We start from the raw sequence: 56256 nt of genomic DNA, 5'->3' as shown, positions 1-56256 counted from the left end.
GACTCCTCGCCGAGGCAGCACGCGACGGCGCATCACAAGGAGACCGGTCACCCGGTGATGCGGACCTTCGAGCCCGGGGAGAGCTGGCGCTGGTGCTTCGTCGACCACGTCCTCGTGTGACCTCTGCCCGGGACGGTTCGACCGTCTGACGTCTGGGTACGTCAACCCGGCGCGCGCTCTTCCGATTTGGGCCCGCCCACCCCCTAGCCACTGTGCGTGTTCGCGTGTTTACTATGAGTGACAGCATGGGGTTGGGGTCTCGGGGACAGGAAACTTCGGAGCGCGATAACGTCACCGCTGAACCATGTATCGCGTTATCCCGAGGGGCGTCCCTCGGCCCTGTAACGCTTGTACCACCTTGGAGGTGAGGGTGTCCCAGATCGCAGGCGAGCCCGCGACCCAGGACTTCGTCGAAGTCCGGCTGCCGGCCGCGGGTGCCTACCTGTCGGTGCTGCGTACGGCGACGGCCGGCCTCGCAGCTCGTTTGGACTTCACCCTCGACGAGATCGAGGACCTGCGCATCGCAGTCGACGAGGCCTGCGCGATCCTGCTTCAGCAGGCCGTGCCCGGCTCGGTGCTCAGTTGTGTCTTCCGCCTCGTCGACGACTCTCTCGAAGTCACCGTCTCGGCGCCGACCACGGACGGCCACGCCCCCTCGCGGGACACCTTCGCCTGGACGGTGCTCTCCGCCCTCGCGGGCAAGGTCTCCTCCGCCGTGGACGAGGACAAAACCGTTTCGATCAGCCTCTACAAACAGCGCGGCGCGGGACCCGGGCCGGCGTGAGGGACGGGGACGGGCCGGTGCGGGACGAAGAGCGCGGTACACGGGAGCTGCCGGCCGAGGGCACACGTTCTCCGAACGAGGCGCGACGCACGGCGGACGGCATCGACGGCATCCCCGAGCAGGCCCGGCCGCATCCGGAGGACGAGACCTCGCCCGAGGCCGTCGCTCCGGGCGACGGGCAGCGGACCGGGGAGACCCCCGTCCGGCCCGTCCGAGCGGAGGCGAGGGCTCGGGAAAGGGCAACGGGCGGGACGATGAGCGAGCACGAGCGACACTCCGAGGGCCACGCGCCCGGCGCACGGGGCGCGCAGGGCACCCGGCACGACCCGCAGGACCGCAGTGGTGCGCGCCTCCTGTTCGCCGAGCTGCGCACGCTGACGAAGGACAGCCCGGAGTACGCGGAGCTGCGCAATCGGCTGGTCCGCATGCATCTGCCGCTGGTCGAGCACCTCGCGCGCCGCTTCCGCAACCGCGGTGAGCCCCTGGACGACCTCACCCAGGTCGCCACCATCGGACTGATCAAGTCGGTGGACCGCTTCGACCCGGACCGCGGGGTGGAGTTCTCCACCTACGCGACCCCGACGGTCGTCGGCGAGATCAAGCGGCACTTCCGGGACAAGGGCTGGGCGGTGCGCGTCCCGCGCCGGCTCCAGGAGCTGCGGCTGGCCCTGACGACGGCCACGGCGGAGCTCTCCCAGCTGCACGGCCGCTCCCCCACGGTCCACGAGCTGGCCGAGAAGCTGGCGATCTCGGAGGAGGAGGTCCTGGAGGGCCTGGAGTCGGCCAACGCGTACTCCACGCTGTCCCTGGACGTCCCGGACACCGACGACGAGTCCCCGGCGGTCGCCGACACCCTCGGCGCCGAGGACGAGGCCCTCGAAGGGGTCGAGTACCGGGAGTCGCTCAAGCCACTCCTCGAGGACCTGCCCCCGCGCGAGAAGCGCATCCTCCTCCTGCGCTTCTTCGGCAACATGACCCAGTCCCAGATCGCGCAGGAGGTCGGGATCTCGCAGATGCACGTCTCCCGGCTGCTGGCCCGCACGCTGGCACAGCTGCGGGAGAAGCTGCTGGTCGAGGAGTAGCCGCCGGGCCGGGCACCACCTGGGCGCCGTCGTCGGGCGCCCGGAGCTACTTCCCGGCGCTGCCGGGTCCCCGGATGCCCAGGGCCTCGGTGGCGGTGGGATTGACGAGCAGCACCAGCCCGGCGACAGCCACCACCGCGAGCACGATGCCCGCCGGGACGGCCAGGCTGTCGGCCCGCACCATGGTGTAGGCGACGGGCAGCGCCATGATCTGCGTGATCACGGCGGGTCCCCGGCTCCAGCCCTTCCGGCCGAGCAGTCCACGGGCGGCAAGCAGCGGCAGCAGCGCCAGGACGATCAGGGTGACACCGCCGGTGACGGCCGAGGTCCGGTCGTCGGGGTGCCCGGTGAGGCCCTCTACGAGCATCCAGACCCCGCCGACGACCAGCGCCAGGCCCTCCAGTGCGGCAAGGGCGGCCGCGGCGGTCAGCCGTCCGGGGCGGGGGCCCGCCTCTTCGGCTTCGGCGGCTGCGGAAGTGGGTGCGGGGGTCTGCTCACTGCTCACCCCTGAAGGGTAGCCCTCGGCATCCGCGCGCCCGCCCGGGTGTCGGGCGTATCACGCGCACGGGGAGCCGGTGGGGTTCTTCACCTCGGTCTGGGCCGAGTACCACCCAGTAGGTACCCTGCACAGCATGCGTGCACTTCTCGTGGTCAATCCGGCGGCAACCACCACGAGCGCGCGCACGCGCGACGTGCTGATCCACGCGCTCGCGAGCGAGATGAAGCTGGAAGCGGTCACCACCGAGTACCGCGGCCACGCGCGCGACCTCGGCCGGCAGGCGGCGCAGAGCGACGACGTCGACCTGGTGGTGGCCCTCGGCGGCGACGGCACGGTGAACGAGGTCGTCAACGGTCTGCTGCACGCGGGACCCGACCCCGAGCACCTGCCCGGTCTTGCGGTGGTCCCCGGCGGTTCGACCAACGTCTTCGCCCGCGCCCTCGGTCTGCCCAACCACGCGGTGGAGGCCACCGGCGCCCTGCTGGACGCCCTGCGCGAGGGCCGCGAGCGGACCGTCGGTCTGGGCCTGGCGTCGGGTACGCCGGGCTCGGAGGACGAGGCGGTCCCGGCCCGCTGGTTCACCTTCAACGCCGGTCTCGGCTTCGACGCCGGTGTGGTGGGCCGCGTCGAGCAGCACCGCGAGCGCGGCAAGAAGTCGACGCACGCCCTCTACGTCCGCCAGGTGGTGCGCCAGCTCTTCGGCGAACCGCACCGCCGCAGCGGGACGATCACCCTGGAGCGGGCGGGCGAGGACCCGGTCACCGGTCTCGTGCTCTCCATAGTTTCGAACACCTGCCCGTGGACGTTCCTCGGCAACCGCCCGATCTACGCCTCCCCCGAGGCGTCGTTCGACACCGCGCTCGACGTCTTCGGGCTCAGCCGGCTGTCGACGGCCGCCGTTGCCCGGTATGGCACCCAGTTGCTCACTTCGTCCCCCGAGCGCGGGCCGCGCGGTCGGCACGCGGTCTCCCTGCATGATCTGACCGACTTCACCTTGCATTCGAAGGTGCCTCTGCCCCTTCAGATGGACGGTGACCACCTGGGGTTGCGAACCAGCGTGACGTTCACAGGCGTACGCCGTGCACTGCGTGTGATTGTGTGAGCAGAAGGGGCGAAAGTCCTTTCACTCGAACGTTTAGACCAGGGTCCACCCCATGGAAGTACGGCTGTGACCTAGTCGACACCGAAGAATCAAAAAAAACTTTCCGGAAGGGGTTGTATCCGCCGCCGAGGTTTGCGAGTCTCTTCTTGGCGATCGGGACAGCCCGCAGGACCGGCATCCACAGATCACCGGAACCCCTCTTCAAACCACAGGACCACGCCAGGGAACCTGGCGCTAGGCCCTTCCCTTGTTGAGGGATTCGTGAAAGCGTTCACATTCACAAGCATCCCAGCATGTAATACCAAGGAGAGGTAGCAGCCATGGACTGGCGTCACCGCGCCGTTTGCCGCGAGGAAGACCCCGAGCTCTTCTTCCCCATCGGCAACACCGGTCCCGCGCTGCTGCAGATCGAGGAAGCCAAGGCCGTCTGCCGTCGCTGCCCCGTCATGGAGCAGTGCCTGCAGTGGGCGCTCGAGTCCGGCCAGGACTCCGGCGTCTGGGGTGGTCTCAGCGAGGACGAGCGCCGCGCAATGAAGCGCCGTGCCGCCCGCAACCGGGCTCGTCAGGCCTCCGCCTGACAACCCACCCCTACTGACAGCCTCAGCTTGGCGGCGCGTACAGCGAGTACGCATCCCCCGCTCCCGAGCCGCAGCGCGCAGTACCCCCGATGCGCATCGGACGATGTATCGCACGAGCACTGGCCTCGGACCTTCACAGGTCCGGGGCTTTTTGCTGTGCCCACGCCCTCGCGCAGGCCCTCGCGCCCGCGCGCCCCCACGCTCCGTGTCGCGTGTGCGCCTTACTTCTCGGCGGGCACCGGGATGTCGAGGATCACGCGGGTGCCGCGCTCCGAGGCGGGGACCATGTCGAAGGTGCCGCCCAGCTCGCCCTCCACCAGGGTGCGGACGATCTGCAGACCGAGATTGCCGGAGCGGTGCGGGTCGAAGTCCTCGGGCAGGCCGACGCCGTCGTCCTGGACGGTGACCAGCAGCCGGGCCTCCTTGGTCGTGCCGCCGCGCACCGCGGAGACCTCGACCGTGCCGGTGTCGCCGTCCCGGAAGCCGTGCTCCAGGGCGTTCTGCAGCACCTCGGTCAGGACCATGGACAGCGGGGTGGCGACCTCGGCGTCGAGGATGCCGAAGCGTCCGGTGCGCCGGCCGGTGACCTTGCCCGGTGAGATCTCCGCCACCATCGCGAGCACGCGGTCGGCGATCTCGTCGAACTCCACGCGCTCGTCCAGGTTCTGGGAGAGCGTCTCATGCACGATCGCGATCGAGCCCACCCGGCGGACGGCCTCCTCCAGCGCCTCGCGGCCCCGGTCGGACTCGATGCGCCGGGCCTGCAGGCGCAACAGGGCCGCCACGGTCTGGAGGTTGTTCTTCACCCGGTGGTGGATCTCCCGGATGGTGGCGTCCTTGGTGATCAACTCGCGCTCGCGGCGGCGCAGTTCCGTCACGTCGCGCAGGAGTACGAGCGAACCGATGCGGGTGCCCTTGGGCTTGAGCGGGATGGCACGGAACTGGATCACCCCGTCGTGCGCCTCGATCTCGAACTCGCGCGGCGCCCAGCCGCTGGCGACCTTGGCGAGCGCCTCGTCCACCGGGCCGCGGGAGGGGGCGAGTTCGGCGGTGGTGCGGCCGAGGTGATGCCCCACCAGGTCGGCGGCGAGCCCCATGCGGTGGTAGGCCGACAGGGCGTTCGGGGAGGCGTACTGGACGATGCCGTCGCCGTCGACCCTGATCAGGCCGTCGCCGACGCGGGGCGAGGCGTCCATGTCGACCTGCTGGTTCTCGAACGGGAAGGCACCGGCCGCGATCATCTGGGCGAGGTCCGAGGCGCTCTGCAGATAGGTCAGCTCCAGGCGGCTCGGGGTGCGCACGGTGAGCAGGTTGGTGTTGCGGGCGATGACCCCGAGGACGCGGCCCTGGCGGCGTACGGGGATGGACTCGACGCGGACCGGGACCTCCTCGCGCCACTCGGGGTCGCCCTCGCGCACGATGCGGCCCTCGTCCAGGGCGGCGTCCAGCATGGGGCGCCGGCCGCGCGGGACGAGGTGGCCGACCATGTCGTCCTGGTACGAGGTGGGTCCCGTGTTGGGCCGCATCTGGGCGACGGAGACGTAGCGCGTGCCGTCCCGGGTGGGGACCCACAGGACCAGGTCGGCGAAGGAGAGGTCGGAGAGAAGCTGCCACTCCGAGACCAGCAGATGGAGCCACTCGAGGTCGCTGTCGTCGAGCGCGGTGTGCTGGCGTACGAGTTCGTTCATGGAGGGCACGGGGCTGAGCGTACCTGGCGGTACGGACAGTGATCGAAGCCAGCCGCTCCGCACTGCTCCCCCGCTCCCGGACAGGGCCCGGATGACCCCGGAAACACCCGCGGGCCGCGGCGCCTGGGAGGGACCCTCAACCCTCCCGGCACCGCAGCCCGGAGCAACATCGGCCGTGGGGTGTGCGGTCCCGGTCGGCCGAAGGATGAGGAGCCGGGGCAGTCAGGGCAGAGAGCTCCGGTTCCTCGGTCCGTCCTCCTGTGCGGGGAGGACGGAAGCCTGACGATCACCTTGCGCTGGCGACACGGTCGGTGCCTCGCTGACCATTGTGGACTAGACCACTAACCGTGTCCATGCGGTGGACGTTGTTTGTTGTTGGTGACTTCTGCCGACCGCACCACGCGTCCGGGCAGCCGCCAGAAGCCTAACCCTGATGGCTCAGCCTCGGGGCCAGACCGTCAGGGCAATTTCCGCGAGCGCCTCCAGCTCCGTCCGGCTCGCGCCGTCGCGCGCCTGCTGGGACATGCCCTGGATCATCGCCCCGGTGTACCGGGCGAGGGCGGCGGCGTCGGTGTCCGGCGGCAGTACGCCCGCCTCCACGTCGGCGCCGATCCGGCGCTCTATGGCGGCGATGTTGGCGTTGCGCCGCTCCCGCAGGGACTCCTCGACCTCGGCGGTCGAGCAGTTGGCGGCCGCGTGGATGACGAGGCAGCCGGGCGGCCGGCCGGGGGCCGTGTACTCGGCGGCGGCCTCGCGCAGCATCCTCTCTATACCCGCGCGCGCGGTCGGCTCCTCGGCGAGGGCACGGTCGCCGAAGGAGCCGTACCGCACGCCGTACTCCTGGACGACCTCCTCGAAGAGCGAGCGCTTGTCGCCGAAGGCGGCATAGAGGCTCGGGGCGCCGATGTCCATGACCCGGGTCAGGTCGGAGACGGACGTGGCCTCGTAGCCGTGCTCCCAGAACGCCAGCAGCGCGGCCTCCAGCGCCGTCGCCCGGTCGAAGGAGCGCGGACGGCCGCGGGTCCTGGCCGCACCGCTCCGGGCGGACCCCCCGGACCGTTCACTCTTCTCACCGCTCACCATGGAGTGCATTTTATAGCGGCCACTAGAAAAAGTCCGCCCGGCTGCTGTACGGTCATTTTTGTAGCGACCACTAGTGAATGCGAAGGGGGCGTCGGGATGAGCACGCTTGCGGGCAGGACGGCACTCGTCACGGGGGCGAGCAGGGGCATCGGGCGGGGCATCGCGGAGCGGCTGGGCCGCGACGGCGCGCGGGTCGGGGTGCACTACGGGAGGAACGCGGCGGCGGCGCGCGAGACGGTCGCCGCGATCGAGGCCGCGGGCGGCTCGGCGTTCACGGTCGAGGCCGACCTGGCCGCTCCGGGCGCCGCCGAGGCACTCTGGGAGGAGTTCGACAGACACGCCGACGGCCTGGACATCCTGGTGAACAACGCGGGGATCGGCAGCACCCGCCCCATCGGGGAGATAGGAGAGGCGGAGTACGACGCGGTTTTCACGGTCAACGTGAAGGCGCCGTTCTTCATCCTCAAGCACGGCATGAGCCGGCTGCGCGACGGCGGCCGGGTCGTCAACATCTCGTCGGGACTGGCGCGTACGGCCGCGATGCCGGACAACATGGCGTACGCGATGACGAAGGGCGCGCTGGACGTCTTCTCGCGCGACCTCTCCAAGGTGCTGGGCGCCCGCGGCATCACGGTGAACTCGGTGGCGCCCGGCATCATCGACACGGACAACACGGCCGAGTTGCTGCACGGGAGCGCGGACGGCTGGGAGCGGGCCGCGGCACTCTCCGCGCTGGGTGGGGTGGGTTCGACCGCCGAGGTGGCCGACGTCGTCGCGTTCCTCGCCTCGCACGGGGGCCGATGGGTCACGGGAAGCTGGGTGGACGCCACGGGAGGTTCACTGACCTGACACCACGCTCGGCGCACCACCACTCGTCCGACCGTTTCAGCGCGACCGCGGGGGCCTGCTCTGTTAGATTGGTCTAAACCACATAGCCAGTCCCGGGCCCCGGGTGAGTCCTCTCTTCGAAACGGCAGGCCAGCGTGGAAGTTGTCATCGTTCCCGATGCCAAGGCGGGCGGCGAACTCATAGCCGAAGCCATGGCACAGCTGCTCCGGCGCAAGCCCGACGCCCTGCTCGGTGTGGCCACCGGCTCGACGCCGCTGCCCGTGTACGAGGCGCTGGCGGACAAGGTGCGCTCGGGTGCCGTGGACACCGCGCGGGCGCGGATCGCCCAGCTCGACGAGTACGTGGGGCTGCCCGCGGAGCACCCGGAGTCGTACCGCTCGGTGCTGCGGCGCGAGGTGCTCGAACCGCTGGGCATCGGCATGGACGCGTTCATGGGCCCCGACGGGACGGCCGCGGACGTGCAGGCGGCGTGCGAGGACTACGACCGGGCGCTCGGCGGCGCCGGCGGGGTCGACCTCCAGTTGCTGGGCATCGGCACCGACGGGCACATCGGTTTCAACGAGCCGTGCTCCTCGCTCGCCTCGCGGACGCGGATCAAGACCCTGACCGAGCAGACTCGGGTCGACAACGCGCGCTTCTTCGACGGCGACATCGAGCAGGTGCCGCACCACGTGATCACCCAGGGCATCGGCACCATCCTGGAGGCCCGGCACGTGGTGCTGCTCGCCACCGGCGAGGGCAAGGCCGACGCGGTCGCCGCGAGCGTCGAGGGCCCGGTCGCCGCCGTGTGCCCGGCCTCCGCGCTGCAGTTGCACCCGCACGCCACGGTCGTCGTCGACGAGGCCGCCGCGTCCAAGCTGAAGCTCGCCGACTACTTCCGGCACACCTACGCCCACAAGCCGGACTGGCAGGGCATCTGACCCGTCCCTTCCCCGCGTGCGCATTCTCGCGGGACGGACACCCGCGTGCGAAAGGCGCCGGATCCCCACGGGGACCCGGCGCCTTCGTGCGTCCCGGGCCCACGCCCCCTACGCACACGCCCCCACGCACACAGCCCCCACGCCACCGCGCCGCCCGCGTGCCGAAGGCGCCGGTCCCGTGGCGGGGGCCGACGCCTTCGGCGTAGCGCGGGGTCTTGGTCAGACGCCCGCGATGGCCTCCGCCGCCGCTCGGCCGCAGACGCGGGCCGCGCCGTGGGTGGCGAGGTGGGCGGCGCCGCGGGGCTCCGCACGCGGGACGCCCATCTCGACGACGATCGTGTCGGGGCGGGCCGCCAGGAGGACGTCCAGGGCCGCCGCCATCCACGGGTGGCGGTGCTCGTCACGGACGACGGCGACGATGCGGCGGGAGCCCGCCGCGGCCAGCGCCTCGCGGCCGGCGTCGGCCCCGTTGAAGCTGCCGGTCTCGGTGCCCGGCAGCAGGCGGCACAGCTCGGCGGCCACGCCCCAGGGCGTCTCGTCGCCGACCGCGATGTTCGCCACCGGGGTGAACGCGGCGACGTACGGCGGCTCGGCGAGGGGGGCCAGGGCGCCGGTGACGCGCAGCGCGCGGCGGGCCGCACGCAGGCCCACGTCGCCGTCGGCGGCGTCCGACGCCCCGTCGCCGGGACGGTTCTCCGCGGCCCAGCGGGACAGGGACCGGACGCGTTCGGCCGCGTCGGCCAGGCGCTCCTCGGGGAGTTCGCCCGCGCGGACCGCCTCGACCAGCGCGTCGCTCAGCCGCCGTACGGTGCCCTCGTCGTGCAGGCCGCCGCCCACGCAGATCGCGTCGGCACCGGCGGCGATGGCCAGGACCGTGCCCCGCTCGATGCCGTACGCGCCCGCGATGGCCTTCATCTCGATGCCGTCGGTGACGACGAGCCCGTCGTAGCCCAACTCGCCCCGCAGGAGGTCGGTCAGGATGCGGCGGGACAACGTTGCCGGAAGCTCCGGGTCCAGGGCCGGGACCAGGATGTGGGCGCTCATCACCGCACGGCTGCCGGCCGCGACGGCCGCGCGGAACGGGACCAGGTCGCGCTCGGCGAGCACGTCGGCGTCCACGTCGATGCGCGGCATGGCGTGGTGGGAGTCGATGCCCGTGTCGCCGTGGCCCGGGAAGTGCTTGGCGCAGGTGGCCACGCCCGCGGACTGCATCCCGGTGATGTAGGCCGCGGTGTGCCGGGCGACCAGGTCGGTGTCGGCGCCGAAGGCGCGCACGCCGATCACCGGGTTGTCCGGGTTGGAGTTCACGTCGGCGGACGGCGCCCAGTTGAAGTTGACGCCCGAGGCGGCGAGCCGGCGGCCCAGTTCCGCGGCCACCGCCCGGGTGAGCCCGACGTCGTCCACCGCGCCCAGGGCGTGGTTGCCGGGGAAGGAGGAGCCGGTGCGCACCTCGAGCCGGGTGACGTCGCCGCCCTCCTCGTCGATCGCGACCAGCAGGTCCTCGCGCTCGGCGCGCAACTGCGCGGTCAGGGCCGCCACCTGCTCGGGCGAGGTGACGTTGCGCCCGAACAGGGCGACGGAGGCCAGCCCTTCGCCGATGCGGCGCAGCAGCCAGTCGGGGGCGGTGGTGCCGGCGAAGCCGGGCTGGAGGACGGTGAGCGCGTCGCGCGTGAGGGTGTCGGTGGCCCTCGCGAGGGTCGTCATCGGTGGTGCTATCCCTTCACGGCACCGGCGGCCAGGCCGCTGACGGCCTTGCGCTGGAGGTAGACGAAGAGGATCAGGATCGGGATGGCGAACAGGGAGGAGGCGGCCATGGTCGCGCCCCAGTTGTCGCCGAAGACGGTCTGGAAGCTGGTCAGCCACAGCGGCAGGGTCTGGGACTCCGCCTCCTTGTTGACGACCAGGACGAGCGGCAGCTCGTTCCAGGCGGTGATGAAGCCGAACATCGAGGTGGACATCAGGCCCGGGGCGAGCAGCGGCAGGATGACGCGGCGGAAGGCCTGGGTCCGGGTGCAGCCGTCGACCATTGCGGACTCCTCCAGCTCCCTCGGCACGGCGGCGACGAAGCCGCGCAGCGTCAGGATGGTGAAGGGCAGGATCATCATCATGTAGAAGAGCGTGAGCGGCACCAGGCTGTTCAGCATGGACGCGTCGCGCACGATCATGTAGATCGCGATGACCATGACTTCCCAGGGCGCCATCTGGGCGAGCATGAAGCCGATGATGAAGCCGCGCCGTCCCTTGAACCGCATCCGCGCCAGGGCGAAGGAACCGGCCAGCGCGATGATCAGCGAGAAGACGACCGCGCAGACGGTGACGATGAGCGAGTTGCTCACGTACGTCCAGAAGTGGTCGGCCTCGGTCGCGGTCTTGAAGTGCTCGAAGGTGATGTCGGTCGGGAACCAGACCGGATCCTCCGAGATGATGTCACCGGCCGGCTTGAAGGCCGTGGCGAACATCCAGTAGACGGGGAAGACGAGGCCGATGAACAGGACGACGGCCGTGACGTTGGGCCACACGCGGCCGAAGAGCGAGCGCTTCACAGCTCGTCCTCCTCTTGCTTGAGCACGATCCTGAGGTAGTACGCGGTCAGGCCGAGCAGGATCAGGATGGTCAGGACCGCGATCGCCGCACCCATGCCGTAGTGCTGGTTGCCGACGCCCTCGATGTAGGCGTAGACGGGCAGGATCTCGGTGAGACGGTCGGGCCCGCCGCCGTTGAACGTGTAGACCTGCACGAACGCCTTGAAGATCCAGATGACCTCCAGGAACGTCGTCGCGTAGAGGAACGGACGCAGGAACGGCAGGGTGACCGAGGTGAAGCTGCGCCACGCGCCGGCCCCGTCGAGGGCGGCGGCCTCGTACAGCTCGCCGGGGATCGTGGTGGTCGCCGCGTACAGGTTGATCGCGACGAACGGGACGGACATCCACACGATCAGCACGGTGACGACGAAGAAGGTCGAGAACTGGCTGCCGGTCCAGCTGAAGTCGGCCATGGAGTGCCAGCCGAGCTTGTCGAGCACCCAGTTGACGACGCCGAAGCGCTGGGCGAAGAGCCACTGGTAGACGGTGGTCGCGGCGACCACCGGCATGGCCCACGCCAGGACCAGGCCCATCATCAGCACGAACCGCATCGCCCTGCCGAGGCGGGCGAGCAACAGGCCGATCAGACCGCCCAGCACCACGGTGAGGATGACGTTGACCGCGGTGAAGATGATGGAGCGGAGGGTGACGCGCCAGAAGTCCTCGCCGGTGAGGACCTCCTTGTAGTTGTCGAAGCCGGTCCACTCGGTGACGTGCTGGATCAGCTGCGCCATGTTGAGGTTCTGGAAGGACAGCAGGCCGTCCTTCAGCAGCGGCCAGCCGAGCAGCAGCACGGTGGCCGCGGCGGCGGGCAGCAGCAGCAGATACGGGGTCAGCGCGCCGACGCGCGACGCAACTCTCGCTCTCGGCCCGCCGGTTCCCCCACCGTCCGCCTTGCGGACGTCCGACGGGCCTGAGGGCGGCCGTTCGGTCTGCACGGTCATGCTCGCGGTCTCTCTCTTCTCGACCTGTTCACCTCGACGCCGGGGCGGGGGCCGTCGTGTCGCAGCCCCCGCCCCGGCTCACCCGGTGCTACTGCTGCTGTGCCAGGCGCTTGTTGAACTCGCCCTCGACCTGCTTGGCGGCCTCGGCCGGGGACTTCCCCTTCATGACGGCCGTCAGGTACGTCTTGATCGGGTTCGGCTCGTTCTCGACCGCGGCCCACTCCGGGATCAGCGGGGTGGTGTCACCGGTACCGGCGGCCGGGGCGGCGGCCTCGGCGGCGGCGTTGCCCTTCAGGTTGCTCTGCAGCGCCTCCTTGTTCGGGATGACGCCGTTGGCCTTGGCCAGCGCGCCCTCGTACTTGTCGGAGAGCGCGAGCTTCAGGAACTCCTTGGCGAGGTCCTGCTTCTTGCTGCCCGCGGCGACGGCCAGGTTGGAGCCGCCGAGGAAGACGCCCTCGGGCTTGTCCGCCGTGGGGCCCGGGATGGTGAAGTAGCCGAGGTCCTTCTCGATCGCCGGGTTGGTGGTGATCGCCGTGGCGCCCTCCCAGCCCATGCCGATGAAGGCGCCGGTCTTGCCCTTGGCGAAGATCTCGCCCTGCTGCGGGGTGGCCTCGTCCTTGTCCTTGGGCGCCTTGGAGAGCGCCTGGAACTTCTTGTAGGTCTCGGTGGCGGCGGCGACCTTCGGGTCGGACAGGTTGGAGACGTACTTGTCGCCGTCCTTCTTGACCAGCTCACCGCCCTCGCCGATGACCAGGCCCACGAAGTGGTACCAGTTCTGGCCGGGCAGGTAGATCGGCTCGGCGTCGGTCTTCTCGCCGATCGTCTTGAGGTCGTTGTAGAAGTCGTCGCGGGTCTTGGGCAGTTCCTTGATGCCCGCGTCCGCCCAGATCTTCTTGTTGTAGACGACGACGCGGTTGACCACGAACCACGGGGCCGCGTACTGCTTGCCGTCGAAGACGGCGGACTTGTTGAGGGACTCGGACCAGTCGGTGCCGATCTCGCTCTTGAGGTCGCTCAGGTCCGCGAGGCCGCCGGTCTTGGCGTAGGCGGGGGTCTGGGTGTTGCCGATCTCGAAGACGTCGGGCGGGTTCTCCTCGGAGAGGGCGGTGGTCAGCTTCTGCTGGATGCCGTTCCACTTCTGGATCTCGAACTTGACCTTGGCCTTGGTCTTCGCCTCGAAGTCCTTGGCGAGGTCCGCCTGCCAGTCGTCCGGCGAGGAGCCGTCCATCACCCACACGGTGAGCGTCTCACCGGCGTAGCCGTCGGCGCCGGCCTTCTTGCCGTCGTCGTCGCTGTCGCCCCCGCACGCGGCGATCGAGACCATCATGCCCGCGATACCGATCGCGGCTATAAGCTTGCGCTTCACGCCAACCCTCCTCAGGGATGCCACACAACCCCCCTGCCTCCCCGCGGTTGCTCGTCGACGCGGACCGCCCATGGGGCCGGGACCTGGACCAATGGTGTAGACCAGTACGGGGAGCTTGGCCCAGACCAATAGGCCTGTCAAGGGTGTTCAAACCCAGGCCCCGCGTCCGTGATGGGACCGAGATATGCAGGGACCTTTCATTGCGCAAGCGACAGATCGGGCGGACCGGGACCGGGTGTACCACCCCCCACCGAATGACGTGCGGGGACGGCTGCGAACGCGCGTACCAGCGGTGTCTGACCGGCCTGTGGACTAGACCAAGGGTGTTCCCGCGGGTATACAGAGGGGATCACGGAGCGTGCGGGGGCCATCCCGGCACCAAGCCGTGCCACGATGTGAGCCGTGGCCGACAGGGATAGCGGTCGCTTCGGCACCGGAGCCGGGAAGGCAGAGCATGAGCACCGACGTCAGCAGTGCGGAGAACGAGGGTGGGGCGACCGTCCGTACCGCGCGCGTGCCCAAGTACTACCGTCTGAAGAAGCATCTGCTCGACATGACCCGGACCCAGACACCGGGCACCCCGGTCCCGCCCGAGCGCACCCTCGCCGCCGAGTTCGACACCTCGCGCACCACCGTGCGCCAGGCCCTTCAGGAGCTGGTCGTCGAGGGCCGCCTGGAGCGCATCCAGGGCAAGGGCACCTTCGTCGCCAAGCCCAAGGTGTCGCAGGCGCTGCAACTCACCTCGTACACCGAGGACATGCGGGCCCAGGGGCTCGAACCCACCTCGCAGCTGCTGGACATCGGCTACATCACCGCCGACGACCGCCTCGCCGGACTGCTGGACATCACGGCCGGCGGCCGGGTGCTGCGCATCGAGCGGCTGCGCATGGCCAACGGCGAACCGATGGCGATCGAGACCACCCACCTCAGCGCCAAGCGCTTCCCGGCCCTGCGCCGCTCCCTGGTGAAGTACACGTCCCTCTACACCGCGCTCGCCGAGGTCTACGACGTCCATCTCGCCGAGGCCGAGGAGACCATCGAGACCTCCCTGGCCACCCCGCGCGAGGCCGGTCTGCTCGGCACCGACGTGGGTCTGCCCATGCTGATGCTCTCCCGGCACTCGCAGGACCGCACCGGTCAGCCGGTGGAGTGGGTGCGCTCGGTGTACCGGGGCGACCGCTACAAGTTCGTGGCCCGCCTCAAGCGGCCCCAGGACTAGACCCCGCCCCGGCGCATATCCGGCATACCTTTCCGCGCGCGGGCGCGAAGTTGCAGTTGAGGACCGATATACGGACGAGGTCTTCCGCTGTCTTGACACCGTCACCTACATTTCGTGCGCACTGCACGAGGTGATCAGCGAGGGGACGGAGCCGCGCATGCCAGAAGACACAGAAGTGAGCACAGGGCCGGTGGTGACGCCGGTGCGCGTCGTCATCGGGTTCTGTCTCGTCGCACCGTTCGTCGCCATGCTGTGGGTCGGTTCGTACTCGAAGACGGACCCGACCTTCATCGGCATCCCGTTCTTCTACTGGTACCAGATGGCCTGGGTGCTGATCTCCACGTTGCTGACGATGACCGCGTACAAGCTGTGGCAGCGCGACCAGCGCGGACGCGCCGCCCACTCCGCCGCCCCCTCCTCGCCCAAGGGCGGTGAGCCGCGATGAACGACGGCGTGAACGGCGTCGCACTCGCCGTCTTCATCTTCTTCTTCGTCCTCGTCACCGCCATGGGCTTCCTGGCCGCCCGCTGGCGCCGGGCCGAGAACGAGAACAGCCTCGACGAGTGGGGCCTCGGCGGCCGCTCGTTCGGCACCTGGGTCACCTGGTTCCTGCTCGGCGGCGACCTGTACACGGCGTACACCTTCGTGGCCGTCCCCGCGGCGATCTACGCGGCGGGCGCGTCCGGCTTCTTCGCGGTGCCGTACACGATCCTGGTCTACCCGCTGATCTTCACCTTCCTGCCCCGCCTGTGGTCGGTCTCGCACAAGCACGGCTACGTGACGACCTCGGACTTCGTGCGCGGCCGGTTCGGCTCCAAGGGCCTGTCGCTGGCGGTGGCCGTCACCGGCATCCTGGCGACCATGCCGTACATCGCGCTCCAGCTGGTCGGCATCCAGGCCGTGCTCGACGTGATGGGCGTCGGCGGCGGCGAGGACACCAACTGGTTCATCAAGGACCTGCCGCTGCTGATCGCCTTCGGCGTGCTCGCGGCGTACACGTACTCGTCGGGGCTGCGCGCGCCCGCGCTGATCGCGTTCGTGAAGGACACGCTGATCTACATCGTCATCGCGGTGGCGATCATCTACATCCCCATCAAGCTGGGCGGGTTCGACGACATCTTCGCGTCGGCGAGCGACAAGTTCACCGAGACGGGCGCGGGCGGAGTGGTACCGAACGCGGGCGGCCAGTGGACGTACGCGACCCTGGCGCTCGGTTCGGCGCTCGCGCTCTTCATGTATCCGCACTCGATCACCGCCACGCTGTCCTCGCGCAGCCGTGAGGTGATCCGCCGCAACACCACGATCCTGCCGCTGTACTCACTGATGCTGGGCCTGCTCGCGCTGCTCGGCTTCATGGCGATCGCGGCCGGGGTCAAGGTGGAGAACGGCCAGCTGGCGATCCCGCAGCTGTTCGAGACCATGTTCCCGGACTGGTTCGCGGGCGTGGCCTTCGCGGCGATCGGCATCGGCGCCCTGGTCCCGGCGGCGATCATGTCGATCGCGGCCGCGAACCTGTTCACCCGCAACATCTACAAGGACTTCATCAAGCCCGACGCCACCCCGGCGCAGGAGACGAAGGTCTCCAAGCTGGTGTCGCTGCTGGTGAAGGTGGGCGCGCTGGTCTTCGTCCTGGGCATGGACAAGACGGTCGCGATCAACTTCCAGCTGCTGGGCGGCATCTGGATCCTGCAGACCTTCCCGGCCCTGGTCGGCGGCCTGTTCACCCGCTGGTTCCACCGCTGGGCGCTGCTCGGCGGCTGGGCGGTCGGCATGGTCTACGGCACGGTCGCCGCCTACGGTGTCGCCTCGCCGACCCAGAAGCACTTCGGCGGCTCCTCCGACGAGATCCCCGGCATCGGCGAGATCGGCTACATCGGTCTCACCGCCTTCGTGCTGAACGTCCTGGTCACCGTGGTCCTGACCTTCGTCCTGAGGGCGGCCAAGGCGCCCGACGGCGTCGACGAGACCAAGCCGAGCGACTACACGGCGGACGCCGGCGACCCCGGCGTCCAGGTGGAACTGCCGCCGGCCACGGCGGGCAGCTCGCACTAGCGGCGCCACGTCAGCGGGCCGTCGGAGAAATCCGGCGGCCCGTTGTCGTACCCGTCGGGCACACTCGGCGTCATGGACTTCGTGATCCGGCGGGCGAGCGCCGAGGAGTACGACACCCTCGGCGAGATCACCGCGCAGGCCTACTTGGGCGACAACCTCCTCGACTTCGGGGCGAGCGACTCCTACCTGGAGGAGCTGCGCGACGTGGCCAAGCGGGCCGCGGCCGCCGAGGTGCTGGTCGCCGCGGCGGGCGCCCAGGTGCTCGGCGGCGTGACCTTCGTGCCGTCCGGCGGCCCCATGGCGGACATCGCGCGTCCCGGCGAGGCCGAGATACGCATGCTCGCCGTCGCCCGCGAGGCACGCGGCCGCGGGGCCGGCGAGGCCCTCGTGCGGGCCTGCGTCGACCGCGCCCGGTCCGTGCCGGACTGCGCGGGCGTCGTGCTGTCGACCCAGCGCGCCATGCACACCGCCCACCGCCTCTACGAACGCCTGGGCTTTTGCCGCACCCCCGCCCGCGACTGGAACCCCCTGCCGGAGCTGGACGACATCATGCTGCTCGCCTACGGGCTGACGCTCTGACGCCAGCCCAGAGCGACACCTGACGCGCCGTCCGGACACAACATCTGGGGGTGCTCGCGTCACCCGGCACAAGATGTATGCTCGTGCTCGCTGTCGCCGCAGGGGAATCCGGTGCGAATCCGGAACTGTCCCGCAACGGTGTACTTGCGTGCATCCGTACGTCTTCACGTGCGCGCACGCCTGTCCAGTCCGAGGACCTGCCGACAGTGCGCCCGGCCGCCTTGGCCCGGGTGCCATGACGTCCGGGCCTCGTGGAATGGGCCGGTGGACGCGACGCCGTGCGCGCTCGTGAGCCCCCTGCCCTCCGCCAGGCCCCGTGCCGAGCGAGGGAGTGCTCCACGTGACCATCGCGCCAGCCGATCCGGCTTCAGCGACCCCGGTGACGGCGACCGGGGAACCCGACGGACCCGGTGCCGCCCTGCTGCGGACCCTGACCGGGCTGACCGCCGACCTCCAGGGCGCCGACCCCGGCCGGGTGGCCGCCGCCGCGCTGCGGGGCCGGTCCGCCCATGCCGACGAGGCCGAGCTGCGCGAGCTGGCCACGGAGGCGGCGGCCGGTCTGATCTCCGAGGACCCGGTCTACTCCCGGCTGGCCGCCCGGCTGCTGACCATCGGCATCCGCGCCGAGGCCGCCTCCCAGGGCGTCGCCGCCTTCACCGACTCGGTCGCCACCGGCCACCGCGAGGGCCTGATCGCCGACCGCACCGCCGCGTTCGTCCGGCTGCACGCGGCCCGCCTGGACGCGCTGATCGACCCGGACGCCGACGACCGCTTCGGCTACTTCGGGCTGCGCACCCTCTACAGCCGCTACCTGCTCCGGCACCCCATCACCCGCAAGCCCGTCGAGACGCCCCAGCACTTCCTGCTGCGGGTCGCCGCCGGACTCGCCGAGGACGACACGGACCGCGCGGTGGACGAGGTCGCCGCCCTGTACGGCCTGATGAGCCGCCTGGACTACCTCCCCTCCTCCCCCACCCTCTTCAACTCCGGCACCCGGCACGCCCAGATGTCGTCCTGCTACCTCCTGGACTCCCCCAAGGACGAGCTGGACTCCCTCTACGACCGCCTCCACCAGGTCGCCCGCCTCTCCAAGCACGCCGGCGGCATCGGCATCGCCTACTCCCGCGTCCGCGCCCGGGGTTCGCTGATCCGCGGCACCAACGGACACTCCAACGGCATCGTCCCGTTCCTGAAGACGCTGGACGCCTCGGTCGCCGCCGTGAACCAGGGCGGCCGCCGCAAGGGCGCCGCGGCGGTCTACCTGGAGACCTGGCACGCGGACGTCGAGGAGTTCCTGGAGCTGCGGGACAACACCGGCGAGGACGCCCGCCGTACGCACAACCTGAACCTCGCGCACTGGGTCCCGGACGAGTTCATGCGCCGGGTGGACGCCGACGGGACCTGGTCGCTGTTCTCCCCCGCCGACGTGCCGGAGCTGACCGACCTGTGGGGCGAGGAGTTCGACGCGGCCTACCGCAGGGCCGAGGAAGCGGGGCTCGCCCGCAAGTCGCTGCCCGCCCGTGAGCTGTACGGCCGCATGATGCGCACCCTCGCGCAGACCGGCAACGGCTGGATGACCTTCAAGGACACCGCCAACCGCACCGCGAACCAGACCGCGACCCCCGGCCACGTCGTCCACTCCTCCAACCTCTGCACGGAGATCCTGGAGGTCACCGACGACGGGGAGACGGCGGTCTGCAACCTGGGCTCGGTCAACCTCGGCGCCTTCGCCGACCCCGCGAGCGGCGACATGGACTGGGCGCGCCTGGACGCCACCGTCCGCACCGCCGTCACCTTCCTGGACCGGGTCGTCGACATCAACTTCTACCCGACCGAGCAGGCGGCCCGCTCCAACGCCCGCTGGCGTCCGGTCGGCCTCGGCGCGATGGGCCTCCAGGACGTCTTCTTCCAGCTCCGCCTGCCCTTCGACTCCCCCGAGGCGAAGGCCCTGTCCACCCGGATCGCCGAGCGGATCATGCTCGCCGCCTACGAGACCTCCGCCGACCTCGCCGAACGCGGCGGCCCCGCCCCGGCCTGGGAGAAGACCCGTACGGCCCAGGGGGTACTGCACCCGGACCACTACGACGTGACGCCCGCCTGGCCGGAGCGCTGGGCCGCGCTGCGCACGCGGATGGCGACGACCGGGCTGCGCAACTCCCTGCTCCTGGCCATCGCGCCGACCGCGACCATCGCCTCCATCGCCGGTGTCTACGAGTGCATCGAGCCGCAGGTGTCCAACCTCTTCAAGCGCGAGACGCTGTCCGGGGAGTTCCTCCAGGTCAACTCGTATCTGGTGGACGACCTCAAGCGGCTCGGCGTGTGGGACGCCCGCACCCGTGAGGCGCTGCGCGAGGCGAACGGCTCGGTGCAGGGCTTCTCCTGGATCCCCGAGGACGTGCGCGCGCTGTACCGCACCGCCTGGGAGATCCCGCAGCGCGGCCTGATCGACATGGCCGCCGCCCGCACCCCGTACCTCGACCAGGCCCAGTCGCTGAACCTGTTCCTGGAGACGCCGACCATCGGGAAGCTCTCCTCGATGTACGCGTACGCCTGGAAGCAGGGCCTGAAGACCACGTACTACCTGCGCTCGCGCCCGGCGACCCGGATCGCCCGCGCCGCGGCCCGAGCCGCCACCGCCGCCGTCCAGGCGGCCCCGGACCCCGAAGCGGTCGCCTGCTCCCTGGAAAACCCCGAGTCCTGCGAGGCCTGCCAGTAATGACCACCGAGACCCCCGCGAACGCCACCACCAAGAACCTGCTCGACCCGGGCTTCGAGCTGACCCTGCGCCCCATGCGCTACCCGGACTTCTACGAGCGCTACCGGGACGCCATCAAGAACACCTGGCACGTGGAGGAGGTCGACCTCCACTCGGACGTCGCCGACCTCGCGAAGCTCAGCCCCATGGAGCAGCACCTGATCGGCCGGCTGGTGGCCTTCTTCGCCACCGGCGACTCGATCGTCGCGAACAACCTGGTGCTGACCCTCTACAAGCACATCAACTCCCCCGAGGCGCGGCTGTACCTGAGCCGCCAGCTCTTCGAGGAGGCCGTCCACGTCCAGTTCTACCTGACGCTGCTGGACACCTACCTGCCCGACCCGGAGGACCGCGCCGCGGCCTTCGCGGCCGTGGAGAACATCCCGTCCATCCGGGAGAAGGCCGAGTTCTGCTTCAGGTGGATGGACTCGGTCGAGTCGATCGACCGCCTGGAGACCAAGGCCGACCGCCGCCGTTTCCTGCTGAACCTGATCTGCTTCGCGGCGTGCATCGAGGGCCTGTTCTTCTACGGCGCCTTCGCCTACGTCTACTGGTTCCGCAGCCGGGGCCTGCTGCACGGCCTGGCCACCGGCACCAACTGGGTGTTCCGGGACGAGACCATGCACATGTCCTTCGCGTTCGACGTCGTCGACACCGTGCGCAAGGAGGAGCCGGAGCTGTTCGACGACCAGCTCCGGGAGCAGGTCACCGACATGCTGCGGGAGGCCGTCGAGGCCGAGCTGCAGTTCGCGCGCGACCTGTGCGGTGACGGCCTCCCGGGCATGAACACCGACTCCATGCGGCAGTACCTGGAGTGCGTGGCCGACCAGCGCCTGACTCGCCTCGGATTCGCCCCGGTCTACGGCTCCGAGAACCCCTTCTCCTTCATGGAGCTGCAGGGTGTTCAGGAGTTGACCAACTTCTTCGAGCGGCGTCCCTCGGCGTACCAGGTGGCGGTGGAGGGCACCGTCGACCTGTCCGAGGACTTCTGAGTCTCCTTTCCCCGGCCCCTCTCCTCCTGGGCCTCCCTGATCTGGCGGTCGATGCGCCGCTCGCGCACGATGCCGATCACCGAGGGGAGGATCATGAGGACGAGGAGCCCGAGCGTCGCGAGCATTCCGACAAGGCCTTCTATCTGGTTTCCGGTCATGACACCACTGTCGCGTCGGATGCTCCTTACCGTCAGTGGCAGGACTGCCGTAGGGCCTCGATTTCCTGCCACTGACGAGGCACACTGGCGGCATGTTGCGGAACGTGGCCGCCGTCCTGCTCGACGGCGCGCACCCCTTCGAACTCGGCGTGATCTGCGAGGTCTTCGGCATCGACCGGAGCGACGAGGGCCTGCCCGGGTACGACTTCGCGGTGGTCTCGGCGGAGGGCCCCACGCTGGGCACCCACGTCGGCGGGCTGACCGTCTCGACGCCGTACGGTCTGGAGCGGCTGGAGGAGGCCGACCTGATCGCGGTGCCGGCGGGCAGCGACTTCGTCCGCCGGGAGTACCCGCCCGAGCTGCTGGACGCCCTGCGCAGGGCGACGGACCGGGGCACGCGCGTGCTGAGCGTGTGCTCCGGCGCCTTCGTGCTGGGCGCCGCCGGGCTGCTGGACGGGCGCAGGTGCGCGGTGCACTGGCACCACGCGGCCGAGCTGGCCCGGCAGTACCCGCGGGCCGAGGTGGCGCCGGACGTGCTCTACGTCGACGAGGACCCGGTGATCACCTCCGCCGGGACCGCCGCCGGCATCGACGCCTGCCTGCACATCGTGCGCAAGGAGCAGGGGCCGGAGGTCGCCAACCGGATCGCCCGGCGCATGGTGGTGCCGCCGCACCGGGACGGCGGGCAGGCGCAGTACATCGAACGCCCGCTGCCGCGCTCCTCCTGCGACACCGTCGGCGAGGTGCTGGCCTGGATGGAACAGCACCTCGACGAGGAGGTCACCGTCGAGCAGCTGGCGGCCCGGGCGCACATGTCCCCGCGCACCTTCGCCCGCCGCTTCCAGCAGGAGACGGGGACGACCCCCTACCGCTGGATCCTGCGCCAGCGCGTGCTGCTGGCGCAGCATCTCCTCGAGGCGACGGACGAGACGATGGACACGATCGCCTGGCGCACCGGTTTCGGCACGGCGGCGGCCCTGAGGCACCAGTTCACCCGGGCCCTGGGCACCACCCCGCACGCCTACCGGCGCACGTTCCGGGGCCCTCGGGCCGCCGCCTGATCCGTCCCCGTCGGGTCACCGCGCCACGGGCCTGACCAGCAGGTCGTGCGGGCGCAGCGTGATGCCGACCCGGACCGCGTCGTTGGAGCCCGCCACCTGTTCGAAGCGGTACTTGGTGGCGAGCGCGGCCGTGATCAGCGTGAGTTGCGCCATCGAGAAGTGATCGCTGGGGCACTTACGCTTGCCCGCACTGAACGGCTTCATGGCGTATTTCGGCACATTCTTCGCGCGTTCCGGAAGCCACCGGTCGGGGTCGAACTCCAGGTTGTCGTCGTACGACTTCGGATCGCGTTGGATTGCGTACGGGCTGTAGATGATGTCCGCACCGGCCGGAATGCGATAGCCACCGAGTTCGCTCTCGGCCACCGCGCGCCGCGTCAATACCCATACGGCGGGGCGCAAACGCATCGCTTCCACGATGACATTGCCGGTGTGCGTGAGGCTGCGGACGTCCTCGAATGCCACGGGACGCCCACCGGTGACCGCTTCGACTTCGTCGCGTATGCGGTCGGCATGTTCCGGATGGTCGGCAAGTGCCTGGAGCAACCACATGATCGTGGAGGCGATGGTTTCACTGCCGGGGGTGAGTATCGCGACCACCTGGTCGTGGATCTCCTGTTCCCCGATCGGGTCGCCATTGTCGTCCTTCGCCTCCAGCAATGCCGTGAGCAAATCGTCCGGCTTTTGACCGGATGCGCGGCGCTCGGCGATGATCTCGTCGACCAGCAGATGCAGATCGGCCAACGCGTCGTTGAATTGGCGGTTGGCCGGAAGCGGCAGCCGGTACAGCGGTCCGAGCGGGACCACCATGCGCCGGTACATGCCGCGGAAGACGGTGGCGAGCGCGACGCACAGCCGCTCGGCCCGCTCGTCCATGTACTGCCCGCGCAGCAGGCAGCGGGCCGCGACGCGCACGGCGACCCGGAAGGACTCGGAGGTGGCGTCGACGGTCCGGCCCGGCTGCCAGCGCTCGGTGAGCGCGTGCGCCTCCTCCTCCATGATCGGCCCGTAGGCGGGGATGGCGTCGAGCCGGAACGCAGGCTGGATGGTGCGCCGCTGGCGCCGGTGGAGCGGGCCGTTGGCGGTCGCCACGCCCTCCTTGCCGAGCAGGCCCTCCAGCGACTCCCACAGCGGGCCGGCTATGTGGTAGTCCGGGCTCAGGGCGAGGGCGCCGGTCAGCTCCGGGTTCGTGACCGCGTAGACGGTCTTCGGGCCGAGCTTGATGCGCACGATGTCGCCGTGGTCGCGCAGCTGGGACATGAAGGCCAGCGGGTCGCGGGCCAGCCTCCAGCCGTGGCCGAGCAGCGGTACGCCGCCGCCCGCGACGGGCGGTTCGCGCAGTTCCGGCGCAACCGGTGCCTGCGTCTCGGGGTTGACGGACTCGACGGTCATTTCTCACCTGCCGCTTCGTTGTTGACGTACGGGGGCGTGGACCGGTCGTCCCAGCTGTCGACCATGTAGCGGCCGGACTCGTGGTGGAACCAGTAGACGGAACTGAACCAGTTCCGCATATTGCCGACGTTGGCCCGTACGGCGCCGCTCAGTTCCTTTCCGCGTACGGTTCCGTCGGCGAGTTCGTCGGCGAACCGCAAGGCGTCCTGCTCCACGGCGAGGAATTCGGTGATGCAGTCCTCGACGCGTCGCCGGACTTCTTCGATTGCTTCTTCCAGGGTGAGTGAATGGTGGGTGATGAGACTGATTCCGAGATTGTGGACCTCGTCGCCCGCTAATTCCTTGGGCAGTGAGCAGAGGTCGTTGTACCAGGCGGCGAATTCCTGACTCAGCAGCGCCGCCCGGTGATATGCCGGGTGTTTCCGTACGGCGTCGGGGAGTTCGCAGCCGGAACTCGGCTCCAGCAGGTCGGTCCAGATCCAGTGCGCGAAGGTGAGCCGGCGCAGTTCGAGGTACTCCTCGACGCCGGGCACGATTCCGCGGGTGCGGTTGTGGAATTCCCGGTCGTACGCCTCGATCACCGCGTGGAAGTGCCGGGCGAACCGGGCGTTCCAGGTGGCCGGCAGGAAGGCGTAGAGCCGCCGCACACTGTCGGCGAACCCGGCCACCAGCGTGTCCTCGTGGTGCAGGTGGTCCCCGGGTGAGTCGAGTGCCGTGTGCAGCCGACCGCGCAGCCGCCGCCAGGCGCCGGCACGGCCGTGGACGATGTCCCGGTCGTGCCGGTCGTCCCAGACGAAGAACCACGCGCTGTAGTCCGCTATCGCCTGCATGACCTCGTCGGGGGCGCCCAGGTAGTAGCCCGCCATGAGGTCCGTGTAGCACAGGCCATCGGCATATTCCGTGACCTTGTCCGCCGGCATGAGCCGTTTTTCCAGCAGCCAGGTGCGCGTTGTCTGCTGGAGCCTGGGCCAATACGGGTGCAGTTGCCGGGGAAATGCCGTCTCGATCACCGGGAGACGGAGCGATGGCGGTACTGCGATCGCGGTCGGTGTCGCTGTGGTGCCGTGTGGGAAAGCATGCACGAACAAACCCCTCTCAGCCGCCGGTGGCGCACCCCTCTCGCTGAGCGGGGCGTGCGCCGTTGCGTATCCCCGCACTTCCCATTCAGCACCACAACTGACCGTTCTGGGAACGGATTTGCTCCATTCACTACCCCTCGATGCCGGAATTCTCCTGTTGTGTGGCGGCTTTCCATCGACGAACGCAGACGCGCACAGACGCACGGCGCCCGCTCGGGGAAGACCCGAACGGGCGCCGTGCGCAAGGGAGCTGTGTGACCGGTGAGGCGGTGTCAGTCGTTCGCGACCACGGGGTAGCGCGGCTCGTTCTCGGCCATCTGCCGCAGCGCGTCCTTGCGTTCGCGCTTGGAGAGCCGGTCGATGTACAGGTACCCGTACAGGTGGTCCGTCTCGTGCTGCAAACACCGGGCGAAGTACCCGGTGCCGCGCACCTTGACGGCGTTGCCCTTCTCGTCCTGCCCGGTCACCTCGGCGTAGTCGGGGCGGGCGAGCGGCGCGTAGGCGGTCGGCACGGACAGGCAGCCCTCGTTGCTGTCGTCCAGGCGGCGGCGGTCGGCCGGCAGCTCGACCAGCTTGGGGTTGCAGACCACGCCGACGTGGCGGACGCCCTCGTCGTCGGGGCAGTCGTAGACGAAGACCTTCTTGGAGACACCGATCTGGTTGGCGGCCAGGCCCACGCCCTCGGCGGTGCGCTGGCTGGCGAACATGTCGGCCACCAGCTGCTGGAACTCCGCGCCGAAGTCGGTGACGTCCTCGCACTCCTTGTGCAGCACCGGGTTGCCGACCACCGTGATCGGGCGCGAGGTGCCGCGCCCGCGCCAGTCGGCCTCACGCTCCTCGCAGTCCTGGGTGTCGACGACGAAACCCTCGTCGTCCACGGGGAGCACGCCCGGGTGCTGCTGATCGGTGTCCTGCTGGGCCATGACCGACGTATGCCTTCCTGGATGAAACAGGGGTGGATGCTGATACAGGGTACGGGGAGAGCGCCCCGGAAAGGGGCGCGAGGAACTGCGCGACCAGCCACGACGTAGCCGCACTCGTAAGAAGATCTCAGCAGACCTCTTCCAGGTCCCGCCAGTCACGCGAGTCCGGACTGTCGGCCACCCACCCGTCCAGCAACCCCTTCACCAGCCCCGCCGGCGCAGCCACCCCGCACTCCCGTTCCGGCACCCACAGCTGCCCGTCGGTGCGGTGCCCCAGCGGACCGGGGTGTCCGGGTTCGCTGTGGTCGTGCGGGTCGAGGTGCTCGCCCTCGCCCTCGTCGGACGGCATCCGGGACTCCGAGCACATCCGGCACAGCAGCCGCACGGAGGACGACCAGTCCTCGGCGGCGAACCCGGCGTCGGCGGCCAGCTGCTCCAGGGCGTCGCGGTCGGCCTCGGTGGCGGCCTCCAGGAGGACGACCCAGGTGGGCACGGGTGAGGGCGCCCACAGCTCGATCTCGTCGAAGACGGGGTAGGAGTGCCCGGCGCTCGTCGTCCGCTCCCCGTGCGGCACGCCGTCGTGCAGGACGACCTCGCCCCAGCGCCGCCCGGAGGACGGCAGCGGGATGGACAGCACCTCGACGCGGGCGGGGTCGAGCCGCCGCCCCCACACCACCTCGGCCTCGCCCTCCGGGGAGAGCCGTACGGCCGCGCTGCCGAGGTCCATGCCGAGCGGCTCACCGGCGTCCGTGGCGTCCCCGGGCGTGCGCAGCCCGTAGGCCTGCCAGGCCCGGCGGGCCAGCGGCCAGTCCTGGAGGGCGGTCGCGGCGATGCCGACGTTCCACCAGTCGGGGGCGCCGGTGTCCCGGTCGAGCAGCGCGACGGCCCGCAGACCGGCCGCCCTGGCCTGCTCCCAGTCGTGCCGGAACTTGTGCAGCAGCGCCAGGTTGAACCAGGACTCCGACAGCCAGGGCTCCAGGTCGGCCGCCCGGGTCAACAGCGCACCCGCGTCCTCGTAGCGACCGTCGCCGATCAGCGTGAACGCGCGGTCGGTGGCCTGCCGCCAAGAGGCGGAGGGCCGGTGCCGTGCCTTGCCGAAGATCCTCACGATTCCCGCCTGCCAGTTCCGTTCAGTGGGCTGGCTGTGCCTTTCGCGCCCCCGGACACCCTCTCCCGGGCATCAAACCACGTACGGCTGTAGAGGCGCTCATTACCCATGGGTTACCCAGCCGCGGGCTCGGTAAGGCTGCTCCGGGAAAGGACCCGGGCCAGTGCTTCCACCACCTCGGGAGCGTAGTCGCCGGCGGTGGCCAGACGCAGCTCCTCCAGCGCCGTCAGGACGCCGCCCGGGCCCGCGTCCCGCGCCTTCTCCTCGTAGGCGTTCACGACCCGCACGATCCGCGCGGCGACCGGCTGCTCCCGGCAGGGGTCGGCCTGCCGCTCCACCACCACCGCGACCGCCGCGTCGACGCCGGTCTGGCGCACGACGGCCCCGCCGAGCAGCGCGATCCGCCGCTGCTCACTGACGGGCAGGCTTGCGGTGGCTCCGGCCGGGACCGGGTCGACCAGGCTCAGCTGGCCGATGTCGTGCATCAGGGCCGCGTACTCCAGCACGGTCAGCTCGGCCCCGGACAGCCCCAGGTCCCGCCCGACGGCCACGCCGAGCCCGGCGACGCGGCGGGCGTGCCCGGCCGGGGTGTATCCGGCGATCTCGGTGGCGCGGGCCAAGGACGCGATGGTCTGCCGGTAGGTGGCCCGGACGGCCGCGTACCGGCGGTAGGAGAGCTGGGCGAGCAGCAGGGGCACGCAGAAGACGGGCAGCGCCCACAGACCCGCGACGCTCACCGCGAGCGCCATCACCGCGCCGGTCGCGCACACCGCCGACGTGATCCCGACCATGCCGCGCAGTTCCTCGCGCAGCAGCGGTCCGAAGGGCCACCCGGTGCGCGCGTGCGCGGGTGCCGCGGCGAGCACGGCGTCGCACAGCGTGGTCAGGGCGAGCAGCGCGACCAGCAGCAGCGCGTGGGCGGGGCCGCTCCAGTCGTCGAAGGCGCCCTGGTTGGACAGCGGTCGGAAGCACACGGCGGCGAAGCCGACGGTGAGCACCCGCCGCGCCAGATGGTCCAGGACGGGCCCGCGGCCGCGGGCGACGTAGGGCACGCTGCCGAGCAGCGAGGCGGCGAGCACGACGGTGACGGTCTGGGCCACACCGTGGTGCGCGGGCTGCCCGGCGACGTCTCCCAGCAGTGCGTACGCCAGCGCGCCCGCGGCCCCGAGCGGGGCGGACTCCCGCGCCTCGGCACCACTGCGCCGGGTCAGCTCACCGAGCACGACCAGCCCCCCGAAGGCCAGCGCGACGGGCCGCTGCGCGGTCCCCGACCCCAGCACGGCGGCGAGACAGCCGAGCGCGAGGAGCCCGGCGCAGCCGGGTACGAGGAGCACGGCGGCAGGCGGCGGGGACTGGGCCGGCGGCTGCGGGGGCGTCACGGCGCCCCCCTGCCGACGCTGTCCCGCGCCCCCTCGCCCCGGCCCGGTGCCGGTTCGGCGGGGAGGCCGGGCGGGCCGTCCGCCGTGACCGAGGGGCGCCAGCCGTGGCGGCCGAGGGCGTGCACCAGCGCCCGCACCATCCGCGGGTCGAACTGCCTCCCGGCACACCGCTGGAGCTCCTCCAGGGCCGCCGCGACCGGGCGTGCCCTGCTGTAGGAGCGCGTGGAGGTCATCGCGTCGAAGGCGTCGGCGACGCCCACCACACGGGCCGACTCGGGGATCCGGTCCCCGGCCAGTCCGTAGGGGTAGCCGCTGCCGTCCAGCCGTTCGTGGTGGTGGAGGACCGCGGCGCGGGCCTCTCCCAGGAAACGGATGCCGCGCACCATCTCGTGCCCGTACTCGGGGTGCAGTTCGATCACCCGGCGCTCCTCGGGCGTCAGCGGCCCGTCCTTGCGCAGCAGCCGGGTGGGCACGCCGAGCTTGCCCACGTCGTGCAGGATCCCGGCGAAGCGCAGGGTCTCGACGCGCTCGTCGTCCATGCCCAGCTCGCGGGCGATCATCATGGAGGCCTGGCCGACGCGTTCACTGTGGCCGCGCGTGTAGCCGTCCTTGATGTCGACGGCCTGGACCAGGGCGCGGATCGTCGCCTGGTGCGCGGCCCGCTCGCGGTGGTACTGGGCGAAGGCCCACCACGCCACGCACATCGGCAGCAGGACGAGCAGCGCGGCCACCGGACCGTACGGGCTGCGCCACAGGACGGCCATCATCAGCCCGGCGAGCCCGTGCACGGCGATCGGCGCGAGCGACCGGGAGAGCAGCCCCCGCCACGCCCGGCCCGGCGGCACGTGGTCGGCGAGGGTGAGGATGCCGCCGTCCAGCACCGCGAGCACCAGGCAGAAGGCGAGTACGCCGGCCCCGGCCGGCACCAGGGCGTACGGGAAGGCGGGCTCGACGACCGCGTCCCGGCCGCCCAGCCGCCAGTGGACGCAGGCGGCGGCCCACACGGCGAGGGTCAGCTGGGCGGCCCGCCACAGGCGCCGCAGGCCGAAGGGGCGTCGCGGCACCGGGGACAGCAGGGCCCCGGGCAGGGCCACGAGCGCCGCGGCGGGCGGCGGCAGCAGGAAGGCACCGGCGAGCAGGACGGGATAGCAGGTCCCGACGAAGCGGGACCGCGCGACGAGTTCCGAGCCCGCGTACAGTCCCGCGAGCATCAGCACCGCCCACCAGGGCGCGTGCACCGAGGGCAGCGGGCGCAGGCAGAGCAGGGCGGCGAGGGCGACGACGGTCACGTAGACACGCGCCCGCGCCGGTACCGCGTCCATGAGCCCCTCCCCCGGCCACGTCTGTCAGGCTCCGGAGCCTAGGACGGCGGGGGGAGGCCGCGGGCAGATAACCCGCGGATTAGCACGTACGAGTGACGCGGGCCGCACTCGGGCCGGCTCAGGACTCCTGCGGAGCCGACGACGGCGCGGCCGTGACGTCGTGTTCGGGCACGGACTGCCCGGACCGGATCAGGTCCAGCCGTCCCATGACCTTGGCGCGCAGGTCACCCGGCACGTCGTCCTGTCCGCAGCACCGCTTGACCAGCTTCTTCACGGCCTGCTCCAGCCCGTACTTCTCCAGGCAGGGCGAGCACTCCTCGAAGTGGTGCTCGAACTTCACGCAGTCCGAGTCCGGCATCTCTTTGTCGAGAAACTCGTAGAGATGATCGAGGATTTCGCTGCAATCCGTCTCGTGCGGCTCTCCGCAGCTCATGACCCCGAGCCTTTCGCTTCGTTCGACTCTCCGGCGCCGGCGGGGACCAGGCCGCGGTCGCGGGCGTAGTCCTCCAGCATGCCGCGCAGCTGACGGCGTCCACGGTGCAGGCGGGACATCACCGTACCGATGGGTGTCCCCATGATGTCCGCGATCTCCTTGTAGGCAAAGCCCTCGACGTCCGCCAGATACACGGCGATACGGAATTCCTCGGGGATCGCCTGGAGCGCCTGCTTCACGTCCGAGTCGGGCAGGTGGTCGAGCGCCTGCGACTCGGCGGAGCGCAGACCCGTCGACATGTGCGACTCGGCCCGTGCGAGCTGCCAGTCCTCGATCTCCTCGGCCGCGCTGCGCTGGGGTTCGCGCTGCTTCTTGCGGTACGAGTTGATGAAGGTGTTGGTGAGGATGCGGTACAGCCACGCCTTGAGGTTGGTGCCCTCGCGGAACTGGTGGAAGGACGCGTACGCCTTGGCGTAGGTCTCCTGCACCAGGTCCTCGGCGTCGGCCGGATTACGTGTCATGCGCAGCGCGGCCGAGTACATCTGGTCGAGGAACTCCAGCGCGTCCCGCTCGAAGCGCGCGCTGCGCTCCGCGGTCGACTCCGCGTTCGTACCCCGGCCCTCGGGCTGCTCCGCCTGGCCGTGTTCGGTCCCTGCGTCGGTCCCAGTGACCGGACCCACCTCCTCCAGTGACGTCGTGAAACCGAGAGCGGTCTCACTCGAATCGGAGGATAGACGACCTACGGTCGGGGACGCTTGCCGATCCGGTCCGCCCGCCGCACGAATAGGGGCGGTCTTGGCAGCATGCAGCACGGTCCAGTCCAGGTCGGCGCGGCTGCTGCGACTCGGGCAGAAGGCTGAACCCATGCGGCGGACTTCCTCTCCTACGGCGTCGGTGCTGATTCTCAGCAACGTACGCACCGCACAACAGTGGCCGCCCGCCGGTCATTCCCGGGCGTTCAGCCGAGTGAGCCGGTCCACTTCAGGACGCCGTCGGTGATCAGTTCCAGCGCCTCCTCCTGGCCGATCCCGGCCCGCTTGGGCACGGCGAAGCCGTGGTCGCCGTACGGCACCTCGATGAGGTCGTAGGTCCCCGCGGGCGCCTCGGGGAACTCCGGCGGCCTGCCGAAGGGGTCGTTGCCGCCCTGGACGACGAGGGTGGGCACCCCGGCCCCGAGCAGCTCGTCGGCGCGGGACTTCTCCGGCTTGCCCGGCGGGTGCAGGGGGAAGCTGAGGGCGAGGACGGCGTGGGCGCCCAGTTCACCGGCGGTGCGGCAGGCGACGCGGGCGCCGGCGCTGCGGCCGCCCGAGATCACCGGCAGGCCCGGCGCGGCGAGCGCGGGCCAGACGCCCCGCCAGCCGGTGTCCAGGGTCTTCGGCGCGGGCGCCAGCTTCTTGCCGGCCACCCGCCAGGGCTGCTCGACCAGGGCGACGCTCACCCCGTGGGCGGGCAGTGCGGCCGCCAGGGCCTTCAGGTCGCGCGCCTCGATGCCGCCACCGGCACCGTGACTCACGGCGAGGACGAGCCGGGGCCGCCGCGCCGGGTGCCAGGTGATGCGGGCGGGGCCCGCGTCGGTGTCGACGATCTCGCTGGATTCGCTGGTGTGGCTGGTCACGTCAGAAGAGTGTGCCCTCTTCCGGTGCCTCCAGCTCCTTGAGCAGCTCCGGGCCGTTGTTGCGGACGTTGCTCACGGCCGTGGAGACGGGAAAGGCCCGCATCAGCCCGGCGGGCGGGGGCGCCAGCAGGGAGGTCAGCTCGTCGGGGTCGGTGCGCGCCGGGTCGAGCCAGTCGTCCCAGCGGTCCGGCGTCAGCATCAGCGGCATCCGGGGGTGGATGTCGCCCAGGGCGTGCGGGCCGCCGGCCGGGGCGACCGCGAGCGGCGTGGTCTCGGCCTCGGTGGTGATCACCGAGCACGTCACCCACCAGGCCTGCGGGTGGTCGTCGGGGAGCGTCTTGTCCCGCCAGAACTCGTAGAGCCCGGCCATGGCGAACACGGAGCCGTCGGCGGGGGTCACGAAGTACGGCTGCTTGCGGGGCCGCTTCTTGCGCCCCTCGACCTCCAGGTCCCGCTCCTGCTTGCCGGTGACCCACTCGTAATAGCCGTCGGCGGGCAGGATGCAGCGCCGGGTGCTGAAAGCGCGGCGGTAGGAGGGCTTCTCGTGGACGGTCTCCGCGCGGGCGTTGATCATCCGGGCGCCGCCCTCGGGCGTCTTGGACCAGGACGGGACGAGGCCCCACTTCAGCTTCCGCAGCTGGCGAACCGGCTTCGGGTCCTCGACGTCTTTCAGGGGACGGTCCAGGACGGCGTAGACCTCCTTGGTGGGAGCCACGTTGTAGTCGGGCTCCAAGCTCTCCTCGGGCTCCCACTTCTCGATCTCGAAGACTCCCGCGAGATCCTCGGGTCGACGACTCGCCGCATACCGTCCGCACATACGTGCCACACTGCCAGATCCCGCGCGCACACGAGGAGCCCTCTCCGAACATGGACCACCTCGCAACGGCCTCGCTCACCTCCCTGTGGGACGAGGTCTCCGGCACCCAGCCCGATCCCGACCTGTGGGTGGTGATCGCGACCCTGGTGGCCGCGCTCGCCGTCGTCGTGACGCGCGGGTCGTGGCGGATAGCGCGCAACGCGATCACCATCGCCCACGAGGGCGGCCACGGCCTGGTGGCCCTGCTGACCGGGCGCACCCTGACCGGGATCACCCTGCACTCGGACACCAGCGGCCTGACGGTGAGCCGGGGCAAGCCGCACGGCGTCGGCATGATCCTCACCGCGGTCGCCGGTTACACCGCTCCCCCGCTGCTCGGCCTCGGCGGCGCCGCGCTGCTGGCGGCGGGGCGCATCACCCTGCTGCTGTGGCTGGCGACGGCGCTGCTCGTCGCCCTGTTGGTGATGGTCCGCAACGCCTACGGGGTGCTGACGGTGGTGGTCACCGGCGGTACGTTCGTCCTGGTGTCCTGGCTGGCCGGGCCGCAGGTGCAGGCCGCGTTCGCGTACGCGGTGGTGTGGTTCCTGCTGCTCGGCGGGGTGCGCCCGGCCTTCGAGCTGCAGGCCAAGCGGTCTCGGGGCGGCGCCGGGGACTCGGACGCGGACCAGCTGGCGCGGCTGACGCACGCGCCGGCGGGTGTGTGGTTCTTCCTGTTCCACGCGGTGTCGCTGTGCTCGCTGATCGGTGGGGGACGCTGGCTGCTGGAGCTGTGAGGCCCCACGGCACCCATGGCGCCCACGGCATCCATGGCACCCACGGCACTCTCCGCACGCGCCGCATATATGCACGGCAAGTGCACAGTTGCTCTTTCGGTCAGGTTTCGACGCTTTTGATCAAGATCTCCGATCGTCCTCAGCCATTAAAGTGGGGCCCATGACCGTGAACCCCGCGCACACCGCCCTCTGGCCCGCCCCGCACGCGAGCGGAGCAGTCGACGCGACCGTCCACGTGCCCGGGTCCAAGTCGGTCACCAACCGGGCCCTGGTGCTGGCCGCCCTCGCCTCCGAGCCCGGCTGGCTGCGCCGCCCGCTGCGCTCCCGCGACACCCTGCTGATGGCCGAGGCGCTGCGCACGATGGGTGTCGAGATCGAGGAGGGCGTCGGTCCCGAGGGCACCGGCGAGTTCTGGCGGGTCATCCCGGCCGGTCTGCGCGGCCCGGCCACCGTCGACGTCGGCAACGCCGGCACGGTCATGCGGTTCCTTCCGCCGGTCGCCGCGCTGGCCGACGGCGCCGTCCGCTTCGACGGCGACCCGCGGTCGTACGAGCGCCCGCTGCACGGCGTGATCGACGCGCTGCGCGTCCTGGGCGCCCGCGTCGACGACGACGGGCGCGGCGCGCTGCCGCTGACCGTGCACGGCGGCGGCGCCCTGGAGGGCGGCCCTGTCGACATCGACGCGTCCTCCTCCTCGCAGTTCGTCAGCGCCCTGCTGCTGTCCGGACCGCGCTTCAACCAGGGCGTCGAGGTGCGCCACACCGGCTCCGCGCTGCCGTCCATGCCGCACATCCGCATGACGGTCGACATGCTGCGCGCGGTCGGCGCCCAGGTCGACACCCCCGAGTCCGGCGGCGAGCCGAACGTCTGGCGGGTCACGCCGGGCGCGCTGCTCGGCCGGGACCTCACCGTCGAGCCGGACCTGTCCAACGCCCAGCCCTTCCTCGCGGCGGCGCTGGTGACCGGCGGCAAGGTGGTGATCCCCGACTGGCCCTCCCGCACCACCCAGCCCGGTGACCGGCTGCGGGAGATCTTCACCGAGATGGGCGGTTCCTGCGAACTGACCGACTACGGACTGGTCTTCACCGGATCGGGTGCCCTTAACGGCATCGACGTCGACCTCGGCGAGGTCGGCGAGCTGACCCCGGGCATCGCGGCCGTCGCCGCCCTCGCGGACTCGCCCTCGACCCTGCGCGGCGTGGCCCATCTGCGGCTGCACGAGACGGACCGCCTGGCCGCGCTCACCAAGGAGATCAACGAACTCGGCGGCGACGTCACCGAGACCGCCGACGGCCTGCACATCCGCCCGCGCCGGCTGCACGGCGGCGTCTTCCACACCTACGAGGACCACCGCATGGCCACCGCCGGTGCCGTCATCGGCCTCGCGGTCGAGGGGGTCCAGATCGAGAACGTGGCGACGACCGCCAAGACCCTGCCCGACTTCCCCGACCTGTGGACCGGGATGCTCGGGGCGTAGGGACGGTTCGCCATGCGCCGCTACGGCAAGCACACCGACGAAGACGACATCCGCTCCCGCCCGAACCGCAAGGGCAACCGGCCGCGCACCCACATCCGGCCCAAGCACGAGGACGCCGCCGAGGGCCTGGTCCTCACCGTGGACCGCGGCCGGCTGACCTGCCTGGTCGAGGACCGGATCGTCATGGCGATGAAGGCCCGCGAACTGGGCCGCAAGGCGGCGGTCGTCGGCGACCGGGTGGCCCTGGTCGGCGACCTGTCCGGCAAGAAGGACACGCTCGCGCGGATCGTCCGCATCGAGGAGCGCGTCTCCGTGCTGCGCCGCACGGCCGACGACGACGACCCCTACGAGCGGGTGGTCGTCGCCAACGCCGACCAGCTCGCCATCGTCACCGCCCTCGCCGACCCCGAGCCGCGCCCCCGCCTCATCGACCGCTGCCTGGTCGCGGCGTTCGACGGCGGCCTCTCCCCGCTGCTGGTGATGACCAAGTCGGACCTGGCCCCGCCGGACGAATTCCTGGAGCTGTACGGCGCGTTGGACATCCCGTACGTCATCACCAGCCGTGAGGAACTGGAGAACGGCGCCGCCGCGGACCTCGTGCGCGAGCACCTGGACGGGAAGATCACCGCCTTCGTCGGCCACTCCGGCGTCGGCAAGACGACCCTGGTCAACACCCTGGTGCCGGAGGACCGCCGCCGGGTGACGGGCCACGTGAACGCGGTGACGGGCCGCGGCCGGCACACCACGACCTCCGCCCTCGCCCTGCCGCTGTCCTCCGCGGGGGGCGGCTGGGTCGTCGACACCCCGGGCGTGCGGTCGTTCGGGCTGGCGCACATCGACCCGTCCCGGGTGATCAACGCCTTCCCCGACCTGGTGCCCGGCACGGAGGGCTGTCCGCGGGCGTGCAGTCACGACGAGCCCGACTGCGCGCTGGACGCCTGGGTCGCCGAGGGGCACGCCGACCCGGCCCGGCTGTACTCGCTGCGCCGACTGCTGTCGACGCGGGAACGCAAGGAAGGGGACTGACCCCCGCGTTGTTTGCCGTGCCGTGCCATCGGTAAGTGCATAATCGCACCAAGCCGGAACCAAGCCTGAGCAAAGCCGGACGAAGTCGCTGTCGGACGAAGCCACTGATCGACACCGACGCAGCGGTCGCGGTAGGGGACCACGGGAGGACAAAGACATGGCGTGGCTGCTGGTCATAGTGGCAGGAGTGCTCGAAACCGGCTTCGCCGTCTGTCTGAAGCTGTCGCACGGCTTCACCCGGCTGTGGCCCACCGTCGCCTTCTGCGCCTTCGCGCTGGGCAGTTTCGGCCTGCTGACGATGTCTCTGAAGAAGCTCGACGTCGGCCCCGCGTACGCGGTGTGGACCGGCATCGGCGCGGCGGGCACCGCCATCTACGGCATGATCTTCCTCGGCGACCTGGTCTCGACCCTGAAGATCGTCTCGATCAGCCTCGTCATCATCGGCGTCATCGGGCTGCAACTGTCCGGCTCGGCGCACTAGAAACTCCTCCGGGGCGCCCCCGGCCGCCGCTACGCCGTCGACCGGCGCGGCAGGACGGTGCGTACGAGGTCGGCCACCCCGCCCTCGGCGGGCGGCGCGGCGACGCAGGAGAGGGCGAGCCGCACGGCCAGTTCGCAGGAGCGGGCCAGTTCGGCGGCGTCCGGGGGCGGGAGCGGACCGGCGCCGCCCAGGACGGCCACGGCGCGGTCGCGGACGAGGCCCACGAAGTCGCCGGGCGAGGGCAGGGCACCGTCGGCCCGCCGTTGGGCCGGAACGGCGGCGGAGGAGGGCACCGCCGGCAGGGCCGGCGAGGGCAGCCGCTCGCTCCAGCAGCCGGTGAGCATGGCCCGGACCAGTACGTTGTCGTGGGCCGCCGACATCATCCACTCGGCGGTGGCGGTGAGCCGTTCACGCGGGTCACTGGGCCCGGAGAGCGCGCGCTCCACTCCGGCGAGGTAGCCGTCGGCCTCGCGGCGCACCAGGGCCCGGGCGAGACCGTCCTTGCTGCCGAACTCGTTGTAGAGGGTCTGCCGGGACACCCCGGCGGAGGCCGCGACGTCCACCATGCGCACGGCGGACCACGGCCGGCGCGCCAGCGCCGTGTACGCGGCGTCGAGCAGGGATTCCCGGGCTGCAGGCACCCTCGCCTCCCTCGGGCCGAGCGAATGCTGCCGGATGTACCGAGCGACTTGCTGCCAGATTTGACGGGTACGGGGGCACTGTCAAGGGTCCTCGCGCTGCCGCCCGCCGCCCACGCCACGCCCGCCAAAGCCCTGGTGGCCCCGCCCCGCCCGCGACAGATAGCGTGACGGCATGCCCGATTACCTCGACGACCTCCGCCTCGCCCACGTGCTCGCCGACGCCGCCGACGCCGCGACGATGGACCGCTTCAAGGCCCTCGACCTGAAGGTCGAGACGAAGCCGGACATGACCCCGGTGAGCGAGGCGGACAAGGCCGCCGAGGAACTCATCCGCAACCACCTCGCCCGCGCCCGCCCCCGCGACGCCGTTCTCGGCGAGGAGTACGGCGTCGAAGGCACCGGGCCCCGGCGCTGGGTGATCGACCCGATCGACGGCACCAAGAACTACGTGCGCGGCGTTCCCGTGTGGGCCACCCTCATCGCCCTGATGGAGGCGAAGGAGGGCGGCTACCAGCCGGTCGTCGGCCTCGTCTCGGCGCCCGCCCTCGGCCGCCGCTGGTGGGCGGTGCAGGACCACGGCGCGTTCACCGGCCGCAGTCTGACCTCCGCCCACCGGCTGCACGTCTCCCAGGTCTCCACGCTCTCCGACGCCTCCTTCGCGTACTCCTCGCTGAGCGGCTGGGAGGAGCAGGGCCGCCTCGACGGCTTCCTGGACCTGACCCGCGAGGTGTGGCGCACGCGCGCGTACGGCGACTTCTGGCCGTACATGATGGTCGCCGAGGGCTCGGTGGACATCTGCGCCGAACCCGAGCTCTCCCTCTGGGACATGGCCGCCAACGCGATCATCGTCACGGAGGCCGGGGGCACCTTCACCGGCCTCGACGGCCGCCCCGGCCCGCACAGCGGGAACGCGGCCGCGTCGAACGGCCGGCTCCACGACGAGCTGCTCGGGTATCTCAACCAGCGTTACTGAACGCCCGTCGACTCGCCCTTCACGCCCCCTTGTTGACCCGTGCTTTACCTGCCACTCTGAGAGTTCCCTCACTTGTGAACTTGTGAATCCATGAACTAACTCATGGATCACCGGCAGGAGGTGGCTCCATCCATGCTCGTCCGTGAAGTCATGAGCAAGGTCGTCCTCACCATCGGTCCCGCCCACACGCTCCGCCAGGCCGCCGCCCTGATGTCCGCTCGCCGCGTCGGCGCCGCCGTGGTGTACGACCCCGACGCCGGCGGCATCGGCATCCTCACCGAACGCGACGTCCTCGTCTCCGTGGGCCGGGGCCAGGACCCGGACACCGAGCGGGCACACGGCCACACCACCACCGACGTCGTCTTCGCCACCCCGACCTGGACCGTGGAGGAGGCGGCGGGCGCGATGGCGCACGGCGGCTTCCGCCACCTCATCGTCCTGGACGGCGGCGAGCCCGTCGGCATCGTCTCGGTGCGCGACATCATCCGCCGCTGGGCGCCGGCGCGCGCCCCGCACAACACACCGGTGGTGACCGCCTGACGGGACGACGGAGTACCGACCGGCCCGGAGCGCGTACGGCCGGAACGACGCACGGGCCGGACCCCCGTCCCCGGGGATCCGGCCCACCGCCACGGCAAGCGGTCCAGTGCTGTCAGCCGCGCAGGGCCTGGACCGCGGCCTCCAGCCGCTTGCCGAAGTCACCGTCGGCCTGACGGAAGTTGCCGACCGCGCGCTCGACGATGTCGTCGCGCGAGACACCGGACAGGGCGCCGGCCAGGTTGCCGATCAGCCGCTCCTTCTCCGCGTCCGTCATCAGCCGGTAGAGGTTGCCCGCCTGGACGAAGTCGTCGTCCTCGGCGTGCGAGGGCGCCGGGGCCTCGCCGGTGGCACCGGAGACCGCGACCGGCTGCCACAGGGCCCGGTCCGTCTGGAACGGGCCGCCGAAGCTGTTCGGCTCGTAGTTCTTCGCGCCCTTGTGGCGGCCGTCGTACAGGTGGCCGTCACGGGAGTGGGTGCGCGCCACGGTGGCGTGCGGGCGGTTCACCGGCAGCTGGTCGGCGTTGATGCCGACGCGGTAGCGGTGCGCGTCGCCGTAGGCGAAGAGACGGCCCTGGAGCATCTTGTCCGGGGACGGCCCGATGCCGGGCACGAAGTGCGCCGGGGAGAAGATCGACTGCTCGACCTCGGCGAAGATGTTCTCCGGGTTGCGGTTGAGCTCCAGCTTGCCGAACCAGACGATCGGGTAGTCCGCGTGCGGCCACACCTTGGTCAGGTCGAACGGATTGAAGCGGTACGTCGCCGCCTCCGCGACGGGCATGATCTGCACGCCGACCGTCCAGGACGGGAAGTCGCCGCGCTCGATGGCCTCGCGCAGGTCACGCTGGTGGGAGTCGGGGTCCTCACCGGCGAGCCTGTCCGCCTCGGCCTGGGTGAGGGTCTTGATGCCCTGGTCGGTCTTGAAGTGGTACTTGACCCAGAAGGCTTCGCCCGCCTCGTTGTTCCACTGGTAGGTGTGCGAGCCGAAGCCGTCCATGTGGCGGTACGACGCCGGGATGCCGCGGTCACCGAACAGCCAGGTCACCTGGTGCGTCGACTCGGGCGACAGGCTCCAGAAGTCCCAGACGTTGTCCATCTCGGTCGAGCCCGTGTAGGGGTCGCGCTTCTGGGTGTGGATGAAGTCGGGGAACTTGATGGCGTCCTTGATGAAGAACACCGGGGTGTTGTTGCCGACGAGGTCGTAGTTGCCCTCCTCGGTGTAGAACTTCAGCGAGAAGCCGCGCGGGTCGCGGACGGCGTCCGCCGCGCCCAGGTTGCCGGCCACGGTGGAGAAGCGGAGGAAGGTCTCCGTCTCCTTGCCGACCTCGGAGAGGAAGGCCGCGCGCGTGTACGGGGTGACATCGGCGGTGACCGTGAAGGTGCCGTAGGCGCCGGCGCCGCGGGCGTGCACGACGCGCTCCGGGATGCGCTCACGGTTGAAGTGGGCCAGCTTCTCCAGCAGGAGCTGGTCCTGGACGAGCACGGGGCCGCCGACGCCCGCCGTCTCACTGTTCTGGTTGTCGGCTACGGGGGCACCTGTCTCCGTAGTGAGCGGTCCCTGGGTCACGAGCTCCTCCTGTGCGGATCCTGGCGATCCTGCTGGTCTTGTCCCTTGGCTAATACCGTTCTAGATCCTACAATAGACAATGTCTAAGTCAAGTAGTACTCCAAAGTCACACCCATTCGGGACCTGGTCCCCCTTGCTGTTAAGCTGATGTGTATGAGTGACCTTCTGGAACGGCTGCGCGGGCGCGGTTGGCGCATGACCGCGCAGCGTCGGGTGGTGGCCGAGGTCCTCGACGGCGAGCACGTCCACCTGACGGCCGACGAGGTGCATTCCCGGGCCGTGGACAAGCTCCCCGAGATCTCCCGGGCGACCGTCTACAACACCCTGGGCGAGCTGGTCTCGCTCGGCGAGGTGCTGGAGGTGGCGACGGACAAGCGCGCCAAGCGCTACGACCCGAACGCGCACCGGCCGCACCACCACCTGGTCTGCGCCCAGTGCGGCGCGATCCGCGACGTCCACCCGACCGGCGACCCGCTGACCGACCTTCCCGACTCGGAGCGCTTCGGCTTCACGGTGTCGGACGTCGAGGTGACGTACCGCGGCACCTGCCCGAACTGCGCGGCGGCGTGAGCGGGATTTGCGTCTCGTCTTCGTATTGACGTAGTGTTCCATTCATCGACGCGGGGTGGAGCAGCTCGGTAGCTCGCTGGGCTCATAACCCAGAGGTCGCAGGTTCAAATCCTGTCCCCGCTACTGAAACCGAAAGGCCGGGATCCGAAGGGATCCCGGCCTTCGGCGTATCTGCGGGCAGTCGTGCCTCTCCCCCCAGTGCCTGAACGGCCTGGGAGGTACCCCCAGGCGGCACGGGTGGGCGCAGCGGCACCCGGCCGGCGCCGGCCCACGCCCCCCGGCCAGCCCAGCCCGGGGCACCTCTAAAAGGCGCCCAAGCTCAGCGCAGCGTCACGCCTCACGCCGACAACTCCTGCCGCAACGCGTCCCGCAACCGCGCCGCCCGCTCCCCCACCTCAACCGGCCCCAGCGACACCGCCAAGTCCGCCCACCGCTGCCCCTCCGCCAGCTCTCCCCGCCGCGCGAACACCAGCGCCAGCCGCAGCGCCGCCCGCCCGTGCCCGGCGTCGGCCGCCCGGCGCCACCACACGACGGCCTCCGGCTCGCTCCCCTCCCGCGCCAGCAGCAGCCCCAGGTTGAACGCCCCGTTGCGCGACCCGGCCTCGGCCGCCTCGCGGTACCACCGCGCCGCCTCCACCACGTCCCCGCGCGCCGCGGCGAGCATCCCGACCCGCACCTGTGCGCGGCGGTGCCCCTGGGAGGCCGCCCGCTCGTACCACTCCTCGCACTCGGACTTCTCCTGCGTCGGCTCACCCAGCTCGTGCGCGGGCGCGGGCGGCCGGCGCGCGTCCAGCACCGTCGCCAGCCGGTACGCGGCCTCCGCGCTGCCGCCCCCCGCCGCACAGCGCAGGAAACGCTCCGCCTCGCGCTCGTCCCCGGCGCGCAGCCGTGCCATGCCGACCTGGAGCGCCGCCTCGGTGTGCCCGGCCGCGGCGGCCCGCTCGTACCAGCGCAGCGCCGCCCGTTCCTCGCTCCGCCCGGCGTGCAGGATCCCGAGGTTGAAGGCGGCGTCGACACTGCCCGCCTCCGCGGCCTTGGAGAACCACGGCTCGGCACCGCTCTCGTCCCCGGCGCGCAGCAGCAGGATGGCCAGCGCGTTGGAGGCCTCCCGGTGCCCGGCGTACGCCGCCCGCCGGTACCACTGCTCGGCCTGCGTGGTGCGCCCCTGCTCGGCGCAGAGCAGCCCGAGGTTGTACGCGCCGTTGTCGTCACCGGCGTCCATCGCCGCCCGGTACCAGCGCTCCGCGGTCTGGGTCTCGCCGCGCTCGGCGTGCAGTGCGCCCAGGGCGTTGGCGGCGTTGCCGTCGCCGTCCTGGGCGGCGCGCAGCCACCACACGGCGGCACTCTCGGTGTCCCCGGCGTCCCGCAGCAGGAAGCCGAGGGCGCAGGCGGCGCGGGCCTCGCCGTCCTTGGCGGACGTGAGGTACCAGCGGCCGGCCTCCTTGAGCTCGCCGCGCTTCTCCAGGATCGTCCCGAGGTGCAGCGCGCCCCGCCGGTGACCGCGCGCGGCGGCCTGCCGGTACCACTGCTCGGCCTCGTCGGCCGCGCGTGCGGCGGCCTTGTCGTCGCCGTCCCGCCCGGCCCGCCGGTCCAGCGTCCGCGCCAGCCGGTACGCCGCCTCCCGGTGCCCGCGCTCGGCCGCGGCCCGCATCCACCGCTCGGACCCGGTGTCGTCGCCGCGGTGCTCCAGCAGGTCGGCGAGAGCGTAGGCGCCCAGTACGTGGCCCTGTTCCGCGGACTGGCACAGCCAGTACTCGGCGGCCGGCTCGTCCCCGCGTTCACGGAAGTGCCGGCCCAGCGCGTGCGCGGCGGCGGCCGACCCGGCGACGGCGGCGATACGCCACCATCCGGCGGCCTCGTCGGCGTATCCACGCTGGTGCAGCAGGACGCCCAGGTTGTTGGCGGCGGCCCGGTCACCGGCCGCGGTGGCGGCACGCAGGTGGGACTCGGCTCCGTCGAAGTCGCCACGGCGCAGCAGCATCGCGCCGAGCATGCTCATCGCCTCGACGTCACCACCGTCGACGGCGAGCCGCAGACGCACTTCCTCGGCGGCCTCGTCGGCGGCTTCCTGAGCCTCGTCCGCGGCTTCCTCCTGACCCGACGGCTGACCGGACGGCTGCGCAAAACGCCCTGTCCCGAACAGATTTGCCATGTCCCCCATAACGTTCATCGTCGCACCACCCGCAACCTCGGTACATCCGGTATACCGCAGTCAGTGAGGTCACTTCAGCGTTTTGTCGACATGCCCACAGGGAGACAAGTCAAACACAGAACTGCCCAACTCCCCCTGGCGGCGCGGCCGTCGTGTCCGCCGGTACATGCGTTCGCACATCACGAAGGCCCGGATTCCTTGAGGAATCCGGGCCTTCGTGGTCGCTCGCACGTAGCTCACGACTTCAGTAGCGGGGACAGGATTTGAACCTGCGACCTCTGGGTTATGAGCCCAGCGAGCTACCGAGCTGCTCCACCCCGCGCCGTTGTGTTCACAACCCTAGCACGGCGCGGGATGGGATTTGACCAGCTCGAACGCCCGACGAGGACGCCCGACGCGGCCACCCGGCGCGAGGCCGGCGGTCAGCCGGTGTCCGATCCTCCCCCGGCTTCACCGGTCGGCGTCGCGTCCGGACTCGCCTTGTCGTCTCCGGCCTTGTCCCCGCTGTTCTTGTCGCCGGAGTTCTTGTCGTCGCCGTTCTTGCCACCGGCGTTCTGGTCGGCCTTGGCCTGTGCGTCCTCGGCCCGCTGGAGCGCGTCCTCGAGGTCCTTCTGCGCTTCGGCGTACGCGGCCAGGTCCTTCTGCTCCAGGGCCTTCTGCCCGGCGTCGAAGGCCTTCTGCGCGTCGCTCAGCGCTTCCCGAACCGTGGGGTTGGTGGACGTCGGTGGCGGTTCGGTGGTGTCGTCGCCCTCGTCCGGTGGTGGCTGTTCGTTCTCGGCGGCCTGGGCTCCGAAGACCTTGTTCAGGGCCGCGTCGAGCGTGTTCTCGAAGGCGGTGTTGCCCCCGTAACTCACCAGGACCTTGCGCAGCAACGGGTACTTGAGGTCGCCACCGCGCACGTAGACGGGCTCGACGTACAGCAGTCCGCCGTCGAGCGGCACCGTCAGCAGGTTGCCGTACTCCACTTCCGAGTCGCCGCCTCTCAGCAGCCTGATGGACTCGGCGATGTCCTGTTCGGAGTTGAACTGGCTCTGCACCTGTTTGGGTCCGTCGACGGTCGTGCTCGTCGGCAGTTTCAGGATTCTGATCTTGCCGTAGTCACTGGTGCCCGCCTCGGCGTCGACCGCCATGAACGCGCTGAGGTTGTCACGCCCGTTGGGTGTGAACGTCGTCGTCAGCGAGAACGCCTGCGCCTTCTGGTCCGGCATCTTCATGCTCAGGTAGTACGGCGGCACCGCGTCGCCCGACTTGTTGGTCGGGTCGTCCGGCACCTGCCACACCTCGCTGCCGCTGAGGAAGGTGTTGGCGTCCTTCACGTGGTAGCGCGTGAGCAGCTCGCGCTGGACCTTGAACAGGTCCTGCGGATAGCGCAGATGCGCCATCAGCTCCTTGGAGATCTCGCCCTTGGCCTTCACCGTGCCCGGGAACGCCTTCTTCCAGGTCTTCAGGACCGGGTCGTCGGTGTCCCATTCGTAGAGCTTCACGTCACCGCTGTACGCGTCGACGGTCGCCTTCACGGAGTTGCGGATGTAGTTGACCTGGTTCTGCTGGGCCACCACCGCGCGCGAGTTGTTGTTGGCGGTCAGCGAGTCCGCGGTGGTGTCGCCGAGCGTCGTACGGGAGGCGTACGGATAGCCGTTCGTCGTGGTGTACGCGTCGACGATCCACTGGATACGGCCGTCCACCACCGCCGGATAGGCGTCGCCGTCGATGGTCAGCCAGGGCGCCACCGCCTCGACGCGCTCCTTGGGTGTGCGGTTGTACAGAATCCGCGAACCCTCGCCGATGGCACCGGAGTAGAGGATCTGCGGCTCGCTGAACGCGGCCGCGTACGCCGCCCGGTTGATCGGGTTGGACAGGTCGACGCCGCCGTCGCCCTTGTAGCTGAACGTCTTCTCCCCGGTGTCGTCGGAGTAGTCGATCTCCTTCTGGGGACCGCCGACGATCGAGTAGGTGGTGGTCTTCTCGCCGTAGTAGACCCGCTGCTCGTACTTGCCGAGGTCGCCCTCGGACGGCAGGTTGGACTCGGTGAAGACCGGGCGTCCCTCGGAGTCGACCTGGGTGCCCTTCGCCGCGACCACGCCGTAGCCGTGGGTGTAGCGGAAGTGGTTGTTGATCCAGTTCTTCTTCGGGATGCCCGCCAGGTTCAGCTCGCGCAGGCCGATGACCGTGTCCTGGTCCTTGCCGTCCTTCGCGTAGCGGTCGACGTCCAGGTTGGTCGGGAACGCGTAGTAGTTACGCATCTGCTGGAGCTGCTGGAACGTCGGCGAGATGATGTTCGGGTCCATGATCCGGACGGAGGCCGCGGCGTCCGCGTCGTCACGGAGCTTGGTCTTGTCCTTGGTCTCGCTCTTGCCCGGGTACTCGGTGACCTGGGTGCCCTCGATGCCGTACGCGTCGCGCGTGGCCGCGAGGTTCTTCGCGACGTAGGGCGCCTCCTTGGCCTGCTCGTTCGGCTGGACCTGGAACTTCTGGACCAGTGCCGGGTACAGGCCGCCGATGAGGATCGCGGAGAGCACCATCAGGCCGAAGCCGATCACGGGCAGCTGCCAGGTACGCCGCCACAGGGTGGCGAAGAACAGCAGGGCGCAGATGACCGCGATGCAGAACAGGATCGTCTTGGCCGGCAGGTAGGCGTTGGCGTCGACGTACCTGAGGCCCGTCCAGTTGTCGGTCGCCTTGAAGTCGCTGGACTTCACCGCGAGGCCGTACCGGTCGAGCCAGTAGGCGACGGCCTTGAGCGCGACGAAGACACCGAGGAGCACCGACAGGTGCCCGGTGGCGGCGGCCGTGGCGCGCGCGCCGGGGCTGGTGACGCGGAGTCCGCCGTACAGGTAGTGGGTCAGCGCGGCGGCGATCACGGAGATGATCACGGCTGCGAAGCCGAAGCCGAGCAGGAACCGGTACCAGGGCAGATCGAAGGCGTAGAAGGCGACGTCCAGCTTGAACTGGGGGTCCTTCTGCCCGAAGGGCACGCCGTTGACCCACATCAGCCAGGTCCGCCACTGACCGGACGCCGAGGCGCCGGCGATCAGGCCGACCAGGGCGGTGATGCCGAGCAGCAGCCACTTCTTGTACGGGGCGATGCCCATCCGGTACCGGTCGAGGTTCTGCTGCTCCATCGACATGGCGCTCAGCGGCGGGCGCAGGCGGTGGGCCAACCAGATGTTGAACCCGACGGCGAGCGCCATCAGCAGGCCGAAGACGAAGAAGAGCCCGATCTTGGTCCACAGGGTCGTCGTGAAGACCGACGAGTAGTGAACAGACCGGTACCAGAGCCAGTCCGTCCAGAATCCCGCGAACATGGTGAACGCCATGGCGAGCACGGCGAGGACACCAAGTGTCAGCAGCAGGGTTCGGACACGCCGGGACGGGCGGCCCACTCTGATCCGCGGCCCCGACGGGGGGCCTCCGCCGCGGTCCGGCATCTGGAAAGCCAAGGTGCGCACCTCGAAGTTCGCTGTTGATCCGTCAGGCCCTCGGGTTCGCGGGCCCCCCGTGCGCCCCCGTGATCGTGGGCCCACACTTATGCAACTTACTCATCGTTTACTCGGTTCCCGATTCGGGCCATGAACGAGGCAGGATTGTGACCATGTCCAACACCCCCATGGCAGCGAGCCCCCTCACCCGGGCCGTACTCGAGATCGACGAGTACGTCTCCGGCCTCGGCTGGGACCAGCCCGCACGCCTCTTCGCACTTGTCGACACCGCACGGCTGCGGGCCGACCAGCCCTCCCTCGCGGACCGGCTCGGTCTGCGGGAAGAGTCGGAGACCTCCGGCCTCACCCCGATCGAGCAGGACGAGATTCCAACGGACCAGGCGCTCGACGAGTTCCTGGGCACCATCGCCTGGCCCGACGCCGTGGTCGGCTGCGCGCTCGCCGTGGAGCGGCTGATGCTGCCGCCCTCGGCCGAGGCGCAGGTGCCCCAGGGCCTGAACGACAAGAAGCTCGCCCAGTGGGTGGCGGAGCACCCGGACCGTCAGGAGGTCCGCATGACCGTGGCGGTCCTGCGCGACGGCGCCCGCGACTCGGCCCTGCGGCTGCGGGAGAAGGACACGGCCACGGAGGTGCTCACGGGCTCCGACCTGGTGCCGGGTCTGGCCGAGGCGCTGACGGCGACGTTCGAGGAGTAGACCCGCCGGACGCCGACCGCCGGGGCGGACGGCCGGGCCGGAAGGGTCAGCCCTCCGTGCACGTCGGCAGGTCGCCGGTCTTCCCGGAACGGATGTCCTTCAGCGCGCCGAGGGCGTCGTCGATGGTGTCGACCTTCACCAGGGTGAGCCCGTCGGGGGTGTCCTCGGCGGCCGCCGCGCAGTTGTCCGCGGGCGTCAGGAAGTACTGGGCGCCCTTGTCGTGCGCGCCGATGGTCTTCATGCCGATGCCGCCGATCGGGCCGACCTTGCCGCTGTCGTCGATCGTCCCGGTGCCGGCGACGAACTTGCCGCCGGTGAGATCGCCGGGGGTCAGCTTGTCGTAGATGCCGAGGGCGAACATCAGACCGGCGCTCGGGCCGCCGACGTCGGCCAGCTTGATGTCGATGTCGAACGGGAACGTGTGGTCGGTTCCGGCGGAGATCCCGACGACGGCGCGCTTCTCGCCGGCGTCGTCGGAGGTCTCCGTGGTGATCTTGATCTTCTCTGTCTTCGTCGGCGTCCGGCCCTCCTTCTCCGCGGCGGCCTGCTCCTTGGCGGGCACGATCGTGAAGACGGTGTCCTCGCCCGGCTCGTGCTTGGTCACCAGCTCGGAGACGTCCGTGGGCTTCTTGACGGTCGTGCCGTCCACGGCCTTGATCACGTCACCGGCGTGCAGCCTGCCCTGCGACGGGGAGTCCTTGACGACGGCGGAGACGACCACCCAGGACTTCACCGGGATGTCCAGCGCCTTCAGGGCGGCCACCTTCGCGGTCTCCTGGGACTGGCTGAACTCCTCCGCGTTCTCCTGGGTGGCCTCTTCCTCGGTCTTGCCGTCCGGGTAGAGGGTGTCGTGCGGCACCACGCTGTTGTCGTGCGCCAGCCAGCCGTAGACGGCCTCCACGAGGTTCATCTTGTACTCGGCGCTGGTGACCCGGACGGTGGTCATGTTCAGATGACCGCTCGCCTCGTAGGTCTTGTGACCGGAGATCTGGAGCACCGGCTCGCCGTCGTGGTCCCCCAGGGTGTTCACCGTCGGCCCGGGTGACATCTCCGAGTACGGCACGGGGATGAAAACACCCGCGCACAGGAGCGCGATCAGCATCAGGGTGGAGGCGAGCATCGTCGCGGTGCGGCGTGGCATGGCACGACAGTACGGGACGCGGCTGTCGGAACACCGTCAGGGCGGAGGGCCGTCGGACGAGCGTTCAGGCACCCGTGCGGGGCTTCTCCATGGCCTCACGGAACCGGGCGTACCCGTCCAGTTCGGGACCGTCGCTCCGCGCCTTGCGGGTCCGGTTGGCCCAACTGCCCCACAGGCCCGCACCGACAGCGGCCACCAGCGGAATGAGCAACCAGGCAAGCGCTGCCATGCCGACCTCCCAACCCCATGAGCGTCCGCGACTGACTGATCAGCAGATTAACCATTCGCAGTGACAACGCTCACGCCGGGGGGCGGGTTACGCAACCGGAGCCACGGGAGGGAACGGGGCGCTACGCGCCCACCCATTCCTCGGTGCCGTCGGAGAACGTCTGGTGCTTCCAGATGGGCACCTCGTGCTTGAGGTCGTCGATCAGCTTCCGGCAGGCGTCGAAGGCCTCGCCCCGGTGCGGGCAGGACACAGCGACGACCACCGCGAGGTCCCCGACCTCCAGATCCCCCACACGGTGCAGCGCCGCGAGCGCCCGCACGGGGTACTCCGCGACGACCTTCTCCGCGATCCGCCGCATCTCGGCCTCGGCGCTCGGGTGGCACGAGTACCCGAGCCGGTCGACGTCGGTGCCGCCGTCGTGGTTGCGCACGGTCCCCACGAACAGCGCGGTGCCGCCCGACGCGTCGTCCCCGACCGCGCGGAAGACCTCGTCCACGGACAGGGGCGTCTCACGGATGCCGATCAGCTTGACGGGGTCCGCTGCGGCCCGCTCACCGGGGTGGTCGTTCGTGGTTGCCATGCGCCCATCGTGCCCCACTCCGCGGACGGCGCGGAATAGCGTGTTCGCCCGGCACGCGCGCGTACGGCGTTGGAGCCTCCTACAGCGGCCGCCGACCGGGGGCGGTCTCAGATGCGGCGCCGGGCCTTGCGCGCGCGGCGCACCACCGCGGCCGCGCCCAGCAGCGCCACCGTCGCGCCCGCGGCCCCCGCCGCCGTCGCGTCCTTGCGGCCGAGGCGCCGGCCGGCGACGGTGTGCCGCCCCGCGACCTCCTCCAGCAGTTCCGCCAGGACCTCCTCGTTCGTGTGCTTGGGACGCCATCCGGCATCGTGCAGGCGGCTGCCGCTCACCACCCAGGGGTACATCGTGTACGCCAGGTCCCCCGCCGGGGAGGGCGTCAGTCCGATCCGGTGCAGCCGGGCCGCCGCGCCGAGCGCGACCGCGGAGGGCAGCTCCATGCGCCGGATGCCGCTGAGCTCCTCGACCTCCTCCTGCTCCAGCCAGCCGTCGCACCCGACGGCCAGCTCACCGTCGGCCTTCTCCAGGACGGCGTACTCCAGGGCGCTGCACAGGTCGTCGACGTGGCAGAACTGCCACGCGGGCCGCGATCCGGCCACGACCAGCAGCCGGGGCGACTCGAAGTACCTGGTCAGCGCGGTGTCCATGCCCCCGACCAGCACGGCGGGCCGTACCACGGTCACGTTCAGGCCGGGATGCGCGCGGGGTGCGCGCCGCGCGAGCCGCTCGATCTCCAGCAGGTCGCCGACGCCCGTGGCCTCGGCCGTGGCGCGCAGCTCGGCGTCCTCGGACAGCGGCAGCTCGTTGTCCGGGAGGGCGCCGTAGACCATCGCGGAAGTGCACAGCACGACCCGGTGCACGCCGGCCGCCGCCGCGGCGGTCAGCACGGTCTGCGTCCCCCGGACGTTGTAAGCCGTACGGGCGGCCCCGTCGGTCTCCAGGTCGAGGTCGAGCGCCAGGTGCACCACGACGTCCGCACCCCGCAGTTTCTCGGCGATGGCCGGGTCCCGTACGTCCAGGATCTGCCACTCGGCCGCCTCGCACTCCCCGCGCCGTTCGTCGATGGCCACGACCTGTCTGACCTCGGCGGACGCGGCGAGCCGCGCGGTGAGCAGGGCCCCCACCCCGGACGCGGCACCGGTGACCGCGACGACGGGTCCGCGCGCGCCGGGGCGGGCGGAACTGGTTGACTGGTTTCGCGCTGCGCGAACCTGCGGATCTGGGGAACTCACCGGGCGTCTCCAGAGGTTGTCTTCAGTACGAGCGCGTGCGACGCGTGCGTACCAGGTGGCATCCATCCTGCCGCAGGCCGTCAGTCGGCGAAGCACCGAGGCCCGAACGGCTTCGGGTGTCTACGCTGGGTGGTGAAGTCGGGCAGCCGTGCCGCCGGAAAGAACCGGCGGCCCTACCAGCCGAGGAACCCCGTGAGTGACACCCCATTCGGATTCGGCCTTCCGCCGGAGGAGCCGGACGACGGCGACGAAGGCAAGAAGAAGGACCAGCAGAGCGGCGGTGGTCAGGGACCGGCCAACCCGTTCGGTTTCGGGATGTCCGGAGCCGGAGGCCTGGGCGGCCCCGGCGCGGACAACCCGTTCGCTGCCATGTTCGGTTCCATGAACCCCAACGACCTGGGCGCCGCGTTCCAGCAGCTGGGCCAGATGCTCTCCTACGAGGGCGGCCCGGTGAACTGGGACATGGCCAAGCAGATCGCCCGCCAGACGGTCTCCCAGGGCACGCCTGACGGCCGCAAGGACGCCAGCGTCGGTCCCGCCGAGCGCAATGCCGTCCAGGAGGCCGTGCGCCTGGCCGACCTGTGGCTGGACGACGCGACGGCCCTGCCGTCGGGCGCGGGCACCGCCGTCGCCTGGAGCCGCGCGGAGTGGGTCGAGGCGACCCTGCCCGCCTGGCGCGAGCTGGTCGACCCGGTCGCCGAGCGCGTCGGCAACGCCATGGGCGACGTCCTGCCGGAGGAGATGCAGGCCATGGCCGGCCCGCTGATCGGCATGATGCGGTCCATGGGCGGCGCCATGTTCGGCACGCAGATCGGGCAGGCCGTCGGCGTGCTCGCCGGTGAGGTCGTCGGCTCGACCGACGTCGGTCTGCCGCTCGGCCCGGCCGGCAAGGCCGCCCTGCTGCCGGTGAACATCGAGTCGTTCGGCAAGGACCTCGGTGTGCCTCAGGACGAGGTGCGGCTGTACCTGGCCCTGCGCGAGGCCGCCCACCAGCGCCTCTTCGCGCACGTGCCGTGGCTGCGCTCGCACCTGTTCGGCGCCGTCGAGGGCTACGCCCGCGGCATCAAGGTCGACACGGCCAAGCTGGAGGACGTGGTCGGCCAGTTCGACCCGCAGAACCCGGAGCAGCTGCAGGAGGCTCTCCAGCAGGGCATGTTCCAGCCGGAGGACACCCCGGAGCAGAAGGCGGCCCTGGCCCGTCTGGAGACGGCCCTGGCGCTCGTCGAGGGCTGGGTGGACGCGGTGGTGCACACCGCCGCCAAGCCGCGCCTGTCCTCCGCCGACGCGCTGCGCGAGACGCTGCGCCGCCGTCGCGCCTCGGGCGGTCCGGCGGAGCAGACCTTCGCGACGCTGATCGGCCTGGAGCTGCGCCCGCGCCGCCTGCGCGACGCCTCCCGCCTGTGGGCGTCCCTGACGGACGCGCACGGTGTCGACGGCCGGGACGGCCTGTGGGCCCACCCGGACATGCTGCCGACCGCGACCGACCTGGACGACCCGGACGGCTTCGTGCACCGAGAGCAGCTCGACTTCTCCGAGCTGGACAAGATGCTCGGCGAGGCGGCGGGCAAGCCCGATCTGAAGAAGAAGGACCAGGGCGAGAGCCGGGACGACGGCCGGGACGAGGCCAAGGGCGACGACGGCGAGTGAGTCTCCACGACGACGCGGTCCTGGTCCTGAAGGGGTACGAGGGCCAGGACGAGCTGCGTCAGGTCTACCTGGACCATCTCGCGACCCATCCGGACGGCATGTGGAAGGCCTGCGCCGACGGGCACCTCACCGCGAGCGCCATGGTGATCGACCCGTCGCGCGAGCGTGTCCTGCTGACCCTGCACAAGAAGATGCGCATGTGGCTGCAGATGGGCGGTCACTGCGAGCCGGTCGACGAGACGCTGGCCCGGGCGGCCCTGCGCGAGGGCACGGAGGAGTCGGGCATCGCCGGTCTGACCCTGCTGTCCGGCGGCCCCGTGCGGCTGGACCGCCACCACACGCCCTGCGCCTGGCACCTGGACGTCCAGTACGCGGCCGTGGCTCCCGAGGGTGCCGTGGAGGCGATCAGCGACGAGTCCCTCGACCTGCGCTGGTTCCCGTACGCCGAGGTCGCGGCCGTGGCCGACGAGTCGGTCGTGCGTCTGCTGGAGGCGACCCGCGCCCGCCTGTGAGCGGTAAGGGGTGACCGCCCTGGCGATCACCCCTTACCGAACGGTGGCCGTGGGTGCGCTCAGCTCCAGGCGTTGCCCTGGTTCTGACCGCGGGCCCCGTGCTGCCCCATGCCGTACTGCGCGGCGACACCCTGTCCGACCTGGGCGTTCTGCGGCGGCAGCAGTTCGCTGGGCTGGACGAGCGCGAAGCCGCTGCCCATGAAGCTCAGCTCCCAGCCCTCGCCGGTGTTGCCACGGCGCCGCCACACCCCGGAGGAGTGCGTCTGGGCCTGCATCTGCACGCGCAGGCCGGTGGACCAGGCGACGATCGCGTCGGCGTCGCAGTTGACGTACTTGTCGGGCGTCACCTGCATGAACAGGGGGGAGCCCGAGGTCATCAGGGCGACCTTGCCCCGGCCGGTGATGTTGAGCTGGTACTTCCCCGAGCCGGAGATGCCGTAGAGGCTGTCCACCGCGATGACCTCGTGGTGCAGGGACGAGTCCATCGCGAGCACGTAGCTGCTGTCGACGGTGAGGCCGTCCTGGTCGACGTCCACCACGTGGACGCACTGGGCGAGGTTGGAGAAGTAGACCGTGCCCTGCCCGTGGCAGCGCATCAGGTCCAGGCCCTCACCGGTGTGCGCACGCGCGCGCGACTGGTTGTTGCTCTGGTACTCGGCGTCGAACTCGACGAGCCCCTGGTAGGCGACCATCGTGCCCTTGCGGGCGAGCACGTCGTCGTGGCCCGTGAGGGCGACGCGGAGCATGTGCTTGTTCTGCAGGCTCCAGGCTTCCTGGGTCTGCTGGTCGTTGTAGGCGAAAATCGGGCTCTGCATGATGTTCTGGCTCCCCCTCAGCCCCGGGCCCGGAGGCGGTCGGTGCTGTCCTCGCTGGGCTGGACGACGACGATGCCCTGACCGGAGAAGGCCATCTGGAAGGCCTCGCCGCTGCCGCGGCCGATCAGCGACTGCGCCTTGAAGCTGCGCTTGCCCTTCACCTTGAGGTTCGGGGACCAGGCGACGAGCGCGTCCGGGTCGACGTAGGTCTCGTCCTCGCCGCCGCCGCAGTCGACCACGATCGGCTTGCCCCGGGAGGTGAGCGCGACCCAGCCCTGGCCGGAGATCCTGGTGTTCCACAGGCCCTGCCCGGCGAACTTCGCCAGGCCCTTGACCCGCTCCACACCCCACGTCAGATGGGCGTCGAAGGCGAGCAGGTTGGTGGCGTTGACGGAGATTCCGTCGCCGTTGAGGTTGATGACGACGACGTTGGCGCCGTAGTCGGCGAGGTAGAGCAGTCCGTCGCCGGAGCACTTCATCAGGGGCGCGCCCTCGCCGGTCATCCAGTCCTTGGCGATCTGGCGGACGGCCGGCGGGTTCGGCTCGTACTGGACGAAGCCCTCGTAGGCGACCATCGAGCCCACGCGCGCGAGGAGGTCGTTTCCGGTCTGCATGGCGACCTTCAGCATGTGGTTGCCGTGGTTCTCCATGCGGGCGCCGACGGGTGCGGGAGCGTAGCCCGCGAGCGGCTGGTTCATGTCGGGCTCTCCCTCAGATCTCGTACGGCTGGACGACGACGAAGCTGCCGGGCGCGGCCCGGAACTGCAGGTTGACGCTCTCGCCGGTGTCGCCCGCGTAGGAGTTGCGGCGCATCCGCACCTGGCTGGAGACGACCACCTGGGCGGCGGCGGACCAGGCGACCACGGCGTTGCAGTCGGCGAAGGTCGTGGGCGTGACCGGCAGCACCACGGGCACGCCGTGCGTCTTCACGACGATCGTGCCGGTGCCCTGGAACTGCATCGTGAACAGCGCGCCGCCCGGGATGCCGTGCCCCTCGATGCGGCGGACCTCGTACTGGAGGCTCTCGTCGAAGGCCAGGACGTTCTCCGCGGAGACGCACACGGCGTCTCCCTGGAGCTCGATGGGGTGCAGCATCGCGCTGTTGTCCGCGAGGAAGACCTGTCCCTTGCCGGTGCAGCGCATCAGCTGCATCTCCTGACCGGTCGCGTTGCCCACGACCCGGCCGGCGAATCCGGCGCCCTTGTAGCTGAAGTCGACCTTGCCCTGGTAGAGCACCATGCTGCCCTGCCGGGCGAGCACGGGCTGGCCCTCCGCGCCGAGGTCGACGCGGACCAGCTTCTTGTTCTGCTGCGTCCAGCGCTGTCCGGTCGCGGTCTCCCGGAACTGCTGGAGGGCCGCGGTCACACCGGCACCCTGCGGGGCTCCCTGGGGCATGCCCTGCGGTGCGCCCTGGGGCGTCGGCTGGCCGTAGCCGGGCGGGGGCGTCGGCTGGCCGTAGCCGGGCGGAGGCGTCGGCTGGCCGTAGCCGGGCGGAGGCGTCGGCTGGCCGTGTCCCATGGGCGGGCCGGGCTGCCCGTAGCCGGGGGGCGCGGTCGGCTGCCCGTAGCCCGGCGGCGGGGGCGGGGCCTGGGGTGCCTGCGGTTGGCCGTAGCCGGGGGGCGGCGGCGCGGTCTGGCCGGGTACCTGGCCGTACGGCGGCTGCTGACCGGGCTGGCCCGGCTGGCCGTACGGCGCGGGCGCCGGGGCGGGGGGCGGCACCGGGGCACCGCCGGGCGGCGTGTTCATGGGCGCGACGATGGTCTGCGCGGCGTGCACGTCCGGCCCGGGCGCCGGGGCGGGAGCCGGTGGCGGCGTGGCGGCGGGCGGCGGAGCGAAGCCCTGCGGGGCGGGAGCCGGGGCCGGTGCGGCCGCGGCGGGCGCGCCGAAGGCGGGCGGCGCCGAGGCTTGGGCGGGCGGGGCGAAGCTCGGGGCGGCACCGGTCTGCGGCTGCTGCGCCTGCTGCGGCGCGGGGGTCTCTTCCTCGGCCACCTCGCCGCCGAAGTTTCTCAGCAGCGCGTCGAGACCGCCGTCGAAGCCCTGTCCGACGGCGGCGAACCGCCACACGTCCTTCAGATAGAAGTCGCCCAGCATCACGGCGCGCTCGGTGGAGAACTCTGAGCCGCTGAACGGGTACCGGGCCACCTCCTCGCCACCCGCGACGATCCGGAGGTACCCGGGCCCCACCTGCGACATCTGTCCCGCGCCGTCGATCGTCGCGGTGAAGGACAGCTTCTGGATCTGCTGCGGAATCCTGTCCAGGGTGACCCGGAAGGATTCGGTGTCGCCCGCCTGCGCACCCAGGAGCTGGATGGACTCCTCTGGGGTCTTCGGTTGGTTGAAGAACACGAAGTACCGGTCGTCCGACAAGCGCTCGTCGGCGTCGAGACCGAAGCAGCTGATGTCGAAGCTCAGCCCGGGGCCGGAGATCTGCACACCTACGTACAGATCCGTGCCCGCGGTGAGGTCACTGATCCTGGCCTTGTGGCCGCGTTGAAATTCCCTGGCCATGCGTTACGACCGTCCCCCATCCGAATGTGAGTGCGTCGCGACAGGCTAACGGCAAACACCGACACCGGAGGAAGTCGGTACAGACCCGGTACGAAACCCGTGCGAGGCCGTGGCGGACCCCGGTCCGGGCCGCTCGTGCTACTCGCTGCGGGCGCCGGGTACGTGCGGCAGCCGGTCCGCGGCGACCACGCCTTCCAGGTAGCCCCTGGCGCGCTCGGTCCGCGGATAGGCCTCGAGGAGGCGCCAGAACCGGGGCCCGTGACCGGGGACCAGCAGATGCGCCAGCTCGTGCAGGAGGACGTAGTCGACGACGTACTCGGGCATGCCCTGGAGACGGTGCGACAGCCGGATGCTTCCCTCGGACGGGGTACACGAGCCCCAGCGGGTGTTCTGGTTGGTGACCCAGCGGACCGAGGTGGGCCGGGCCCGGCCCTCGAAGTACTGCCCCGACAGGCGCTCCGCGCGCGCGGCCAGCTCGGCGTCACCGAGGACGCGCCTGCTCTCCTGGGCGGCCAGCTTGTCCAGCATGACGCTCACCCAGCGTTGCTCCTCGGCCTTGGACATCCGGGCGGGGATCAGCACGACGGTGCGATCGCCCTCGCGGTACGCGGATACCGTCCGACGTCGCCGGGTGCTCCTGCGCACCTCGATCGCGCTCGTCCCCGGGCCGCTCGGCGGCGGATTCGTCGGTGTGCGCGGGGGTGCCCCGGCGCGGTGCAGTGGGTCGGCGGACACGCCACGACGTTACCCGCTGCACACGGGGAAGTCCCGGCTCCGGGACGCATCGGCGCCGATCCACCACTCGTCCTGGGAGGTGTGCGGCTGATTCGTACGACGAATACCCACTGCCTGTGGACAACTTTCGACGCCTCCGAGCGCGTCCGGGCATGCTGGCACCCGCG

The 56256-nt window shown here is 70.8% G+C and carries 54 protein-coding genes, 2 tRNA genes and 1 riboswitch (1 of these 57 running past the window's edge); of the genes, 25 read left to right on the top strand and 31 right to left on the bottom strand.

All coding sequences use genetic code 11. The features are described from left to right. The 3 genes from ACGH52_RS25735 to ACGH52_RS25725 all read left to right on the top strand — a co-directional run. On the top strand, positions 1-120 hold the final stretch of the coding sequence (locus tag ACGH52_RS25735) for a UBP-type zinc finger domain-containing protein (RefSeq protein WP_059300643.1). The gene continues 141 nt to the left of window position 1, outside the view; the window shows 120 of its 261 coding nt (coding positions 142-261); its start codon lies beyond the left edge, outside the window; the stop codon is at positions 118-120. Positions 121-370: 250 nt separating this feature from the next. Continuing rightward, positions 371-784, top strand: coding sequence for an anti-sigma regulatory factor (locus tag ACGH52_RS25730; protein WP_004925829.1), 414 nt, complete (start codon positions 371-373; stop codon positions 782-784). Next, positions 781-1866 carry an RNA polymerase sigma factor SigF gene (locus tag ACGH52_RS25725; protein ID WP_076976221.1) on the top strand — a complete coding sequence of 362 codons (1086 nt, stop codon included), beginning with the start codon at positions 781-783 and terminating at the stop codon, positions 1864-1866. Before ACGH52_RS25730 ends, ACGH52_RS25725 begins: the two co-directional genes overlap by 4 nt. Positions 1867-1912: 46 nt before the next feature. Here the strand turns inward: ACGH52_RS25725 and ACGH52_RS25720 are convergent, their stop codons facing one another. Beyond that, positions 1913-2371 (bottom strand): hypothetical protein, encoded by a 459-nt coding sequence (locus tag ACGH52_RS25720; RefSeq protein WP_121701454.1) that lies wholly within the window; start codon positions 2369-2371, stop codon positions 1913-1915. Positions 2372-2498: 127 nt separating this feature from the next. Between ACGH52_RS25720 and ACGH52_RS25715 the strand changes: the two genes are divergently transcribed. Then, positions 2499-3467 carry a diacylglycerol kinase family protein gene (locus ACGH52_RS25715; RefSeq protein ID WP_121701457.1) on the top strand — a complete coding sequence of 323 codons (969 nt, stop codon included), beginning with the start codon at positions 2499-2501 and terminating at the stop codon, positions 3465-3467. 320 nt (positions 3468-3787) lie between these two features. Further along, positions 3788-4045 (top strand): WhiB family transcriptional regulator, encoded by a 258-nt coding sequence (locus ACGH52_RS25710; protein WP_003973730.1) that lies wholly within the window; start codon positions 3788-3790, stop codon positions 4043-4045. A gap of 221 nt (positions 4046-4266) precedes the next feature. Here the strand turns inward: ACGH52_RS25710 and ACGH52_RS25705 are convergent, their stop codons facing one another. Beyond that, positions 4267-5733 carry a sensor histidine kinase gene (locus ACGH52_RS25705; protein WP_059300646.1) on the bottom strand — a complete coding sequence of 489 codons (1467 nt, stop codon included), beginning with the start codon at positions 5731-5733 and terminating at the stop codon, positions 4267-4269. A 438-nt stretch (positions 5734-6171) separates the two neighbouring features. Continuing rightward, positions 6172-6816 (bottom strand): TetR/AcrR family transcriptional regulator, encoded by a 645-nt coding sequence (locus ACGH52_RS25700; protein ID WP_059300761.1) that lies wholly within the window; start codon positions 6814-6816, stop codon positions 6172-6174. A gap of 96 nt (positions 6817-6912) precedes the next feature. Between ACGH52_RS25700 and ACGH52_RS25695 the strand changes: the two genes are divergently transcribed. Beyond that, the gene (locus ACGH52_RS25695) at positions 6913-7665 is read left to right on the top strand and encodes an SDR family oxidoreductase (protein WP_076976219.1); all 753 of its coding nucleotides are present in this window, start codon (positions 6913-6915) and stop codon (positions 7663-7665) included. A 134-nt stretch (positions 7666-7799) separates the two neighbouring features. Beyond that, positions 7800-8585, top strand: a complete 786-nt coding sequence (gene nagB / locus ACGH52_RS25690; RefSeq protein ID WP_121701455.1) for a glucosamine-6-phosphate deaminase — start codon at positions 7800-7802, stop codon at positions 8583-8585. A gap of 219 nt (positions 8586-8804) precedes the next feature. Here the strand turns inward: nagB and ACGH52_RS25685 are convergent, their stop codons facing one another. From ACGH52_RS25685 to dasA, 4 genes are all read right to left on the bottom strand, one after another. Further along, the gene (locus ACGH52_RS25685) at positions 8805-10289 is read right to left on the bottom strand and encodes a glycoside hydrolase family 3 protein (protein ID WP_059300649.1); all 1485 of its coding nucleotides are present in this window, start codon (positions 10287-10289) and stop codon (positions 8805-8807) included. Between the two features lie 8 nt (positions 10290-10297). Further along, positions 10298-11128 carry a carbohydrate ABC transporter permease gene (locus ACGH52_RS25680; RefSeq protein ID WP_059300650.1) on the bottom strand — a complete coding sequence of 277 codons (831 nt, stop codon included), beginning with the start codon at positions 11126-11128 and terminating at the stop codon, positions 10298-10300. Then, positions 11125-12111, bottom strand: coding sequence for a carbohydrate ABC transporter permease (locus tag ACGH52_RS25675; protein WP_059300651.1), 987 nt, complete (start codon positions 12109-12111; stop codon positions 11125-11127). The genes ACGH52_RS25680 and ACGH52_RS25675 overlap by 4 nt, the downstream gene beginning before the upstream one ends. An 88-nt stretch (positions 12112-12199) precedes the next feature. Continuing rightward, the gene (gene dasA / locus ACGH52_RS25670) at positions 12200-13477 is read right to left on the bottom strand and encodes a N,N'-diacetylchitobiose ABC transporter substrate-binding protein DasA (protein WP_059300652.1); all 1278 of its coding nucleotides are present in this window, start codon (positions 13475-13477) and stop codon (positions 12200-12202) included. Between the two features lie 454 nt (positions 13478-13931). Here dasA and ACGH52_RS25665 point away from each other — a divergent pair, with 454 nt between their 5' ends. From ACGH52_RS25665 to ACGH52_RS25640, 6 genes are all read left to right on the top strand, one after another. Further along, positions 13932-14696 carry a GntR family transcriptional regulator gene (locus tag ACGH52_RS25665; RefSeq protein WP_003973740.1) on the top strand — a complete coding sequence of 255 codons (765 nt, stop codon included), beginning with the start codon at positions 13932-13934 and terminating at the stop codon, positions 14694-14696. 157 nt (positions 14697-14853) lie between these two features. After that, on the top strand, positions 14854-15141 hold the full coding sequence (locus ACGH52_RS25660) for a DUF3311 domain-containing protein (RefSeq protein ID WP_193777723.1): 288 nt from the start codon (positions 14854-14856) through the stop codon (positions 15139-15141). Next, positions 15138-16748 (top strand): monocarboxylate uptake permease MctP, encoded by a 1611-nt coding sequence (gene mctP / locus ACGH52_RS25655; RefSeq protein WP_171987382.1) that lies wholly within the window; start codon positions 15138-15140, stop codon positions 16746-16748. Before ACGH52_RS25660 ends, mctP begins: the two co-directional genes overlap by 4 nt. Before the next feature lie 72 nt (positions 16749-16820). Further along, positions 16821-17327, top strand: coding sequence for a GNAT family N-acetyltransferase (locus ACGH52_RS25650; protein WP_399942658.1), 507 nt, complete (start codon positions 16821-16823; stop codon positions 17325-17327). Positions 17328-17387: 60 nt separating this feature from the next. Then, positions 17388-17547, top strand: a riboswitch (cobalamin riboswitch). A 120-nt stretch (positions 17548-17667) separates the two neighbouring features. After that, positions 17668-20043: a ribonucleoside-diphosphate reductase subunit alpha gene (locus ACGH52_RS25645; protein ID WP_399942655.1), complete on the top strand. Its 2376-nt coding sequence runs from the start codon at positions 17668-17670 to the stop codon at positions 20041-20043. After that, on the top strand, positions 20043-21074 hold the full coding sequence (locus ACGH52_RS25640) for a ribonucleotide-diphosphate reductase subunit beta (protein ID WP_059300656.1): 1032 nt from the start codon (positions 20043-20045) through the stop codon (positions 21072-21074). The genes ACGH52_RS25645 and ACGH52_RS25640 overlap by 1 nt, the downstream gene beginning before the upstream one ends. Here ACGH52_RS25640 and ACGH52_RS25635 read toward each other — a convergent pair. Beyond that, on the bottom strand, positions 20987-21232 hold the full coding sequence (locus ACGH52_RS25635) for a hypothetical protein (RefSeq protein WP_076976213.1): 246 nt from the start codon (positions 21230-21232) through the stop codon (positions 20987-20989). The two genes, ACGH52_RS25640 and ACGH52_RS25635, sit on opposite strands and share 88 nt — an antisense overlap. Before the next feature lie 92 nt (positions 21233-21324). Between ACGH52_RS25635 and ACGH52_RS25630 the strand changes: the two genes are divergently transcribed. After that, the gene (locus tag ACGH52_RS25630; protein ID WP_399942651.1) at positions 21325-22293 is read left to right on the top strand and encodes a GlxA family transcriptional regulator; all 969 of its coding nucleotides are present in this window, start codon (positions 21325-21327) and stop codon (positions 22291-22293) included. A 15-nt stretch (positions 22294-22308) separates the two neighbouring features. Here the strand turns inward: ACGH52_RS25630 and ACGH52_RS25625 are convergent, their stop codons facing one another. The 10 genes from ACGH52_RS25625 to ACGH52_RS25580 all read right to left on the bottom strand — a co-directional run bounded on the left by ACGH52_RS25625 (position 22309) and on the right by ACGH52_RS25580 (position 32361). Continuing rightward, positions 22309-23685: a cytochrome P450 gene (locus tag ACGH52_RS25625; RefSeq protein ID WP_059300658.1), complete on the bottom strand. Its 1377-nt coding sequence runs from the start codon at positions 23683-23685 to the stop codon at positions 22309-22311. Continuing rightward, a complete protein-coding gene (gene cyc1, locus ACGH52_RS25620) occupies positions 23682-24767 on the bottom strand; it encodes an epi-isozizaene synthase (RefSeq protein WP_399942647.1) in 1086 nt (361 codons plus the stop codon). Before cyc1 ends, ACGH52_RS25625 begins: the two co-directional genes overlap by 4 nt. 269 nt (positions 24768-25036) lie before the next feature. Beyond that, entirely contained in the window at positions 25037-25687 is a 651-nt protein-coding gene (gene def, locus ACGH52_RS25615) for a peptide deformylase (protein ID WP_059300659.1), read from the bottom strand. Positions 25688-25814: 127 nt separating this feature from the next. Then, complete coding sequence (locus ACGH52_RS25610; RefSeq protein ID WP_059300660.1) at positions 25815-26795, bottom strand: hypothetical protein; 981 nt, start codon at positions 26793-26795, stop codon at positions 25815-25817. Between the two features lie 113 nt (positions 26796-26908). Then, the gene (locus tag ACGH52_RS25605) at positions 26909-28174 is read right to left on the bottom strand and encodes an HD-GYP domain-containing protein (RefSeq protein ID WP_210974714.1); all 1266 of its coding nucleotides are present in this window, start codon (positions 28172-28174) and stop codon (positions 26909-26911) included. Continuing rightward, positions 28171-29496: an HD-GYP domain-containing protein gene (locus ACGH52_RS25600; RefSeq protein WP_399942643.1), complete on the bottom strand. Its 1326-nt coding sequence runs from the start codon at positions 29494-29496 to the stop codon at positions 28171-28173. Before ACGH52_RS25600 ends, ACGH52_RS25605 begins: the two co-directional genes overlap by 4 nt. Before the next feature lie 118 nt (positions 29497-29614). Beyond that, positions 29615-29929, bottom strand: a complete 315-nt coding sequence (gene rsrA / locus ACGH52_RS25595) for a mycothiol system anti-sigma-R factor (RefSeq protein WP_059300663.1) — start codon at positions 29927-29929, stop codon at positions 29615-29617. After that, positions 29926-30609: an RNA polymerase sigma factor SigR gene (gene sigR, locus ACGH52_RS25590; protein ID WP_059300664.1), complete on the bottom strand. Its 684-nt coding sequence runs from the start codon at positions 30607-30609 to the stop codon at positions 29926-29928. The genes rsrA and sigR overlap by 4 nt, the downstream gene beginning before the upstream one ends. Before the next feature lie 278 nt (positions 30610-30887). Next, a complete protein-coding gene (locus ACGH52_RS25585) occupies positions 30888-31544 on the bottom strand; it encodes an alpha/beta family hydrolase (RefSeq protein ID WP_399942640.1) in 657 nt (218 codons plus the stop codon). 1 nt (position 31545) lies between these two features. Beyond that, positions 31546-32361 carry an SOS response-associated peptidase gene (locus ACGH52_RS25580; RefSeq protein ID WP_121702863.1) on the bottom strand — a complete coding sequence of 272 codons (816 nt, stop codon included), beginning with the start codon at positions 32359-32361 and terminating at the stop codon, positions 31546-31548. A 50-nt stretch (positions 32362-32411) separates the two neighbouring features. On the opposite strand from ACGH52_RS25580, the gene ACGH52_RS25575 reads away from it, so the two are divergent. The 4 genes from ACGH52_RS25575 to ACGH52_RS25560 all read left to right on the top strand — a co-directional run bounded on the left by ACGH52_RS25575 (position 32412) and on the right by ACGH52_RS25560 (position 36118). Next, the gene (locus ACGH52_RS25575; RefSeq protein WP_076976207.1) at positions 32412-33134 is read left to right on the top strand and encodes a M50 family metallopeptidase; all 723 of its coding nucleotides are present in this window, start codon (positions 32412-32414) and stop codon (positions 33132-33134) included. A gap of 160 nt (positions 33135-33294) precedes the next feature. Next, positions 33295-34611 carry a 3-phosphoshikimate 1-carboxyvinyltransferase gene (gene aroA, locus ACGH52_RS25570; protein ID WP_399942638.1) on the top strand — a complete coding sequence of 439 codons (1317 nt, stop codon included), beginning with the start codon at positions 33295-33297 and terminating at the stop codon, positions 34609-34611. Positions 34612-34623: 12 nt separating this feature from the next. Further along, positions 34624-35637 carry a ribosome small subunit-dependent GTPase A gene (gene rsgA / locus ACGH52_RS25565; RefSeq protein ID WP_059300669.1) on the top strand — a complete coding sequence of 338 codons (1014 nt, stop codon included), beginning with the start codon at positions 34624-34626 and terminating at the stop codon, positions 35635-35637. 157 nt (positions 35638-35794) lie between these two features. Beyond that, on the top strand, positions 35795-36118 hold the full coding sequence (locus ACGH52_RS25560; protein WP_007444521.1) for a multidrug efflux SMR transporter: 324 nt from the start codon (positions 35795-35797) through the stop codon (positions 36116-36118). A gap of 29 nt (positions 36119-36147) precedes the next feature. On the opposite strand, the gene ACGH52_RS25555 is transcribed toward ACGH52_RS25560, so the two are convergent. After that, entirely contained in the window at positions 36148-36759 is a 612-nt protein-coding gene (locus ACGH52_RS25555) for a TetR/AcrR family transcriptional regulator (RefSeq protein ID WP_076976205.1), read from the bottom strand. 172 nt (positions 36760-36931) lie between these two features. Here ACGH52_RS25555 and hisN point away from each other — a divergent pair, with 172 nt between their 5' ends. Further along, entirely contained in the window at positions 36932-37732 is an 801-nt protein-coding gene (hisN, locus tag ACGH52_RS25550) for a histidinol-phosphatase (RefSeq protein ID WP_059300671.1), read from the top strand. A 132-nt stretch (positions 37733-37864) separates the two neighbouring features. Next, positions 37865-38272, top strand: a complete 408-nt coding sequence (locus ACGH52_RS25545) for a cyclic nucleotide-binding/CBS domain-containing protein (RefSeq protein WP_171987381.1) — start codon at positions 37865-37867, stop codon at positions 38270-38272. Positions 38273-38384: 112 nt separating this feature from the next. On the opposite strand, the gene ACGH52_RS25540 is transcribed toward ACGH52_RS25545, so the two are convergent. After that, positions 38385-39836 carry a catalase gene (locus tag ACGH52_RS25540; protein WP_210974720.1) on the bottom strand — a complete coding sequence of 484 codons (1452 nt, stop codon included), beginning with the start codon at positions 39834-39836 and terminating at the stop codon, positions 38385-38387. A gap of 153 nt (positions 39837-39989) precedes the next feature. Here ACGH52_RS25540 and ACGH52_RS25535 point away from each other — a divergent pair, with 153 nt between their 5' ends. Both ACGH52_RS25535 and ACGH52_RS25530 read left to right on the top strand, forming a co-directional pair. After that, complete coding sequence (locus tag ACGH52_RS25535; RefSeq protein ID WP_059300674.1) at positions 39990-40406, top strand: Fur family transcriptional regulator; 417 nt, start codon at positions 39990-39992, stop codon at positions 40404-40406. 49 nt (positions 40407-40455) lie between these two features. After that, positions 40456-40529, top strand: a tRNA-Met gene (locus ACGH52_RS25530). A gap of 214 nt (positions 40530-40743) precedes the next feature. Here the strand turns inward: ACGH52_RS25530 and ACGH52_RS25525 are convergent. The 3 genes from ACGH52_RS25525 to ACGH52_RS25515 form a co-directional block, all read right to left on the bottom strand. Then, positions 40744-42567, bottom strand: coding sequence for a tetratricopeptide repeat protein (locus tag ACGH52_RS25525; RefSeq protein WP_121702048.1), 1824 nt, complete (start codon positions 42565-42567; stop codon positions 40744-40746). Between the two features lie 239 nt (positions 42568-42806). Beyond that, a tRNA-Met gene (locus ACGH52_RS25520) sits at positions 42807-42880 on the bottom strand. A gap of 100 nt (positions 42881-42980) precedes the next feature. Continuing rightward, positions 42981-45986 (bottom strand): UPF0182 family protein, encoded by a 3006-nt coding sequence (locus tag ACGH52_RS25515; protein ID WP_076976187.1) that lies wholly within the window; start codon positions 45984-45986, stop codon positions 42981-42983. 164 nt (positions 45987-46150) lie between these two features. On the opposite strand from ACGH52_RS25515, the gene ACGH52_RS25510 reads away from it, so the two are divergent. Next, positions 46151-46693, top strand: a complete 543-nt coding sequence (locus ACGH52_RS25510; protein WP_171987380.1) for a PPA1309 family protein — start codon at positions 46151-46153, stop codon at positions 46691-46693. A gap of 46 nt (positions 46694-46739) precedes the next feature. Here ACGH52_RS25510 and ACGH52_RS25505 read toward each other — a convergent pair whose 3' ends face one another. The 4 genes from ACGH52_RS25505 to ACGH52_RS25490 all read right to left on the bottom strand — a co-directional run bounded on the left by ACGH52_RS25505 (position 46740) and on the right by ACGH52_RS25490 (position 49872). Further along, positions 46740-47834: a PDZ domain-containing protein gene (locus ACGH52_RS25505; protein ID WP_059300678.1), complete on the bottom strand. Its 1095-nt coding sequence runs from the start codon at positions 47832-47834 to the stop codon at positions 46740-46742. 64 nt (positions 47835-47898) lie between these two features. Beyond that, a complete protein-coding gene (locus ACGH52_RS25500) occupies positions 47899-48063 on the bottom strand; it encodes a hypothetical protein (protein ID WP_007444545.1) in 165 nt (54 codons plus the stop codon). A 121-nt stretch (positions 48064-48184) separates the two neighbouring features. Continuing rightward, positions 48185-48643 carry a molybdenum cofactor biosynthesis protein MoaE gene (locus tag ACGH52_RS25495; protein ID WP_059300679.1) on the bottom strand — a complete coding sequence of 153 codons (459 nt, stop codon included), beginning with the start codon at positions 48641-48643 and terminating at the stop codon, positions 48185-48187. Between the two features lie 107 nt (positions 48644-48750). Then, the gene (locus ACGH52_RS25490; protein ID WP_059300680.1) at positions 48751-49872 is read right to left on the bottom strand and encodes an SDR family oxidoreductase; all 1122 of its coding nucleotides are present in this window, start codon (positions 49870-49872) and stop codon (positions 48751-48753) included. A gap of 192 nt (positions 49873-50064) precedes the next feature. Between ACGH52_RS25490 and ACGH52_RS25485 the strand changes: the two genes are divergently transcribed. After that, entirely contained in the window at positions 50065-51519 is a 1455-nt protein-coding gene (locus ACGH52_RS25485; protein WP_399942631.1) for a zinc-dependent metalloprotease, read from the top strand. Beyond that, the gene (locus ACGH52_RS25480; RefSeq protein WP_121702050.1) at positions 51516-52031 is read left to right on the top strand and encodes an NUDIX hydrolase; all 516 of its coding nucleotides are present in this window, start codon (positions 51516-51518) and stop codon (positions 52029-52031) included. The genes ACGH52_RS25485 and ACGH52_RS25480 overlap by 4 nt, the downstream gene beginning before the upstream one ends. Positions 52032-52090: 59 nt before the next feature. Here ACGH52_RS25480 and ACGH52_RS25475 read toward each other — a convergent pair whose 3' ends face one another. The 4 genes from ACGH52_RS25475 to ACGH52_RS25460 all read right to left on the bottom strand — a co-directional run bounded on the left by ACGH52_RS25475 (position 52091) and on the right by ACGH52_RS25460 (position 56089). After that, on the bottom strand, positions 52091-52846 hold the full coding sequence (locus ACGH52_RS25475) for an AIM24 family protein (RefSeq protein ID WP_076976183.1): 756 nt from the start codon (positions 52844-52846) through the stop codon (positions 52091-52093). A 17-nt stretch (positions 52847-52863) separates the two neighbouring features. After that, the gene (locus ACGH52_RS25470; protein WP_121702051.1) at positions 52864-53544 is read right to left on the bottom strand and encodes an AIM24 family protein; all 681 of its coding nucleotides are present in this window, start codon (positions 53542-53544) and stop codon (positions 52864-52866) included. A 13-nt stretch (positions 53545-53557) separates the two neighbouring features. Further along, positions 53558-55354: a TerD family protein gene (locus tag ACGH52_RS25465; protein ID WP_399942627.1), complete on the bottom strand. Its 1797-nt coding sequence runs from the start codon at positions 55352-55354 to the stop codon at positions 53558-53560. Between the two features lie 138 nt (positions 55355-55492). Continuing rightward, positions 55493-56089, bottom strand: coding sequence for a M48 family metallopeptidase (locus ACGH52_RS25460; RefSeq protein ID WP_399942624.1), 597 nt, complete (start codon positions 56087-56089; stop codon positions 55493-55495). Positions 56090-56256 lie beyond the last annotated feature (167 nt).

The organism is Streptomyces sp. BBFR25, from assembly GCF_044590125.1.
In the GTDB taxonomy this organism is placed as follows: domain Bacteria; phylum Actinomycetota; class Actinomycetes; order Streptomycetales; family Streptomycetaceae; genus Streptomyces; species Streptomyces canus_D.
Note: the sequence above shows the minus strand (reverse complement) of the source record. Positions and strands in the feature narration are given on the sequence as shown.

Bases quoted from the DNA above. Each gene is read 5' to 3' on its own strand.
- ACGH52_RS25715 (WP_121701457.1), top strand. From the start codon at position 2,499: ATGCGTGCACTTCTCGTGGTCAATCCGGCGGCAACCACCACGAGCGCG.
- ACGH52_RS25710 (WP_003973730.1), top strand. From the start codon at position 3,788: ATGGACTGGCGTCACCGCGCCGTTTGCCGCGAGGAAGACCCCGAGCTC.
- ACGH52_RS25705 (WP_059300646.1), bottom strand. From the start codon at position 5,733: ATGAACGAACTCGTACGCCAGCACACCGCGCTCGACGACAGCGACCTC.
- ACGH52_RS25700 (WP_059300761.1), bottom strand. From the start codon at position 6,816: ATGGTGAGCGGTGAGAAGAGTGAACGGTCCGGGGGGTCCGCCCGGAGC.
- ACGH52_RS25695 (WP_076976219.1), top strand. From the start codon at position 6,913: ATGAGCACGCTTGCGGGCAGGACGGCACTCGTCACGGGGGCGAGCAGG.
- ACGH52_RS25685 (WP_059300649.1), bottom strand. From the start codon at position 10,289: ATGACGACCCTCGCGAGGGCCACCGACACCCTCACGCGCGACGCGCTC.
- ACGH52_RS25675 (WP_059300651.1), bottom strand. From the start codon at position 12,111: ATGACCGTGCAGACCGAACGGCCGCCCTCAGGCCCGTCGGACGTCCGC.
- ACGH52_RS25665 (WP_003973740.1), top strand. From the start codon at position 13,932: ATGAGCACCGACGTCAGCAGTGCGGAGAACGAGGGTGGGGCGACCGTC.
- ACGH52_RS25660 (WP_193777723.1), top strand. From the start codon at position 14,854: ATGCCAGAAGACACAGAAGTGAGCACAGGGCCGGTGGTGACGCCGGTG.
- mctP (WP_171987382.1), top strand. From the start codon at position 15,138: ATGAACGACGGCGTGAACGGCGTCGCACTCGCCGTCTTCATCTTCTTC.
- ACGH52_RS25650 (WP_399942658.1), top strand. From the start codon at position 16,821: ATGGACTTCGTGATCCGGCGGGCGAGCGCCGAGGAGTACGACACCCTC.
- ACGH52_RS25640 (WP_059300656.1), top strand. From the start codon at position 20,043: ATGACCACCGAGACCCCCGCGAACGCCACCACCAAGAACCTGCTCGAC.
- ACGH52_RS25635 (WP_076976213.1), bottom strand. From the start codon at position 21,232: ATGACCGGAAACCAGATAGAAGGCCTTGTCGGAATGCTCGCGACGCTC.
- ACGH52_RS25630 (WP_399942651.1), top strand. From the start codon at position 21,325: ATGTTGCGGAACGTGGCCGCCGTCCTGCTCGACGGCGCGCACCCCTTC.
- ACGH52_RS25625 (WP_059300658.1), bottom strand. From the start codon at position 23,685: ATGACCGTCGAGTCCGTCAACCCCGAGACGCAGGCACCGGTTGCGCCG.
- def (WP_059300659.1), bottom strand. From the start codon at position 25,687: ATGGCCCAGCAGGACACCGATCAGCAGCACCCGGGCGTGCTCCCCGTG.
- ACGH52_RS25600 (WP_399942643.1), bottom strand. From the start codon at position 29,496: ATGGACGCGGTACCGGCGCGGGCGCGTGTCTACGTGACCGTCGTCGCC.
- rsrA (WP_059300663.1), bottom strand. From the start codon at position 29,929: ATGAGCTGCGGAGAGCCGCACGAGACGGATTGCAGCGAAATCCTCGAT.
- ACGH52_RS25580 (WP_121702863.1), bottom strand. From the start codon at position 32,361: ATGTGCGGACGGTATGCGGCGAGTCGTCGACCCGAGGATCTCGCGGGA.
- ACGH52_RS25575 (WP_076976207.1), top strand. From the start codon at position 32,412: ATGGACCACCTCGCAACGGCCTCGCTCACCTCCCTGTGGGACGAGGTC.
- aroA (WP_399942638.1), top strand. From the start codon at position 33,295: ATGACCGTGAACCCCGCGCACACCGCCCTCTGGCCCGCCCCGCACGCG.
- rsgA (WP_059300669.1), top strand. From the start codon at position 34,624: ATGCGCCGCTACGGCAAGCACACCGACGAAGACGACATCCGCTCCCGC.
- ACGH52_RS25560 (WP_007444521.1), top strand. From the start codon at position 35,795: ATGGCGTGGCTGCTGGTCATAGTGGCAGGAGTGCTCGAAACCGGCTTC.
- hisN (WP_059300671.1), top strand. From the start codon at position 36,932: ATGCCCGATTACCTCGACGACCTCCGCCTCGCCCACGTGCTCGCCGAC.
- ACGH52_RS25545 (WP_171987381.1), top strand. From the start codon at position 37,865: ATGCTCGTCCGTGAAGTCATGAGCAAGGTCGTCCTCACCATCGGTCCC.
- ACGH52_RS25535 (WP_059300674.1), top strand. From the start codon at position 39,990: ATGAGTGACCTTCTGGAACGGCTGCGCGGGCGCGGTTGGCGCATGACC.
- ACGH52_RS25525 (WP_121702048.1), bottom strand. From the start codon at position 42,567: ATGGGGGACATGGCAAATCTGTTCGGGACAGGGCGTTTTGCGCAGCCG.
- ACGH52_RS25515 (WP_076976187.1), bottom strand. From the start codon at position 45,986: ATGCCGGACCGCGGCGGAGGCCCCCCGTCGGGGCCGCGGATCAGAGTG.
- ACGH52_RS25510 (WP_171987380.1), top strand. From the start codon at position 46,151: ATGTCCAACACCCCCATGGCAGCGAGCCCCCTCACCCGGGCCGTACTC.
- ACGH52_RS25505 (WP_059300678.1), bottom strand. From the start codon at position 47,834: ATGCCACGCCGCACCGCGACGATGCTCGCCTCCACCCTGATGCTGATC.
- ACGH52_RS25500 (WP_007444545.1), bottom strand. From the start codon at position 48,063: ATGGCAGCGCTTGCCTGGTTGCTCATTCCGCTGGTGGCCGCTGTCGGT.
- ACGH52_RS25495 (WP_059300679.1), bottom strand. From the start codon at position 48,643: ATGGCAACCACGAACGACCACCCCGGTGAGCGGGCCGCAGCGGACCCC.
- ACGH52_RS25475 (WP_076976183.1), bottom strand. From the start codon at position 52,846: ATGCAGAGCCCGATTTTCGCCTACAACGACCAGCAGACCCAGGAAGCC.
- ACGH52_RS25470 (WP_121702051.1), bottom strand. From the start codon at position 53,544: ATGAACCAGCCGCTCGCGGGCTACGCTCCCGCACCCGTCGGCGCCCGC.
- ACGH52_RS25465 (WP_399942627.1), bottom strand. From the start codon at position 55,354: ATGGCCAGGGAATTTCAACGCGGCCACAAGGCCAGGATCAGTGACCTC.